This window comes from Acinetobacter towneri, from assembly GCF_001758345.1.
Lineage (GTDB): Bacteria > Pseudomonadota > Gammaproteobacteria > Pseudomonadales > Moraxellaceae > Acinetobacter > Acinetobacter towneri_A.
Genome location: NZ_MKQS01000012.1, coordinates 1 through 57671, shown reverse-complemented (window position 1 = coordinate 57671; position 57671 = coordinate 1). Strand labels below are relative to the sequence as shown.

Below are 57671 nucleotides of genomic sequence, written 5' to 3'. Positions count from 1 at the left end.
GTCATATAGATGTAACACGTGATGCAGCAAACTGACTTGTGTTTTACAATATTGCCACCATTAAAACAGGGTTATGGAGAATTTTATGTCTGATTTACGCCAACGCTTTTTTATTGAAGATAGCCCTGTTCGTGGTGAAGTAGTTCATCTCGAAGAAACTTTGCAAACCATTTTGAAACAACGTGATTATGTGCCTGCGGTACAAGTGTTGTTGGGAGAAATGCTTTGTGCCACTGCCCTGCTAGCCAGTACCCTAAAAATTAAAGGGCGTATTAGCTTACAAATTCAGGCATCTGGGACATTTAAATGGGCCATGGCGGAATGTAACCACTTGGGTGAAGTTCGTGCGTTGGCAGAGTATGAAGAAGACCCACGCTTTTTACATGCTGAAGACAGCAGCACCGTCCTGAAAAGTTTGGTCAGTCCTGTGTTGTTTATTAATATCGAACCTGAATTTGGTGAGCGTTATCAAGGTATCGTGCCTTTAGACAAAGCCAATTTAGCTGAATGTTTAATGCAGTATTACGATTTATCTGCACAAATTCCAACCCGTATTGTGTTGGCAAGCAATGCCGAACGTGCGGGCGGTTTGCTCATTCAATTGTTACCGCGTAACAGTGAAGAAGAACAACAACGGGTCGATGAAGATTTATGGCCACGCGTGACCATGCTGACAGAAACCTTAAAAGCAGAAGAATTAACTGATTTAGATGTCAATGAAATTTTGTACCGTTTATACAATGAAGAACAAGTCCGTTTGCCTGAGGTGGAAGCCTTGCGTTTTGGTTGCACTTGCTCCAAAGAACGCTGTGCCAATGCATTAATTCAAATTGGTGTTTCTGCGGTAAGGGAAACTTTGGAATACCAGAATCCAATTACTATGGATTGCCAATTCTGCAGCACACAATATAGCTTTAGTGCCGAAGAAGCCTTGGGTTTATTTGGAGAACATCTCAGCTAAATTGCATGATCGAATGCCATGATTAATATGTGATGCAATCCAAAAAACTCAATAAAAATGAGCAGTCCATTTTGCTCATTTTTATTTGCCTGATGGCCATCTTCAAAACCTATTATTTTTTATTTTTCATGTAATTAATTTCATAAAACTTTCATACAATTAAAAAAAATACCGCATCAATAGGGTATCAGTAATCCTATATTTTTTATGCCATTAGGCTGCTTCTTCTGTGGGATATTGACTTTATGAACACCCAATTCTTCTCTCGTTTAGCATTCATCAGCGCGATTTACTGTTCAAGTTTAGCTTATGCCGCCAATGCAGACCCACTTTTAGGCAAGTGGAAAACATTAGACTACCGCACGGATTTTTCATTGTCTGACGTGATCATGAGTCAGGATAAACAAGGCGCGTATGCCGCTACAATTATAGAACTCAGTGCAGTTCCTTGCGCGCCGCGTTTGGAAAATTGCACACTCTGCACGTGTAAAAATAAAGATAAGCCGCTGTTAGGTTTTGTTCCATTAACTCACTCAAAAGCTACGCCAAGAAATACAATTGAATTTTATGAAGGTGATTATTTAGACCCACGTACTGGTAAGCAATATAAAACTCGCGCTCGCTTAAGCAACAGCGGCAAACATTTGACCCTCTCCAATGTAGACCTTGCCACCCATGCCAGACATAAAATGACGTGGGTGAAATATTAAAAGCTCACCTAATCACAAAAATTCAGTCGCGTCACGCATCACCAATACCGTTGGCTAAAAGCACAGATGAAGCAAAAATTTAAGCCAATAGGACTCTTCCTTCCAGAATCACCATCTCAGCTCTGCGTCATTTAGAATATTTTGTAAATGCAAACGCTTGTATTTTAAATTTTCACTAAAACTCTAATTGCATGCTTATTGCACCTTTTTAATGATCAATTTGCGTATTCGGATTTTTCTTGTTATAAAGCACAAAATAGAATTTTTACTCTATTCTTTTTTAATACTTAACATGTCTGGGGAACATTAATGAAAAAAAATTATAAAGGGATTTTAGCAGGGCTAATGTTAGCCGCGCTTTCTGGTCTGAGTTTTGCTCAAAGTGACCCTCTTATTGGTAAATGGAAAACCATTGATGATCGCACAGGTTATTCACGTGCCGATGTCGAAATTCAGAAAAAGCCAGATGGTACTAATGAAGGCATTATCGTGGAAACCCGTAATATTCCAGGTGCTGAAAAAATGGTGATTTGCAGCAATTGCCCAGGTAAGTTAAAGAACACACCTTTTATTGGCTTGCCGTTTATTTGGGGTTTTAAACAAGATCCCAAAAACCCACGTGAATTTATCCAAGGCCATGTTTTAGACCCAATTGGCGGTAAAGTTTATAAAGGTAAAGCACGTTTAAACGCTAACGGTAAGCGTCTAACCTTACGTGGCTATGTAGGTGTTTCGGTGATTGGCCGCAGTGTGACATGGGTAAAATACTAATTCCTTAAACTAAGATTTTGATTTATAGGGTTCTTATTCAAGAACCCTTTTTATTGCTAAATTTTGAAACAATCATTTTTAACACCACATCACCGTTCAATCCAAATAATTGAAATAAAGGATGGCATTGAACAAAAAATAGACTAATATCTATAGAACATCTATACGCATAAGCCAAATCAGCGCATCAATATAACAGACCTGAGCACAGCAAAGGATTGGCTGAATTTCACCAAAGCAATACAAATAACTGATTCTATTACAGCGCATACAGGCTAAATTAAAGAGAAGCGCTTATTGGATATCTACCAATTATTGATGTAAAGCAATCCCTCATTTCATGCGAGCCAACTCGTTTGAATTCGATCAGAAGGAGTATGCCATGACCACTATTTTATATCGTGAAATCACTTCAGACGGACAACACACAGAAATTATTGAAGAATTTAGTCAGTTAGATTTAAAAAAATTTGCCGAAGCTTGCGGGCAAAGCCCTGAATGGGTCTTACAACTTTTAGAATATGACATCCTGCCTTCCCGCCCTGCCGAACGTATCCACCAATTTTTTGGTGAAGATGTCAGTCGTGCACGCCAAGCTTATCGGCTGCAACGTGATTTCGACGCTAGTTTTTCAGCTGTTGCTATGATGCTTGACCTGATTGATGAAGTGCAAAAATTACGCAAACAAGTTAAACATCTAAGTTTTCAACATAGTTAATCCTCACGCTCTAGCTCTGTGCTTCATCACCTTGCTGGAGCGTTTTTCTTTTTATGCCCGTAAATTTATTTGATGAGAATGATCGACACAATGAAAACCAAAGACTGCAACAAGAAGATTAAAAATATGTTTCCTGAGTTTCGTGATTTAATTCAGGGATTACGCGACAGCAATCCACATTTTTCAAAAATTTTTGAAGATCACGAACAGCTTGACCGTGAAATCAGCCAGTTAGAGCTTGATCCTGTGCATCAAATTAATGATGACATTGAAGCACTGAAACGCAAAAAATTAAGACTGAAAGATGAAATGTATCATTTGCTGCGTCATGCACAAATTGATCAGTTGGCTTAACACACATACAGATCTGAACTGCAAATCCTCATACAATCAAATACAGGACACAGCAAGAAAAAGCAAAACAAGATGGCGTATTTAAACCCGAAACCCGTGTTCAAAGACCATTCAAAAATCTGCCATCTTGAGCTTAATATCCGCAATCTCGTTCAATCTGTGGATAAGCTTATCAGCCCTATGGATAACTCTTGAGCTCTGTGGACAACTTTTGCGATGAATGACCTTGTGATATCTCTATCGGATACAAAACTTTATCTATTACCATATCTGCAAGTTGAGCTTCTGAATTATTTAAGTTTAGTCAGTTTTTCGACTTCCTTTAAAGTGCCTTTCACGGTTTGCTTAATGGGTTCATAGTCTAAAAACCAAAATAAGCTCATGTGTTGATCGCTATGTTGTTGCGCCAACATATCAATCACACTTTTTTCACCCCGCCCCACCATGTGACGTCGATAGAAATAATACAGCAACAGTAAAGTGGTCATAATCATTACACCCAGCATAATCCAAAAGGCCTGTGCATGTTTTAAACCTGGCATAAACTCAAAGTTCATACCATAAATACCTGTGAACAAAGTCAAAGGTGCAAAAACTGCGGTAATGATGGCTAAAATCCGCATATTTTCATTGGTTTGGTTGGCAATGGCAGAAAAATGCAGATCAATTGCTGTTTGCACTGCAGAACGTAAGCGAATGGTATGCTTTTGAATTCGTTCAATATGACTGGTCAAATCATCCAAACGTACCAAAATAATATCCTGTCGTTCATTACGTTTTTTTCCACGTAAATGTGGGTAGTTATCGACAATTTCATCACGCAGCTCCTGCAAGGCTTCAATTTGCTCTTCACATAAATTTTCAACTTGCTGAAACGCCATATTTTCTTGCAGCAATTGATGCCAACGGGTAAAACGACGATGCCCCTGCAACAACTCTTGTTGCCAATATTCCACACGGCGGGTCAGTGGCATACGAATATCCAAATAATCATCCGCCACCAAATTCAGTAAACGCAAGGTTAAGTCTAACGGTGATGCTGCCAATTTACGTGCTTTATTCTGTTCTTCAATCGGACGTTGTACCGCAGCTTCCACACGTGACAAATAGCTTTCTATGACTTTATTGCCCTGTTCCCGCACCGTAATCAAAATCTGCGGTGTCATAATAAAGCTCATCGGCGTAGTAGCCAGTCCAAAAACCCGTTCATGTTTTTCCCCGACTTGCTGCCCTGTTGCTATACAGTCTTCAGGTGTGATCAGTTTTCGAAAAATCAATAAGTCATAATCATCTAAAGTATCAAACCCACAAGGATGCTCTATATTTAAAATATCGCGCACATGATATTCATTAAGGGATAATTGACTGAGTTGAAAAATCTCGTGTTGCCACTGTTCTGCTCGGTTAAGCACATCATCACGGGTGCAATCAATCCAGATAAATTCAGGTTCAAGCCCTTCAATTGGCTGTTTTTGCACATAAATATTGGTTTTGTGATTGGTATGCAGATAAAAATAATAACTTTGCATCGAACGGGCACTCTATTTTCAGTTTTCTTGTACGGTTTTTTGAGATTTTAAGACGTATTCAGTTTAAGCCTGCATCAGGCTTCTTTTCAAATACAGGCTGTAATTTATACCGCTTTTCATGTGACCAAGATGGTTTTTGTACGGTGCAACAAAATTTTTAGCATAAAAAACCCGCATTCAGATTGAATACGGGTTTTTGACCATTTCAGATCATCAACACAGCATTACGCTTGTTCGATGTCTTTCATGGTTAATTTGATACGACCACGGTTGTCTACGTCGGCAACCTGTACTTTCACTTCCTGACCTTCTTTCAACACGTCTGCAACATTGGCAATACGCTCATTTGAAATTTGAGAAATGTGAAGTAAACCGTCAGTACCTGGCAGGATATTGACGAACGCACCGAATTCCACAATACGGATCACTTTACCTGTGTAAATTGTACCTGGCTCGATTTCAGCAGTTAAAGCCTGAATTTTTGCAACAGCAGCTTGCGCAGCAGCTTTGGTTTCACCAAATACGCGCACTGTACCGTTGTCTTCAATATCAATTGCCGCTTTCGTTTCTTCTGTAATTTGGCGGATAGTTGCACCACCTTTACCAATTACGTCACGAATCTTGTCTGGGTTGATGTTGATCACTTGGAATGTAGGCGCATGCATTGAAATTTCTGGACGCGCACGTGAAATCACTTGGTTCATTGCATTTAAGATATGCATACGACCTGCATAAGCTTGGTTTAATGCAACTTCCATGATTTCTTCAGTGATGCCTTCAATCTTGATGTCCATTTGCAGCGCAGTAATACCGTTGGCAGAACCTGCAACTTTAAAGTCCATGTCGCCAAGGTGATCTTCATCACCCAAAATGTCAGAAAGCACAGCGAAACGCTCGCCTTCTTTCACTAAGCCCATTGCGATACCCGCAACTGGTGCTTTCAATGGAACACCTGCATCCATAAGTGATAACGATGCACCACAAACAGACGCCATAGAAGATGAACCGTTAGACTCAGTAATGTCGGATACAATACGAATCACATACGGGAAGCGATCTGCTGCAGGAAGAACTGCTTGCACACCACGACGTGCCAAACGACCATGACCAATTTCACGACGTTTAGGGCCAGATTCACGACCTGTTTCACCTACTGAATATGCAGGGAAGTTGTAGTGCAACATGAAGTTGTCAGTTTTAGTACCCGATAAGGTATCAACCATCAAGGCATCACGTGTATTACCTAAAGTGGTGGTAACCAAAGCCTGAGTTTCACCACGGGTAAACAATGCAGAACCGTGCGCACGGTCTAGAACGCCAACCTGTACGTCAAGCGCACGAACGGTTTTGGTGTCACGACCATCAATACGTGGTTTACCAGACAAGATGTTGTCACGTACGGTACGGTATTTAAGATCTTCAAAGAGTTCGTTCAAGTCATCTGCAATGCCAGTTTCGTCATTTTCAGGAACGAATTGCGCAACTGCTTCTGCTTGAAGTGCATCTAATGCAGCATAACGGTCTTGTTTGATCGCAATGGTGTACGCTTCAGAAATTTTTGCTTCAAACGCTTCTTTTAGTTTTGCACGAAGGTCTTCGTTTTTCTCTGGAGCAGTCCAAGTTGACTCAGTTGCACCTGCAGCCGCAGCAAATTCTTTGATCGCTTGAATCGCGATTTGCATTTCGTCATGACCGTAAAGCACTGCGCCTAACATTTGGTCTTCTGAAAGTTCTTTTGCTTCAGATTCAACCATCAATACAGCAGATTCTGTACCTGCAACCACAAGGTCAAGGTCAGATTGCGCCATTTGTTCAAAGTTCGGGTTAAGCACGTATTCGCCGTTGATTAAACCCACACGCGCCGCACCAATTGGGCCACGGAACGGTGTACCTGCAATTGCAAGTGCAGCAGACGTACCTAACATTGCAGCAATGTCAGCTTCCATGGTTTTGTCAGAAGATACAACAGTCGCAGTAACTTGAATTTCGTTGTAGTAACCTTCTGGGAACAACGGACGAATTGGACGGTCAATTAAACGTGAAATTAAAGTTTCTGCTTCAGAAGCACGGCCTTCACGCTTACCATAACCACCTGGGATACGACCTGCAGCATATTGTTTTTCTTGATAGTTAACAGTCAGTGGGAAGAAATCTTGACCCGCTTTTGCTGTTGGTTGAGCAACCACTGCAACCAATACAGTCACGCCACCCATAGTAATCATTACCGTGTTGGCTTGACGCGCTACACGACCAGTTTCCAGTACAACTTGGTGCTGACCAAATTGGAATTCTTTACGAATAATATTAAACATCGACATGTTTTATTTTTCCTAGTTCTTGTGAACAATTATTCTCGTGGAGACCCCTAAGGTTTGGCATTCACAATACAATTTTTAGGTAAATGACAAAGCTTAGAAGCCGACCTCACTCGAATGAAACACGAATTTTAAACACAAAGAAGGAGCGAATCATTCGCCCCTTCCACTGATCTAGCCACGGCTAGATATACTTTAGTTTTCAGTAATACAGCATTCAACATGCAATAGTCCGAAAATAAAAGCTTAAATCGAATTAACGACGTAAACCTAAAGCAGCAATCAATGCGCTGTAACGAGTCACATCTTTGCCTTTAAGGTAGTCAAGTAACTTACGACGTTGGTTAACCATACGGATTAAACCGCGACGGCTATGGTGGTCGTGTTTGTGCTCTTTGAAGTGACCTTGTAAGTCATTGATTTGAGCAGTTAAAAGCGCTACTTGAACTTCTGGTGAACCAGTGTCGTTTTCAGCACGAGCAAATTTAGCAATGATCTCTGCGCGATCTGCGTTTGTTAAAGCCATTCGATTTCTCCGAGATGCTTAATAAAAGATTTGATACCGATCAATTGATTGCTCAATTGACTGCCGTGCATCACTACAGCAAGGGCATCATTTTAAGGCAAAAACGTTCCGATTGCAAAACAGAACGACAAACACGCGCTTTAAATTTTTTAGATGTCTCAAAAAAATATGATTTATGCTAAGGGAATACTCATCATGTTAGATATAAAGTATCCAAGGAAAATAAATATACAATTGTATATCATTGATAATGCGTCACATTTTGCCAACTACTTTTCATCCACTGGAATATTTTGCCCTTAAAATAAAACAGCCCGAGCAGAGCTCGGGCTGTTTTTGCGCTGTAGTTTCTTGTCTTGTTATTCTTATTGTTTTGTTTATTGTAGTTATTTGCGCGTTTTCGCGTCTTTTTCTCTGAACATTCCTGTTCTGGGTTTCACTTCCTTGTGTGGTAGATTTTGCCATAATACAAAAGTCAAAGAAGTCGTATTTCTCGTATCTACTTGTAAGCTTTTTCTTACACCAGCTAAACTTTGTCTGTATTGTACAAGTCAACAAAATCTACAGACATAAAAAAGCCCTGTAGTCTCTCCCAAAACTACAAGGCTTAGCGGCTGTAAGTTTCCTCTTTTCACTCACGTCCTGTAAGTTCGCTGTCGATCGACAATTATCATTATTATTCTGCGATTGTGCTCAAAATCCTTATTGAGCTTTTTGTGTGAAGTCATCTTCTCAAAAAGTTACTGAAATCTCTATGCGCAAATTTCTCGAATCAATGTAAGCTATTTCGTACAAAGCCATCCATTGCTTATTTTTCTTAACAATTTAAAACGTCATCAATTCTGGCTAACAAACCACTGCTACGACGGGTGCGAATAGTCAAAGCTTGCTGCAAAGCTTGTACATCGACCAACAAACTCACCACTTTTTTAGCACGGGTAATGGCAGTGTAGATCAGCTCCTTACTCAGCAAGTTTTTTGCCGAAGCGTCTAACACCACAGCGGTATGAGTAAATTCAGAACCTTGCGATTTATGAATGGTAAGCACAAATGCAGTTTCAATATTCTTAGGCAGGCGAGTTGCAGGCACCCATTTGTTTAAGCTTGGAAAATACACTTCAAACTGGCGCTGATCATGCTGCGCTCGCATAAAACAGATGCCAATATCACCATTCGACAACCCCAGTTGATAATCGTTATAGGTCATCATGACGGGGCGTCCTACATACCAGTCACCATGTTTTGTTTGTTTTAACTGTTGCAACAAGCGTTTTTCAATTTGCACATTCAGTTGTTTCAGACCTAAATGTCCATGACGAATTGCGGTTAAAATACGGTAATCATCAAATACATTCACGACATCTGTAACATACGCTTGAAATGTTGTACTGGATTGTTCTAAGCCCAAGGTATGTGCTTTTAATACCGCCACATAAGCCTCATAACCATACATCAGCTGATCATAATAACCATCCAAATCTGTTGCAGACATTGGACTGCCTTGACTAGGTAGATATTGAAGCTGAACTTCATCGACCTGTATTTGTGCTAAATTGATTTTGCGCAACTCGGTTGCAGCAACTACCTGTTGTTCAAACTCAGCCAAAACCTGTGCAAGGGAATGCTCTTGCTGAATGAATTTGGCCATTGCGCCAATTTTAGCCCCTTCGGTAAAACGGCGTGTAGTGACTAAATTGACACGGTTATTTGCGAGTTCAGGCACTTGCTGTAAATCGGCCAATACCTTACCAACATCGACTGAAGCCAGTTGATTAGCATCACCCAACAGAATTAAACGCGCCTGCGCAGGAATAGCGGCCAATAACATCTGTGACAGGCTTAAATCCAACATCGAAGCTTCATCAACCACAATCACATCATAAGGTAAAGGCTGTTTGGCGTGAAAGCGTGGCTTGCCTGTATTGCCCAAGCCCAATAAACGATGCAAGGTCACAGGTTGTAATTGACGCAAGGCATCGACATTAAACGCTTGTAAAGCTTGACTATTTAAAGCATTTTGCAAGGCTTCCTGCATCCGCTGTGCCGCCTTGCCTGTAGGAGCCGCCATCGCAATTCGAATATTGGGTAAAGCTTGATTGAGCACCGCAATAATATGCGCCAAAGTATAGGTTTTTCCTGTACCTGGCCCGCCTGTAATAATGCTCAAACTTTGAGTTGCCGCAGTTTGTAACGCTTTTTGCTGCTGTGGATCTTGCAATAAATTAAGCTGATCGGTTTGTAATTCAAATGACAAAGGTGCCTGCGCCTGAATCCGTAAAATATCGTTGGCGACCTGATGTTCCAGTTTCCAGTAGCGATACAAATACAAACGCTGCCCGTCAAATACAAATGGCGCAATTTGTGGATCAGGATTTAAAGCGCCGCGCTGCAAGTTCATGTGCAAATGCTGCAATGCCGCCACTTGTTCTGCAGTTGCAGGAATACAGCTATCGCCTTGCTCAATGGCATCGAGTACCTGTTGCATCAAAATTTGTGCTGAAGCATCAAAAGCGACATTCCTAAACGGCTGCTGACACAGGTAATTCATCCACGCCTGCATTGGGGTTTGCTCTGAATTTAAGTGAATATGCTTGTTTTCCACACAGTTATCCTCAAAGTTATCCACAGGATAAGCAATTGTTTTATTAAGTCGATAAGCTAACTTAGCGTTATTTTTTAAGTTCAAAGTAACCCAATATTTGATCTAGTTGCAGAATAAATTCCGCATCTGGCCGCCAATGACAAACCCCTTGCCCTGCTTGCCCCTGCATACCACGCAAATACAAATAACTGGCTCCACCCAAATGTTGCCGAATATCATAATCTTGCAAACGACTGCCCAAATAACGGTGCAACGCCACCAAATACAAGGCCGCTTGTAACCAATAACTCGATTGGGTCATGTTGTGTTCAAGGTTGGTTTTTTCATAATCGCGCTGATCGGCACCCAAATAATTACTCTTATAGTCGGCAATGTGATAACACTGCCCATCAAAATAAACCAAGTCAATTGAGCCTGTCAGATAACGTGCAGTAGCGGCTTCATTTAAATCTTGAATAGGATGACCCACATCTTCAAACAATTGCTGAATCGCTTGAATAAATAAACGCTGATCTGCCAACGCCAAATAGAATGGAAACTCTGATAAATAATGTGCTGTAGATAAAGCCGAGAGCTGGAAAGTATCGTGCAAAGGCGTATTCAACACATCCTTCAGCCACTCGGTCATGTGCGCAAAAATATCTGCTTCCTGCACAGTCGCGCTGCCTTTGGCAGTGTCGAGTTTTGCAATCAAATCTACCAATAACACATCTGAATTAAACTCTTTGTCGTTATGAAAACGGCGTTTGACTTCTTCAAAAATGTCATCATGACTGGCTTGAAAGTCGATATATTCAAAGAGTTTATGTAAAAAACTCCCCGCTTGAGTACCACGCTGAAAATTAGCTTTGATCCATGCAATCGGTTGAGCCACCTGTACGATTTCCTGTTCCGTTTCGACAGGTTCCTGATTGATTTCGTCGGCAGCAGCAGCCTGCTCCTCGCTTGCCAATGCCAAAGTATCGCTACGCATGGCGGCAGGTAAATGTTGTGCCAAGCCACTAAAACTGGTTTTGGTTCGTGGATAAAAGCGACGCTGCGGAAAATCTGCAGCTTCAATCTTAATTTCTTGCACTTGTTCAAGTTGTAATGCTGCCGCTAATTGTGTCAGAGGTGCTTCATCACAGCTCCATGCTGCTGCAATTTCTGCTGAACTTGGCGCTTGTAAACGCCAGACATTTAAACCAGCAGATTTTGGTGCAGCCTCTTTTTTACCTTCTTTTGCAGGCGTAGGCTGTTTTAGCATCGCATAGACCCGGTAACTGGCACGGGTGAGTGCCACATACCAAAGCCGATTCAACTCTGCCAAACGGCGCTCACTGTGCTGCTGCATTGCTGTGGCATCTATGTCTTTATGTTTAATGGCAATGATACGTTGCTCAATGCCTTGCTCTTCCTGCGTTGCAAACACCAAAGCAGACTTGTCAGATTTGGGCGGCTGATCTGCCGACATCAAAAAGACCACTTTAAACTCCAAGCCTTTGGACTGGTGAATGGTCATCAATTTCACGCCTGCCGCATTAGAAAGTTTTCGTTCAATTTCCCAATCGCGTTTGGCAGGTGATTCAACTTGCTGTAAATACCAGTAATACAGCATGTAAGCCCCTTGATGGCGTTCACTTTGACGACTCAGCAATTCGGTTAAATGGCGTAAATTCACCACATGCCGTTCATTGTCAAAACTGCGTTTTGCCACCAAATTTTCCCAAATTTTAAATAAGTTCAGGCAGTAATTCCATGCGGTTAAAAAGCCTTTATTGACCCACATTTCACGAATGCAATCGAAGTCATAAATAAACTGACCCAAACCTTGTTGCTCAAGCTCAATCAACTGTTGCAGGTTATAGCCCAACAAACGTGTCAGCAAGGCACGCTTGACCTTGGCTTCATCATAAGGATGTAAAATTGCGGTTAAAATTGCCGCCACATCTTTGGCTAAAAAGCCTGTAAAAACACTGCGCTGACTACTTCTATTAACCTGAATTCCAATCCGTTCAAGCTCGTATTGGGCTTGGTCAAGCTTTTTATGACTGGTCGATAAAATGGCAATATCATCGGCTTGCAAAGCAACTTTGCCTTCAGAATGATCAAAATATAAATCGCCTGCGATACCTTGATTTAATAACTCACGAATTTTTCGTGCAATTTGAATGGACTCATCCTGTTCATGTTCCACTGTTACCCAACGCAGCGGTGCGGGATTGGCCTGTTGCCGATCCATTAAGGCAGGATGAGGACGTGAACCAGCAATAACAGGATCATAAATCACTTTTTCACCAAAAGCGGGTTGGCGTTGAAATAACTCRTCCACCACACTGACCAGCTCTTTCACTGAACGATGATTTTGTCTGAGCGAGTAAATGCGACCTTGTTTTTTCAGCACATCATCGCGGGCATTGTTATAGGTCAGCATATCACCACCGCGGAAACCATAAATCKCCTGCTTAGGATCGCCCACCATAATCATACAACCACGCGCATACCACTTCGGATTACGCCAAATTTGTGCCAGCATGTCATCTTGATCTTGGTTGGTATCCTGAAATTCATCCACCAAAATCAGTGGATAACGCGTATGCACAAACTGTGCAAAACGCTGCCCACGTTCTCCCTGCAAAGCTTCAGCTAAACTGCGAATTTGTTGGGCAAAAGTGGTTTCCCCTTTTTGCTGTAAAAGTTGCGGTAAACGCTGTTTGACGTGTTGTACCAAATAGAATTTTAAATTGGTATCCACCAATTCAATTTGACGCTCAAAATTAAGTTTGGCATCCACCACTGCTTTAATTTTACGGATCACAGGATGATCAAAAAAAGCATCTTGCACCTCTTGCGTACATGGTGCTTTCGGATTGTTAAAAATTGATTTCCTGAGCTTACCGTCTTTAGTGAAATAAAGTGCAAAGACCGCATTAAACAACGCAGCAAGATGTGAATTAAAAAAATGTTCTAAAGGATTGTGCTTAATTTTTTCAATCAGTTTTGGCAAAGCATCCGTAAAAATTTGATGTATTACAGCCCCTTGTTCACCTGCCACAACCTTAGAAAAACCAAAAGTATATTCACCATCATAATATTCTTTTAATTCTTCAATTTGTGGGATGGTGATACTGGTTAAATTCTGCAACGCCTCTGCTAAATCTTGTACCTCCAATTGTGCCTGATCTATGCCCTGAATCTCTGCCGATGCAAAATTCAAACTGGTATTGACCAGCCCCTCATAGTCTGCTACAGATTTCAACCGCCCACATAACAGCATATAGTCCACAACATGCTGAGGCTGTGCTTGAATCCATTCACGCAGCACATCATGCAGCAATTGTTCGGTATAGACCGATGCTTGGTCGGTAATATTGGCGCGCTCAATTTTGCCGCTTTCAAAGGAAAATTCACGCAATAATTTTTGGCTAAAGCTATCCAGCGTTCCGACAAATAATTCATCGAGTTGTGCAATCACCAACCTCAAACGTGAACTGGCATAGTCCAGTTTTAAGCGATATTCCTGCAGAACATTTTTGAGTAAAGGATCTTGTAGTTGTGCAATTTTCTCTGCAAGGGCGCGTTGATCTAAAGACTGGTTTAAACACTGATCGATATATTGTTGGGTTTCAAGCAAACGTGCACGAATACGACTTTTTAGCTCGGCTGCTGCGGCACGGGTAAATGTGGTCGCAATCACCTGATTAGGCAAATAATCTTTCAGGAAAATCCGCACCATCAAACTAGATAAAGTATAGGTTTTTCCTGTACCTGCCGATGCTTCAATCCAATGCAAGCCTTTAAATTGCATCTCTTGAATTGGGTCATAACAAATTGGGAATGGGCTAGATGAGTTCACGCAGATTCCCCTTGTTTTTGAAGATTTTTCGCAGATTCATAATTTTCAATGATGGGCTGATACAGTCGATGGCTATATTGCTGAAATGCCTCAATCAACAACGGTTCAGTTTCACTGTCTTGAAAAATAAATGACCAGTCTGGGTGATTTTTCTCACTTTCATCAATAAAGCTCCTCCTAGCACCGTCATGCCAATGTTTTACGAAGCTTTCCATATTCAAAACTTGATCGGACTGAGCTTCATCCCACTGAATTTCAAATTCTTTTTTATCTTTCATTTTTAAAACCAAAGCCGCAGGCAATAACACAGGATATTGCTGTGCGTGTTTCCAGAACTCAAACCACTGGGCTAAATACTCGTGTGCTTGCTGTGCATGGATATTGGCAAAATGAATCACCGCATCTTTACACACCACAATCCGCTCTAAATCTTGCTGTTCTGTGTTCTGATAAGCCACCCAGAACAGATATTCCAACCATACTTCGGCATATTTTTTTGGTCTGGCACTCGCTGCCACCACGCTACACCAAAGCTTTGTCGGCTGTTCAGGCACTTGAATACGGATATGCAGATGCGGATTCATTTTCCAAAGCTGTTGCGTTGTTGTGGTTGCCTCGTCTGCAAATTGCTGGAGTGTGTCACGTAAATATTGCTGTTCTTGCAGTCCCGTTTGAAACGTGGCATTTAAGGTTTTACCCACAGGCAAGGTATCTTGCAACAAGCTTTCTGCATCTTGCTCGCCATGTTGCAGTAAAAAATCACGCACACTATATTTTTCCAAGCCATTTAAAATCAGCRGCTCGTGGTTCATTGCAGCARTGTCGGATTGTAAATTTTCGACCCCAATCGCTTTTAAATAGGCACGCGCAGGGAAACACACATCTCGAATCCATTGCATACTGTCGAGTACCACCATGTCTTGTGGCAATAATGGATATTCACCAAACCATGCTTCGCGTGGTGTGGTTTCTTGCTGCATTTGTTTGGCAACCCGATACCATTGATCTTTAAAGCGAACTTCACGGCTTTCGGCAAAACGCAGTTGATCAAAAGGTTGCAAACTATGTAAGTGATAAAGAGATTTCAATTGTGCGGGAATCTCGACACCATTCAAATTTAAGCGTGAATCGCTAGCGTCATCAGGATGTTTCACAATCAACTCCAAATGCTGCACAAATTCCTGCACCAGCACGGATGGATCGCGCACCTCGCCATCACTGACATCAAAACCGTTATAAAATAACCAAACACTGTCTTGCGCCAACAATAAACTATCTAAAAATGCCCCTTGATCATCCTCAATGCGTGAACGATCTCCCAGTTGTGGTTTTAATAATTGCATCAAATCAAAAGCCAATTGCTGGTCACGACTTGGGAACACGCCATTATCCAAATTCAACATCACAATCAGCTTATATGGCAGTGGACGAATTGCACCAATTTGGCTAAAGGTAATGGCGCCCGATGGGCTGGCTTGTTCGAGTTGGGTTTCGAGCTGGGCTGAAATTTCTTGCAGAATATAATCGAGCGGTAAGCTTAATTGACGCAAATCTTGACCCGATTGTGCATCAAAATAACTGGCTAAGGTCAACATACGATCATGTTTTTGCACCAAACTAAACACCGATGCCAACACATCTACCCCAGCATCCTGAAATTCACTCAAATCTTGCATCAGTTGCTTGAGCCAATATTCCACCGTTTTGGCTTGCCCCAATTCATGCTGAATCAGCCAATCACGGCGCTGTGCAAAATCCTGATAAATTTGAATCAGTTTAAAGATCAACTCAAAATCGCTGCTTTGCACATCAGCATAACTTAAAGTGTGTTGAACCACGCAATGCTCTGGCACTGCAACGCCCAAAGCCAAACGATCTAAAGCAAACTTTAAGCTAAACCGATAATCTTGATCATCTGCACTCAGACTACGTTTTAAATGCTCGGCATCCAAACCACGTTTAAAACCCGCATTGGCCAACAACTCATTCATGCGCTCAATATTATTTAAATTCAAGGCGTAACGCTGTTGTGTCGCAGCCAAACTCAACCAGTCGCCAAACTCTTCAAAGCTAAAACGTCCTTGTACCAACGTGATACGCCCAACCACTGCTCGCCATGCATTATGAATATCTAAAGAGCTGATGCCTGCAATTTGAATAGGCAAATACACACTGTCTTGAGTCAGTTGATGCCCTAAAGTGGCTTGATTTTGCTGTGCTTTTTGTTGTCCTTTCTGATAAAGATCACGCTCACTTGGCGGTGCAGCAAATACGCTGCGAATTAAAGACTCTTGTTCTTTGAGTTTCGGACTCAATACCAAAATATCACTGGCTTGGCGGCTGTCATCTTGTCCAAGCCACGCAATTAAATGATCTTTGAGAACCTCAAGCTGACGTAAACTTGAATGGCACACATGAATCTGCAGTGACTCATCGGCAGGGTCTAAGTCATACGCCTGCGCGGCTGGCTCAACCAAATTCAACACATCCGATTGAATTTTACCCAGTAAATGTTGCGGCTCTTCTTCAGGGAAAAGATCGTACCACTCGCCTTCGTCACCACTCGATAACGCCGCCAACAAAGAAAAGTGATCCCGCGCCTGTTTGCCAAAACGTGTTAGCAAGGGATGATGTGACTCACGCATATCAGCATTAAATTCACCATTATATTTTTTGATATACGCAGCAATATCATCATCACTTACCGCTTTATTTTGACTTTCCATCTCACGAATAAAACGACTTTTGATTCGCGCATCCATGTTTAATTTCCATTTAGGATCGACCATGTCTGCCCAATATTCTTGCGATGGGTTGTAATGCAGAATAAAAATATCCATATACTGTGCCAAACGGCGAATAAACCACAATTGACTTGGCGGCAAGTCTAATAAGGTAAAAATCACCAACTGTTTGGGTAATTTGTTCATACACGGATTTGGATTTTCAGGATCGCCCAAGGCTTGCCAAAATTGCTGGTCAATCTCCTGCATTTTTTCGAAATCCGCATGAAAAATATGCGACCATAACCAACTTTGCCATTGCTCTAATTCTTCGGCTTGCGCTTGAGTAAATGCAGCTATTTCCAATGCCGCTTGTTTTTCTTCTTCACTCGCAAAGTTTTTAGGGGTATAAATTTGCTGCTTTAAATTCAGACGTTTCTGCTGCCCCCAAACCGCCAACCAATTGCTTTGGCATTGGCAGACTCCCTCGCAGCCTTTTTGACAAAAACCACGATAAACCATGTAATTGCTAAATAACCGCGAAACTTTATCTGCCACCCAATACAGCATATTTTGCTTTTTAAGCTGCTTTTCTAAACCTTGTGGCAACTGCTCTGCACTGTCATAAATTCGTTGGATCAAAGAATGTAAAGCATGCTCGGCAGGCAATGGATTTTGTTCATGTTGTATCCACGGTTGCAAGTTATAAAACACACGCCATTGCATCACAATACGTGGAATATTTGCCTGACGAACCCGATCTTTATCATCTAAAACTGCCTGATAAGCCGCCCATTGAAAGGCACGAATACGATGATGAAATTCAGTATTGGCACTAATGCCTTTTTGTTCAGCAATTTTTTCCGTTAGCCATTTCTCTACAGCTAGCGAAGGTACAATAAAATGCTGAGTTTGTAGGACCTGAAGCGGATTTGATGTCGGTTGACGTATGGTTTTCAACATTTCATTGACTAAAACTTCTATACGTTGACTTTGTATGACATGAATCGCCATCAGCTGCCCTTAAATTTATTTAAAAAGAAAGTACGAGAAGGCAGTTGATCTGTCACTCGCCTAAGTACAACAAAAGAATAAAGATTATTAGCTGTACACTTACAATGGTATATGCCACTTTACAAGCATACTTTTATTGCCTACTTTTTTCAAAATTGCTTTGAACAAAGTAGTTTATTTAGCATACAGCATACAATTACTCGCCAATTTAAGGTTGTACCTATGATAAAAAGAGAGACAATTCCAGACAGCATTGATCCAAACCTAGACTTGGAAAAGATTCGTGCAGAATGCTTAGAACTGGTTAAAAAACGTGCCTATTTTTCAGCAGGTGCAGCAGTCATTCCTGTACCATTTTTGGACGTCGTGATTGATGTGGGCATTTTGTCGCAACTGGTTCCAGAAATTAATGCACGTTTTGGCTTATCTCCTGAGCAAATCAGTGTGTACGATCCTGAAACCCGAAAAGTCCACTGGAGCGAATTGCGTAAACGCGGTGTAGAATTTTCAGGTTTAGTAGTAGCGCGCACTGCAGTAAAAAAATCCCTGAATAATGTCGCAGCCAAATACATCGCCAAACAAGTCACCAAGTTTATTCCATTGGGTGGTCAAATGGTGGCTGCAGGGTTAGGTTATTTTATTATGAAAAAAATTGCCGAAACGCATGTTGAAGAAAGCTACAAACTGGCAAAAAGCATTCAGCTTAAACAAGCCAAAGTTGTGAATGCTTAATTCTTAAATCAAGCTCACTCAACACACAGACTTTACAGCCTCAAGGCAGATTATTCTGCCTTGAGTTGTTTCAAGATAGTTCTTAAAATTTCCAAACGTGCTGCATTTTTGTCATTACTTGGAATGATATGCCACGGTGCATATTCAGTACTGGTACGTTGCAGCATATCTGCCGCAGCCACCAAATAATCATCCCAGCGGCTACGGTTACGCCAATCTTCATCTGTAATTTTAAAACGCTTATGTGGGGTTTCCTGACGTGCTTTAAAACGCAGCTCTTGCTCATCTTTACTAATGGCTAACCAAAATTTAATCACGACAGTTTGATGGTCATTTAAATCTTGTTCAAAGCGGTTGATTTCGTCATAGGCACGCTGCCATTCCAGTGGACTAATCAAACTTTCTACACGTTCCACCAATACCCGCCCATACCAAGAACGGTCAAAAATATTGATTTTTTCTTCAGGCAGAATTTTCGTCCAAAAACGCCACAAATAAGGACGGCTGATTTCAAAGGCTTCAGGGGCGCTAATGGTATAAATTTCGTATTCACGCGGATCCAGTTTTTTTACAATCCGCTTAATCGCGCCGCCTTTGCCTGCAGCGTCCATCCCTTCAAAAACAAGGCTGACATTACGGTTATCAAAACGCAGTGCATCTGCCACTTTTTTAGTGAGTTTCTTTAACTCTGCTTTATAATCATCATCATTGACCGATTCAGATACAGGGTTAAGTAAAACTTCAGGAATTTCTGCAGCTTGCCAAGTAATCCCCGAACTGGTTGGATGCACAGGACAATGCTGTAATGCACGTAAAATATGCTGTGCAAATTGCTGATCGCGGATGGTTTCATCTTCGCAATCAATCACAATCCAATCATCGGTAAAGCGTTGGCGCAGCTTCTGTATATTGTCATATTGTTTTTTATTGCGCCAATCCAAACCGTGCAATTTATGCCAATGCACTTCGCTCGGCTCCATATCATCCAGTCGTTTTTGTAATGATTTCCACGATAAATCGAACCAGATTTTGATGACATCCACATGATTATTTTTTAAGTCTTCTTCATAGGCACGCATTTTTTCAACATAATTATCAAACATCGTGTCATCAATTTGTTTGGACACATGCATGGCTGTGCTTAATAAGTCACTATACCAGTTGCCAAACATCAACATGATTTGACCTTCGGCAGGAATAAAACGTGCATAAGGCTGCCAAAATGCCTGTTTGGGATTAAACGGATTGGGAGCATCGGCTTTTACCCTTAAATAACGCGGATCGACCCATTCTCTTAATTGTTTAACCGCCTCACCCTTACCTGCCAACTCAATACCACTTACTAAAATCAGCAAGCTTTTGGCATTTTTTTCACCTTTGGTATTTTTTAAAGCATATTGAGCTTCAATGAGCTTGACTGAAAGTTGTTCTTCTTCCATGAGTTTAAATTCAGTATTTGCTTTTGACATATTCTGCTCTGTTCTTGTGTTATTGCATCAGTATACAAATTTCGACCCATTTTTTTTTAAACTTTTGGCATTTTTTTGTAGATTCATCTCACACACTGACCTCTGCCATTAGGAATTCTGTGCAATTTGTCATAGCGAGAAGCCCAAACTCACATTAAGATTTGCCCATTCAACTCAATCATGAGACACCCTATGTCTAAACTTGCTGCTTTAGATAAGCTATTAGAACTGTATTATCAATTTAAATATCATAAAAATCCTGTTTTATTTCAACGCTTACAAGATGTGCAAGCATGGCAAAAGCAGCGTATGCAACGCACCCATGCCACACAGTTTGCCGAAAAGCACAATGTCTTAATGGCTGAATATTTTTTAAATCGCTTATATGGTGGCCCTGATTTTGACGCTTTGGCAGGTCAAATTGCCCGCCTATTGAAATATGCACATAAAGCTGAAAAAATCATTCCTGAAAATGCAATCAAAACAGGGACATCAGGAGTGAGTCTGGCGATTTTAGCGGTGCAGTTAGATGAACAAGTCGCGATACAATTGCTGCAGGACTATCCTGAAAATATGCCTTTAAATGATGAGATGATGCGTCTGACTTATTTAAAGCTTGATCAGGGCGAAGCGCGCTTACAGCAACTTAATATGTTAGATGAATTGGGTAAAAACCTAGATAAATATATGCGCTCTTTTGTGGTCTATACCGCTTTCAAAATGTGTAAAGGCGCAGCGCAAAAATACAGTTTTCAAATTATGTATGAGTTTATGCAAGATGGTTTTTTAGCCATGAAACCATTAAAGTCTGCAGAGAAATTTGTGAAACAATTTACTACTACAGAACGTGAAATTATTGCCAAAGTGCATGCGGGTGATTTGCATCCATTTTAATAATCCAAATGTGTGAAATAACCAACACTTATGCCGCACACTTACGCAATCTTTGGTTTTTTCTGTATATTATTCATAACAATTGCATGATGATTACTGTACAAGTGCTTAGAATCTGTCATCATGCATATACTGCAGCCTTAAGCCTTTTTATCCTGAGGAGTGACTCCAATGTCGAATGAAAATCAAACGCCTACCGCTACTCCCGAGTCGGCACAACCAACAGACAAAGTGAGTCCATTCTTAACCGAAGCTCTACCACAAGGCGCTCCACAAGGTCAGCAACAATCTTTAGAACAAAAATTAACGGACACGCCTGTCACGGGTTCAGTACCAAAATATAATTTGCCGCGCGGTGCCAATACAGGCAATGTCGGTGCAACCACACACTTCGGCTATCAAACCGTTAGCAGTGAAGATAAAGCCCACAAAGTCGCTGAAGTCTTCCATTCGGTTGCAAGCAAATACGACATTATGAACGACTTAATGTCATTTGGTATTCACCGTTTATGGAAGCGTTTTGCAATTAATATGTCTGGTGTACGTCGTGGTCAGCGCGTGCTGGATATTGCGGGTGGCACAGGTGACTTAGCTAAAGTTTTTAGCCGTGAAGTTGGCCCTACAGGTCATGTGGTACTGTCAGATATTAACGAATCTATGCTGAATGTTGGGCGTGACCGTCTCATTGATGCAGGCTGTACCAATGTCGATTTCGTACTGGCCAATGCCGAAACTTTAGAACCCTTTGAAGACAACAGCTTTGACTTGCTGACCATTTCATTTGGCTTGCGCAACGTGACCGATAAAGATGCAGCCTTAGCCGCAATGTATCGTGTACTTAAGCCAGGTGGTCGTTTATTGATTTTAGAATTTTCAAAACCTGTCTTTGAGCCATTCTCTAAGCTATACGACCTATATTCATTCACGGCATTACCACTCATGGGTAAAATTGTCGCAAATGACTCAGAAAGCTATAAATACTTGGCTGAATCTATTCGTATGCATCCTGACCAGCGTACCCTCAAAGGCATGATGGAACACGCAGGCTTCCAAAACTGTGATTACCACAATCTTACGGGTGGTATTGTGGCGGTTCACCGCGGCTTTAAACTTTAAGGTTTTATGTTATGTGGTCGATTCTGGCACTCGGTGCAGTTGAACGATTAATTCATCATATGATTGATCTGGATGCCATTACTCGCATTCAGCTCAATGAGTTGAAAGGCAAAATGTTACGTGTAGTGCTCGACTCGCCACAGCTCTCTGTCGATGTGTTTTTTGACGATGGCAAGGTTCGCCTGGAGCCGACGCCAACAGGACACACTGAAAGCGCATCCATCTTTGAACAACGCCCATTCGAGCAGCAGTCAAGCATGACTGAAGCAACGGCGACCTTGCATGTGAAGAATGTGGTGCAATTGCTCAAACTGTTGCTATCAGATGAAGTGGGCAATATTCCACTGCAAGGTGATTATCATCTTTTGCAAGATATACAGCGTATTATGCAGCAAGCTGAACCAGACTTGGCCGCACACTTAAGCCCGTGGATTGGCCCTGCTTTGGCGCATGAAATTGGCAAAATCCAGCTTGCGCCAAAATATTTAAAACGCAGTCTGGACAGTCATTTGTTCTTTGCTAAAGATGTCCTTAAAGAAGACAGTGGTCTATTTGCCCCACGCTGGCAAATGCATGATTTGCAGCAAGATACCCGAATTTTCAATCAAAATTTAGATCGTGCCGAAGCCAAAATTCGACAGCTACAAGCGCAGCTTGATGCACAGCCAGATACCGCTTCTGACACCTTAAACTCAACTCAATCCTAGGGAATAAGTCTTTATGATTCCGCATGTTTCACGTTTACTCGAACTTTGGCGCATTGCCGCGCACTATAGACTCGATACGTTGTTTCCTGCGGAAGAACTACCAGAAAAAGCACGTCATGCGCTCAGTTTTATTCGCATGCACCCTGCCGCTTGGTCAAGTAAAGAACGTAAAAACCCGCTGAAGCTCAAAGAGGCTTTAGAGGAAATGGGACCATTGGCGATTAAGCTCGGGCAATTACTGTCTACGCGTCGCGACCTGATTCCACCTGAGGTTTTACAGCAATTGGTGTTGCTACAAGACCGTGTCAAACCATTCGGGTCTGACGTGGCACAAATGCGAATTCAGCAATCGCTCAAGGCAGACATCAATACCCTGTTTGCGCGTTTTGATGAGCAACCCTTAGCTGCAGCCTCTATTGCGCAAGTCCATACCGCTGCCTTGCATGATGGCCGTGAAGTCGTAGTTAAAGTCACCCGACCCGATATTCGCCAGCAAATTCTGCAAGATTTCGAAATTCTGGAATGGCTTGGTGCAGCACTTGAAAAACGTCTAGAAGCGGCACGCGCTCTACATTTATCTGAAATTATTCAGGACTATCGTCAAATTATTCTTAACGAACTCGATTTGACCTTAGAAGCCGACAACACCCGCCGCATGCGTCACTACTTTACAGGCTCAAGCATGATGTACGTGCCTGAAGTCTATTTGGACAGTAAAGATGTGATGGTGGCAGAACGCATTACAGGTGTGCCGATTTCCGACACGGCAACCTTTGATCGTTTGGGAATGGATCGAGCCGATTTGGCAGAAAAAGGTCTCACCATTTTCTTTACCCAAGTGTTCCGTGACAACTTTTTTCATGCCGATATGCACCCTGGCAACGTCTTTGTGGAAACCATCAATCCGAATAATCCGCGTTTTATTGCGCTAGATTGTGCGATTATGGGCGAGCTATCTAAGCATGACCAAATGACCGTAGCGCGTATGTTGCTAGCAGTGATGAACAGCAACTTTATGCAGCTGATTCAAGTCGTACATCAAGCTGGCTGGATTCCACCAGGCACAGATCAAGATGCCCTCGCCCGCGAAATGCGTCGTACTGTCGGGCCAATGGTGTCAAAACCAATGCACGAATTGGACTTTGCTGGCATTCTGATTCAGGTCATGGATATTGCACGTCGTTTCCATTTGGAAATTCCACCACAATTGATGCTGCTCCTGAAAACGTTGGTGCATGTTGAAGGCTTGGGCACAGACTTATATCCTGAACTGGATATCTGGAAACTGGCAAAACCAATTTTAACGGATTGGATTAAAGCCAATATGAATCCAGTCAAAAATGTCAAAGAAATTGGACAGCAAATTCCAGACCTATTATTGGGTGCGCAAGACTTACCAAGTTTAATGATTGACAGTTTAAATGGTTTAAAAAACCAATCGGCTTGGCATTCCAAACAATTGCATGAATTACAAAGCATGCGTCTGCAAATGGAACATCAGCAAAAACGCAGCTGGATTTTTGGCAGCATTATGGCGATTTTCCTATCCATTGCGATTATTGCACCGTGGTATGTCTCTATTGTTTTAATCGCGTTGGCAAGTTTTTTGGCGATTTGGCGTATGGCTAAATAAAACCATACGTGTTGATAACGTATTAATAAAAGAATATAAAATACTAAAATCCTGTTTAAAGCAGGATTTTTTTAATTGTGCTGATTCGCCCTGACTCACCCCAAAAACCATGGCATGACTCATCAGTCACCAAGTGATGACTCTCGCCATTGTTGTAATAATCATCACACCTACAATTAATGCACATTTGTAGCGTTATAGATCAAGCATGACTCAGATTTTGCATAAACGTGCCCCTGCCCTCAGTATCCGTGCAGGACATTTGGCCCGCCAACTGATTGAACAAGAAGGTTTACACGCCCAACAGGTTGATATTATTCCTGGTGCAGCAGGTGGCCCCAAAGGCATTGGCATACAAGGGCTAGATCAAGCAATTTTTGGTGAGTTTTTTGCCCAAGCCCCTAAACGCCGTACTGTTGTTGGTTCTTCCATTGGCAGTTGGCGCTTTGCCAGTATTTTGGCTTGGGGCGCAAAACAAGGTACTGAGCGCCTGTCCGATTTATACACCAACCTATATTTTCATAAAAAAATGTCACGCCAAGAGGTGGCTGATATTTGTCAGAACATGCTGTTTGAACTGATTCAAGGACAGCAACAGCAACTGATTAACCACCCTGACTATCACCTAACGGTCATTTCAGTCAAAGCTCAGCATATTTTCCAAAGTGACCAAGCCTTACCTTTGCTCGCTTCTGTGGCAGGAATTATTGGCAGCAATGCCATTGCACGCAAACATAACCGCTTGTTTATGCAGCGTGTCATCAGCCAACCTGCGCAAGGGCAACAGTTTATGGTTGAGGATGATTTTGTCACCCATTATCAAGCCCTAAATGAACAAAATGTCGCACCGTGGCTACTCGCCTCAGCGTCTATTCCAGGGGTAATGTCTGCTATTCGTGACATCCCTGATGCACCAGTGGGTAGTTATCGGGATGGTGGCTTGATTGACTACCACTTAGATTTGCCATACCAGAGTCAGGGCATCGTGCTGTATCCACACTTTACTGACAGCATCACCCCGGGCTGGTTCGATAAAATGTTGAAAAACCGCAAGGCCAATCCTGAAAATCAGGCTCGTACACTTTTACTATCACCTTCGGCAGAATATTTGAGCAGCCTGCCTTTAGGCCGTTTGCCAGATCGTAAAGACTTCACTTTAAAAGGTCTAGATCAAGCGCAGCGAATTCGCTTATGGAAACAGTCCGTAGCGGAAAGCCAACGTTTGGGTGATGAATTCTTGGAAATGGTGGAAAAACAAAACTTCCCGCAGTTTATGCAAACGCTTTGACAGCATAAATCTAGCAAGATAATTTAGGTAAATTGTCCTGAATCACGTACACTATAGGGACGATGCAAAATCGTGCGCTTAAAAAATGGCGTCTATACAATTTAAATTAATTTTGGTGAACAACTCATGAATAACTTGCAATGGCTCGATGAAGTAAAATTTAACGAACAAGGATTAGTGCCTGCCATTGCACAACATCATCAAACAGGACGTGTGTTGATGGTGGCATGGATGAACCGTGAAGCCTTGGCACTGACTGCTGAAAAAAATCAGGCTGTATATTTTTCACGCTCACGCAATAAACTATGGCACAAAGGCGAAGAATCTGAACACTTTCAAACTGTGCATGAAATTCGCTTAGACTGCGATGCCGATGTCATCATTCTACAAATTGAACAGCATGGCGGCATTGCCTGCCACACAGGTCGTGAATCTTGTTTCTATCGCAAACTCACAGCCAACGGCTGGGAAATTGTAGATGCACAACTGAAAGACCCAAATCAAATTTACGGTAAACAAGCTGCCAATGCCCACACGCAGGCCATGAGTCAGTCTAAGGCACAAGCTGAACAGGTTGAAGTTTTGGCCTATTTAGGGCAAATGATGAGCGAGCGTAAAACCGCCAATCCTGACTCTTCTTATGTAGCAAAGCTGTACCACAAAGGCTTGAACAAAATTTTGGAAAAAGTCGGTGAAGAAACCGTAGAAGCCATTATCGCAGCCAAAGACTTCAACACCGAAGCCAATGCCAACAATAAAAATGACCTAATTTATGAAGTGGCCGATTTATGGTTCCACAGCATTGTGATGTTGGGTTATTTCGACATTGAGCCGCAAGTGGTACTGAATGAATTGGCACGTCGTCAAGGCTTATCTGGCTTAGTTGAAAAAGCCAACCGCAGCCACTAACGCTTAATTAAAACCAACGCTGATCTGTGTCTGTCATTATCAAGCCCAGCCCGACCTATGAGCAAACCACTGCCATAGACAACGCACGTCTGGGTAAATCCTTTAAAGTGATTGCCTATGCAGGCACAGGTAAAACCACGACCTTACAAATGATCAGTGATGCCATGCCTGAGCGGCGTGGCATGTATTTGGCTTTTAACAAAGCCATTGCCTCTGAAGCACAGAGTAAATTTCACCGTCAGGTCGATTGTCGCACTTTCCACTCGCTTGCTTACCGCAGCGTTCCACGTGGAGTCACCGACAAATTACGTCTGCCACGCTTAAGCCCTAGCTTTATTGCCAAAGAGTACCGTTTAGAGCCAATTACCCTTAGACGGATGATGGGCGGACGTTATGAAAAATATGTGCTGATGCCAAGTCGATTAGCAAGCTTGGTCGCAAATGCAGTCAGTTATTTCTGCTCGACCAGTTCACAATACCCTGCCCCACGGCATTTACAAGCACCTAGTTGGTTGCACCCAGACGACATCGACACTTTACAAAAACATCTTTACCCTGCGGTAGAGCGGCGTTGGCTGGAGTCGATTGACCCCAATCATCAGGCTGGTATTGGGCACGATATTTACCTCAAACTTTGGGCTTTGTCTGAACCGAACATTCCTGCCGATTATGTCCTGTTTGATGAAGCGCAAGATGCTGACCCGCTCATGTTGGGTATTTTACTCAAGCAACGCAATACGCAGGTAATTTATGTGGGCGATGCACACCAGCAAATTTACGCATGGCGTGGTGCAGTCAATGCCATGCAACAACTGCCCTTGCCTGAATCACGCCTGACCACATCTTTCCGTTTTGGTGAAGAAATTGCGCTGACGGCCAATGCCATTTTAGGCGGACTGAATGAAACCGTGCCACTCTTGGGCAATCCAGAATTACATTCCAAAGTGGTCAACAAACCGCATACCAAAATGCGTGATGCGATTTTATGCCGTACCAACGCCCGTGCCATGGAACTGCTACTGGCAGGTTTGGTGCATGGCGATAAAGTCAGTCTGCAAGCCGACCATGTGCGGTTAAACCGTTTTGTGGATGCTGCCGCAATGCTCAAACAAGGCAAACGTGTGACCGATGTTCCTGAATTGGCATGGTTTAACTCTTGGCATGATGTACATGAATATTGTGAAACCCACGATGGCAGCGATATTAAGCCTTTAGTCAAACTGGTGGATGATCATGGTACTGATCCACTCAAACGAGCGTTGGCAAAAATCACCCCAATTGACCAAGCCGACTATATTATTTCGACAGCGCATAAAGCCAAAGGTTTAGAATGGAATCGGGTACAGATTGAAGACGATTATCAATTTAAACTGAACGACAAGGACCATAAAATTAGTGATGAAGAATTAAGACTGCTGTACGTGGCATGCACACGTGCTAAAGTCAGCTTAAATATTCATCATATTTACGATTTGGTACAACAACTGAAAATAAGAATGCCGACATCGTTACGCAAAGCGGTGGGGTAATAGCAGCAGGTGCGCTATGAAAATTGCATCGGTTCATTTCAGACACATCACCTATTTTACAGCCCCAAAACTTTAACTCAATGCTCACGACTTGCCCATTACGCTTATTTTAGCCGATCAAAGCGCTGACAAAACTCGTTGTTAAAGTCTAGTTATCAAGCCACACGCAAATTGAAAGTACCCATCATGTTATATCCGTGTCGCGAGGGAAATGGCATTTTGGTGATTGACTAAATGGATCATCAACTCGATCAGTAGCAAGCAGCACAAATACTGACCCGTCTATATCAAGCTTTTCCCCCGCTTAAAAATTGCGACCACAGGCAACCACAGCGAACTTTTGGAGAATCGGAACGCTTTCTATGTTAAAACTGGGACATCAACCGTTACATCCCATCGCATGGCAAAGTTTACAACCGCAATTTGCAGAAATTTGTGCCGATGTGTTGGAAACCACTCACAGGGCAGAAGAAGTCAGCCTACAAGAACAAAATCAAACGCAATTAGGCACGGCTGAAATTTGGCAACAGATTCAACACCATTTAACTGCCGAACAAAAACAGGAATTGCTACAACGCTTTCAACAATTGGATAGTGTGCCAGCGCCTGATCAATTGCCTGAATCTTAATTGCCGAAGTCTTTCAACGCATACTTGGACAAAAAGCAAGGAAATACTTTATCCCGCCTATATCGGACGGTATATAATGACTTTGCTGAATGAAAAAAAATTGATGTTGTTTTATTCATGTAATAAAATCAGATTAATTTTGAACTTTTATAGTAAAATCCGATTTTGCTGTAGTGTCTAAAGTTGCGCAATACAACTTTTTATATCTTGAATAGTGTCTAATGACCTTTCAAACACGGTGAGAGCTGTAAAAAAAATGCGGTCGATGTAGATCAACTTCATCCATAGTTCAACTAGGTTGTAAATTGACACATCTCCATATTTTTAACACAGCTTTAACCAAACCCAGCACAACCTAATTCGCTGCATCGTCAGCGAAAGATCAGCATATTTTTGCTGCTTGAGCCGCCTAGCCATGTAAAATTATTTTTGCATGATCTTGTTTTGAGTTTAAGTTGCGACAATACGCTCATCAAAACAATAGACCACGTGTTTACTAACACAACTGATTGGCTTTCAAGATTGAATCTTTTGGATGGTGTGTTGCTGTCCTGTAATCCTTGGAAGATAAGATTCATCCTTTAGGTTTTCGACCTATTCACGACAATGGATATGAGTGTGCTACCGATTATTATATTGTTACCGTTAGTACTGGGCACAACCCTTGTCTCGTGGCTGAAACAATTTTCACGCGGGGTAACGGCTTTAGGGGCGATTGGCGTCAGTCTGAGTAGTCTTATTCTGCTCCTGACTCAAGCAAAAGCAGTCTTTAATGGCAAAACGATCATTCAAACATGGTCTTGGCTGCCACAATTGGGGATTGATTTAAGCTTTCGTCTAGATGCGCTTGGTTTATTATTCTCCTTGCTGATCACAGGAATCGGCACACTCATTTTTATTTATGCCCATTATTATTTAAGTCCGCAAAGCTCGCTCAGTAAACTCTATTTTCACCTCATGCTGTTTATGGCTGCCATGTTGGGAATCTCGCTCTCCAATAACCTGATTTTGTTGCTGACGTTTTGGGAACTGACCAGTATTTCCTCTTTCTTATTGGTGGGTTATTGGAGCAATTACGAAGCGGCACAACGCGGCTCACGTATGGCACTGACCATTACAGGCATGGGGGGACTCGCCATGCTGGGTGGTTTTGTGTTATTGGCGCAAATTACAGGCACCTATCAAATTGACCAAATTTTAATGATGACTGAACAAATTCAAAGCCATCATTTATTTGTGCCAACCTTATTGCTGATTTTACTGGGTGCATTTACCAAAAGTGCGCAATTTCCATTTCACTTCTGGCTACCCAATGCCATGGCTGCACCCACGCCTGTTTCTGCCTATCTGCATTCCGCAACAATGGTCAAAGCAGGAATTTTCTTGCTAGCACGCTTATTGCCAATTTTTGCAGGCGCCGCGTTATATCACAACATAGTCACCTTTATTGGTTTGTTTACCCTGTGTATGGCGGCATTCTTTGCCATTTTCAAAGAAGATTTAAAAGGCTTATTGGCGTATTCCACCATAAGTCATTTAGGTCTGATCATGTGCTTACTGGGCATTGGTTCACCGTTGGCAGTGGCTGCAGCAATTTTCCACATCATCAACCACGCCACATTTAAAGCGGCACTGTTTATGATTGCGGGAATTATCGACCACGAATCAGGCACACGTGATTTACGTAAACTTAGTGGCTTATGGCAACTGCTACCCTTTACCGCCACCCTCACCATGATTACCGCGGCCTCTATGGCAGGCGTACCCTTAACCAATGGCTTCCTATCCAAAGAAATGTTCTTTAACGAACTGATAGCAAACTTATCTGGCCCTGTACTGTTGGTTTCTGCAATTGTTGCCACACTGGCGGGTATTTTTGCAGTGGTCTATTCAATACGTTTGGTACACGGCGTTTTCTTTGACGGCCCAATTGGTAAAGATGTTCCAAACAAAGAAGCTCACGAACCCCCGTTTGGCATGCGTGCACCCGCAACTTTATTGGCGGTTTTATGTATTTTAGTCGGCTTGATGCCTGCCTTATTGGTCGAGCATATTGTCAATAGCACAACTCGTGCCAGTACCCAACTGTTACAGTTTGAAGGCACACATTTAGCAATTTGGCATGGCTTTAACCTTCCCTTGCTAATGAGTGCAATTGCTTTGCTTGGCGGGATCATCTTCTATTTCTCGCTCGCCAAAGGTGGAAAAATCCGTGAAATTGACCTCGATCCACATTTAGGTCAATTCCAAGGCAAACTGCTGTTTGAATTATTCTTAAAACATTTACTACAAGTTTCTCGCAAAATTAAACGCAAAACCGAAAACGGTTCACTTCAAAGCTATTTGGTGTGGATCATTGTTTTTACAGTTTTCATGGTCGCGCTACCATTATTCAATCAGGGCTTAACAACTGGTACACGTGAACTCACACATGCCCCTATGATTGCCATTGTTTTATGGTTGTTGCTGTTCTCTGCCTGTTGGATGATGCTGTGGTTCCACCATGAGCGCATCAAAGCCGTCTTAATCAGTGGTGCAGTTGGCTTGGTCGTCACCATGGTTTTTGTGGGACTGTCTGCTCCCGACTTGGCGCAAACTCAAATCACGGTTGATGTTGTCACCACTGTTTTATTGCTMATGAGTCTATCCTTGCTCCCACAATTGACCCCGTATGAGTCAAGCCGTTCACGTCGCTGGCGAGATGCCTTCATTGCGATTGGTGGCGGTATCGGTATCGGCTGGATTGCGTGGCTGGTGATGACTCGCGACCATAATTCAATTTCATGGTTCTTTAATCAGCAATCCATTCCACTCGGTGGCGGAACCAACGTGGTCAACGTCATTTTAGTAGACTTTCGTGGTTTCGATACCTTTGGTGAAATTACCGTCTTGGGCATTGCCGCAATTGGTACGCTGTGCTTAATGGATGGTATGCGTGCGCACGGCACCATCATGACACAGGGTTTAACCTATCGCTTTAATCCTTCGCCGTTAATGCTACGTATTACGGCCTCATGGATTTTACCGATCGCCCTTGTGGTCAGTCTGTATATTTTCTTGCGTGGTCACAACTTACCGGGTGGTGGCTTTATTGCTGGCTTAATTACCTCAATGGCACTAATCATCCAATACATTGCGCTTGGTCAAGACCAGACCGAGCAAATGCTCAAAGCCAAATCTGGACGTTTATACGAAATCTGGATTGGAGTGGGTTTAAGCATTGCAGGTCTGACAGGACTTGCTGCATGGTTCTGGGGACGTCCTTTCCTCACTAGCGCACATATTTATGTCAATCCTCCAATCATTGGTGAAATGCACCTCGCTTCAGCTGCCTTATTTGATGTGGGCGTGTATGTCACGGTGGTTGGCGCGGTCATGTTGATGATTTCGGTCCTGGGCGACTCCCGTCACTCAGGCATGTCTGGCCCACTTCCAAAGGAGTAATGCAATGATTAGTATTGAGTTTTTAATTGCGTCTGCCATTGGAATGTTAGTCGCGACAGGAATCTATTTAATTTTACGTGCCCGTACCTTTCCGGTTGTTTTGGGCTTGGCCATGATTGGTTATGCAGTCAATATTTTCTTATTCAGCATGGGGCGTATTCAACTCAATGCGCCTGCAATTTTGACTGAAGCCACGAAAGTCACTGACCCATTACCACAAGCCTTAGTGTTAACTGCAATTGTGATTGGCTTTGCCACCACTGCATTTATTGTGCAATTGGCGCTGCGTAGCCGTTATGAAACAGGGACAGACCACGTCGATGCCAAAGAAGAACATCCACTGCTTGACCCACGTGAGGATGAGCCATAATGAATGATTTCCTCCAATTTTGGCTACAGCATTCACCGATCTTTAGCATCCTGATTCCAACCTTTACCGCATTTATTTTGGTGCTATTAGGCAATCCGGGCTTTGGTTCACTCTCACATGACTGGCGTCAGCCATGGCGTCGTGGAATTAGTCAGCTCTCTGCTACGCTCGGTTTAGTCACTGCGATCAGCTATTTAATTCAAGTCAGCAGCGGACAAATTATTATATATAATTTGAGCGAATGGGCGGCACCATTTGGCATTATTTTAGTGCTAGATCAACTGTCTGCCCTCATGTTGGTACTGACTTATTCACTTGCTCTGCCATTGCTTTGGTTTTCCAGCAAGAAATGGGATGAGCGTGGTCGCTATTTTCACACCATGGTGCATTTCCTGCTCATGGGACTTTGCGGTGCATTCCTCACAGGTGACTTGTTTAACCTGTTCGTTTTCTTTGAGGTATTACTCCTTGCTTCTTATGTGTTGTTATTGCACGGTCAAGGCAAAGCACGTTTTCAACTCGGGATTCATTACGTCACCATCAACCTATTAGCCTCTGCCCTCTTCCTAATTGGCTTAGGGATGATTTACGGTAGTGTCGGCAGTTTAAACATGACCGATGTGGCGCGTCTAATTCCCCTACTCGATGCTGATGCACATAAAATTGCGGTGGCAGGTGGCTTACTGCTATTTGTGGTGTTTGGTATTAAAGCTGCCATGCTTCCTGTCGGTTTTTGGTTACCTAAAACCTATGCCGTGGCAACAACTCCTGTAGCAGCCTTGTTCACCATCATGACCAAAGTCGGTGTGTATGCTATTTTGCGAGTCAATGGAACCGTATTTGATGATGAGCTGAGCCATAAAATCTTACAAGACTGCTTACTGACGATTGGTTTGATTACTTCCCTGTATGGAGTCATTGGCGCGATTGGTGCTGAGCGCTTACGTCGCTTTGTCGGTTTTATGATGCTGTCTTCAATTGGTACCATCCTCATTGCTATTTCAATGCTGAACACACAGGCATGGTCAGCTGCACTGTATTACTTGATACACAGTACCTTAATTGCAGCGGCTTTCTATTTGCTGTGCGGTTGGATTACTTCTCAACGTGGTGCATTTAAAGATCACTTCACCATTGCCCCACAAATGAAGCAACATAAAGTACTGGCTATCACGTACTTCATAATTGCATTAATGATGGCGGGCTTACCACCATTTAGTGGATTTTTGGGCAAGGTCTTTATTTTGCAAGCCTCTGCCAATATGGCACATCAAGGCTGGATTATTGGCATCATTCTCTTGGTCAGCTTGCTTAGTATTATTGCTTTCACCCGTGTCGGCTTTATTTTATTTTGGCGCGCGACCAAACCTGAAGATGATATACGCACTGAAGCCTATGATGAATATCAGAGATTGCCTGCAATTGCTCCGCCCCGAAATGACCGTGTCATTTATTTACTTTTGACGGGTTTGGTATTGTACGTAGTATTTGCTAATCCAATTCAGCAATATATGCTGAACACTGCACAGCAAATTCAACATAATGCGGCCTATGAAGCTCTGATTCTGAAAAAAGACCGTGCTACAAATGTGATTAGCGTACAACCTTATGATCCATTGTACTTACCAGAAACCAAGTACGGTGGCGAAGCAATCGATGCCAACGCACATTTAATTCCATACGTGATTCATCCAAATACCTTGGAAGGCGAGCATATTTCTGACTATAAACAACGTCAGATTCAACAGCAAAATCGTGAGGAAGCGCAGCAACCTAGCGATACTCAACTCAAACCTGCGGAGCCCTAAACATGCAAAAAACGAGACCGAAAACTTCGTTTTGGGACAACCTGCTGCCACACCCGTTTGTATCTGTATTGGTGGCACTGAGTTGGCTGATGTTGGCGCATAGTGTTTCTGCAGGAAATCTGTTGATGGCACTGGTTTTGGCACTATTAATTCCCAAATTGATCCAGCMCTTTATCACACGTACACCAGACATCAACTGGACTGCAGCCATTCGCTTATTCTTTGTGGTGGTCTGGGATATTATGATTAGTAATATTCGTGTCGCAAAACTGGTGCTTGGCCCAACAGATCGCATGCAGCCAAAATGGTTCCGTGTCCCTCTCGAAACACAGCACGAACAGGTCAACAGTATTCTGGCGATGATCATTACCACCACACCTGGTACTGTCACGGCTGGTATCGACCAAGATCGTGGTGATATTTTGGTACATGCCTTAAACACTACAGATGAAAGTGTAGATATTCAAGACATCAAAAATCGTTATGAAAAACCACTGATTGAAATTTTTGATGCGCAGTCAGGAGAAAAGCAATGATGATTCTGCCTTATGCACTTGGAATCTGCATGGTTGCGATTACACTTTCCATGTTGTTGTGCTTATACCGTCTGATTATTGGCCCTTCAATTGTGGACCGCCTGTTAGCCTTGGATACCTTATTTTTAAATGCAACCTGCTTGGTGGTAGTTTTGGGTATCTTTTGGAGTACCACCTCCTTTTTTGAAGGTGCATTATTGGTGGCGATGCTAGGATTTGTATCTACTGCTGCACTGGCGCGTTATTTCACAAGCGGTCATGTGATTGATTAAGGAGAATGAACATGCAATTATTCATGGAAATTTTAGTGTCATTCTTTTTAATCATTGGCGCCTTTTTCATGTTGGTGGGCGGCATCGGCATGGTTCGCCTGCCCGACTTATTTATGCGACTACATGCCCCTACAAAATCCAGCACTTTAGGACTAGGCAGTTTCTTAATTGCAGCCATTATTTATGCGGCATTTGAAGGACGATTTGGCTTTCCAGAAGTCTTAATCACCCTATTTGCATTTATTACCGCACCTGTTTCTGCCAATTTAATGGCGCAGGCCGCACTTCATTTACGTTTACGTTCGATGAGTGGTAATGTGCCTGAAACCTTAGATCGTCCATTACCGTGGCAACGCCAACGTCGTAATTTACGTCGCTACGAAAAAAAATCTAATGATGATTTGGTGTAGAGCAAAAAAAAGCATCGTATCCCATATGATCTTGCTTACATTGCAAAAGCTCAAACATGATAGATAAACATTCATTGATTCTGATAGACAAAAAAATGCCACCCGAAGGTGGCATTTTTTATTACTGAGTTATTCTTCATCTTGCTTAGGTGCTGCAGGAGGTAAATCTTTTACCGCTTCTGCAATCAAACCAAACATATAGTTACCGTAGGCATTGGTTTTATCGTAGTGAAAACGCAAACGTGGGGTAATACGTGTCTTAATACGACGGCTTAACTCATGGCGCAAGAAGCCCGATGCTTTATTCAACACATCCAAGGTTTCTTTATTTGCCGCTTCGCTTTGCTCATCGCCTAATTCACGTCCCATGACGGTCACGTACACTTCGGCATATCCTAAGTCTGGGCTCACCTTCACCGCAGAGATGGTCACCAGACCACCTAGGCGTGGATCTTTCAGCTCTTGGCGAATCAGTTCTGACAGCTCGCGCTGTACTGTATCCGCCATACGCTTCAGACGTTGACTACCCGCCATTAAAGACTCCGTTTAATCAATTGAACATCGTACACTTCAATCTTATCAAGTGGTTTGATGTCTTTATAGCCTTTCACTGCAAGACCACATTCCATACCTGCGCGAACTTCTTCGACCACTTCTTTATAACGACGAAGTGACTCAAGCTCACCTTGGAATACCACCACATCATCACGCAATACGCGAATTGGTTTGTTACGGTGAAGTACGCCTTCAAGTACCATACAACCTGCGGCTGCCCCAAACTTACTCGAGTGGAACACTTCACGCACTTCTGCAACACCCAAAATAGTTTCACGATGTTCAGGTGCAAGCTTACCGCTCATTGCATCTTTCACATCATCAATTAATTGATAGATGATACTGTAGTAACGAATGTCAATGCCATCCGCATCGGCTTTTTGACGCGCAGTATTGTCAGCACGTACGTTAAAGCCCAGTAATACAGCTTCTGAAGATTCTGCAAGCGTAACGTCAGACTCGGTGATTGCACCTACGCCTGAACCAATCACACGTACACGTACTTCATCGGTGGACAACTCGCCCAAGGCAACAATCAAGGCTTCCAAAGTACCACGTACATCTGTCTTCAAGACCACATTGACAAATGGAACATCTTTTTTGCCCATAGATGCCATGATGTTTTCAAGACGCATCGCGCTTTGACGCTCAAGACGTTTTTGACGCTCACGATCCATACGCGCATCGGCAACTTCACGTGCTTTCTTCTCGTCATTTACAACAAGAACTTCATCACCCGCCATTGGCGCTTCAGGTAAACCTAAAATTTCAACTGGAATTGAAGGGCCTGCAGATTTAATACGCTTACCGTTTTCATCAGTCATGGCACGAACGCGGCCATAAGATGAGCCTGCAAGTACCAAGTCACCTACATTCAAAGTACCGTTTTGTACCAGAATTGAAGTCACTGCACCACGACCTTTATCTACACGCGCTTCAATCACCACACCTTGCGCTGCACCTTCTTCAGATGCTTTCAATTCCATCATTTCTGCTTGAATTGAAATTAAGTCAAGAAGTTCATCAATACCTTGACCTGAATGCGCTGAAACCATTGCGACAGGTACGTCACCGCCCCATTGTTCAGGTACGATTTGTTTAGTGGTCAATTCATTCAATACGCGGTCTGGATCAGCTGACTCTTTGTCCATTTTGTTAATGGCAACAATGATTGGCGTACCCGCTGCACGCGCATGGTCAATGGCTTCTGCAGTTTGTGGCATCACACCATCATCTGCAGCAACTACCAATACCACGATATCTGTTGCTTTCGCACCACGTGAACGCATTGCGGTAAACGCTGCGTGTCCCGGTGTATCCAAGAAAGTGATAATACCTTTCTCGGTTTGCACGTGGTATGCACCAATGTGCTGGGTAATACCACCCGCTTCGCCTGCAGCCACTTTGGCACGACGAATACGGTCAAGTAACGACGTCTTACCATGGTCAACGTGACCCATGATGGTCACCACTGGTGGACGTGTTGTTTGAACACCACGTGCCTCTTCAGCTGCTTCAAGTAAGTTATCTTCAGCTTGCGTATCCGATACTAAAACTGGGTTATGACCCATTTCTTCAACCACAAGTGCCGCAACTTCTTGCTCAATCGCTTGATTTTGTGTAACTAACTCACCCATTTTCATGAGTGATTTAATCACCTCACGGACTTTAACTGCCATTTTTGCAGCCAAGTCAGCAACCACAATCGTTGCACCAATTTCAACATCATACACTTGTTTTTTAACTGGTTTTTCAAAGCCGTGCTTGTTGGCTTGGCTCGTTTTCAAACCGCGTTTATGTGGATTTTGGCTGAAAGATTGCTCTTCCTGACCACGACGACCACCTTTTTTCGGTGAACGTGTATTAGTGGTACTGGTACCACGCTTAATTTCGCGGTCTTCTTTAGCAAATGAATCTTCATATGCCTGACCCACAAGACCAGCCGCCAATGGAGAATCATCTACAACACGAATAGTCGCGGTGGCATCTTCATTTGAGTATTTAGATGCCATCTGACGCATTTGCTCAAGCGTACGTTGCTGTGCTTCTTCAGCCGCTTTACGACGTGCCGCTTCTTCAGTCGCTTTCAACTGAGCTGCTTGCGCTTCACGCGCTTTCTTTTGCTCAGGTGTTTCAGTGACTTTTACTGCTTGCTTCACAATTGGCTTGTTGGTTGACTTACGTTTCACCACAACCGCAGCTTTCGCAACTTCTTGCTTAGCTGTTTCTTGCTTCGCTGCTGCACGCATTGCATCTAAAGCTTGTTTCGCTTTTACAGCACCTGCTTGAGGCGCATCTGCTTTTGCATTGCTCTTTTCTGTCACGGCACGGGCTTGCTGTTCTGCTTGCGCTTTTTCAGCTGCTTCTGCCTGTGCTTTTGCCAGTGCTTCCGCTTTAATCTGTTCAGGATCAGGCTTTGTAAATGTATGCTTTTTGCGAACTTGTACATTAATCGTTTTCGCTTTGCCCGAAGTACTTGCCACTTTAGCGGTACTGGTGGTTTTACGTTTCAACGTGATTTGTCCTGCTTTACCCTCTTGACCGTGAACCTTTTTTAAATGGTTCACTAGGGTACTTTGTTGTTCCGTGGAAATAATATCGTCAGCATTACGCTGTGGTAAACCTGCGTCACGAACCTGTTCCAGGAGTTTCTCAACTGGACGACCTACACTGAGCGCTAACTCTTTAATCGACTTGTCCGTCATATATTACCTCCTAGTTAAACCATGATTCGCGCGCTTTCATAATCAATTGACCCGCTTTTTCTGTACCTAAACCTTCAATATCTTCGATATCGTCAGTCGCTTGGTCAGCTAAATCATCAACTGTAATGACACCACGAGCGGCAAGCGCATAAGCGATCTCTTGTGTCATGCCTTCCATTGCTAGAAGTTCTTCACTCGGATCTTGGATATTTTCTTGCTGTTGCAATGCATCTGCCAAAGCCACTTCTTTGGCACGACTTTGTAACATTTCAACAAGTTCTTCATCTAAATCAATTTCGTCAAATGTTTCCGCAGGAACATACGCAATTTCTTCTAATGAAGTGAAGCCCATTTCTACCAATGCCATCGCCAAATCTTCAGCAATGTCTAGACGTGAAACAAACAAGTCCAAGTATTGTTGCGCTTCATTTTGCTGACGTGCGTGATACTCTTCTTCAAGCATCATGTTCAGCTTGTAACCTGTGAGTTCAGAGGCTAAACGTACGTTTTGACCTTGTGAACCAATGGCACGCGCTAACTGATCGCTAGTGGCGAAAATAATATCAGCAGTACGTTCTTCTTCATCGATCACAATACCCGATACATCGGCTGGCTCTAAAGCACTGGCGATATATTGTGCAGGATCATCAGACCACACCACAACATCAATACGCTCACCATTTAACTCTTGCTGTACCGCTTGGATACGTGTACCACGCATACCAATACATGCACCTACAGGGTCAATACGGTGGTCGTTGGTTTTTACTGCAATTTTTGCACGTACACCAGGCTGACGCGCTGCCGCTTTAATCTCGATGATTTCTTCAGAAATTTCTGGAATTTCTTTTTTCATCAAAGCAATCAGCATTTCAGGCTTAGCACGTGACAACAACAATTGAGCACCACGACCTTCACGGTTCACACTGTACAAAATTGCATTCACACGCTGCTTAGGACGCAAAATTTCTTTGGCAATCATTTCTTCACGCGCCAAATATGCTTCTGCATTGTCGCCTAAATCAATAATAAAGCCATCTTTGGTTTGCTTTTTCACTTCACCGTAAATCAGCTCGCCTACTTTAGCTTCATAAGCATCTGCAACCAACGCGCGTTCTGCTTCACGAATTTTTTGCACAATCACTTGCTTGGCAATTTGCGCAGCAATACGACCGAAGTCAATTGACTCAACTTCAAGTTCGCGAATATCACCAATTGACCATTGTGCAGGGTCTACATCAGAAATTGCATCTTGGCATGCAGGCATTTCATGATCTTCATCTGCCACCACTTCCCACTGACGGAAAGTTCTGTAGTCACCTGTTTTACGATCAATTTCCACACGTAAGCGTGCTTCTTCTGAGTTTGTGCCTTCATAGAATTTCTTTTTCGTCGCAGCAACAAGAGCCTGTTCAAGCGCCTCAAAAATTGCCTCACGACTTACACCTTTTTCGTTACTAACCGTTTCAACGACGGTAAGAATTTCACGTGCCATAAGTCACCTATTCGTTCAGATTCTTATTAATTTGGTTAATCCTGGTAAATCAGGTTTGCTTTATCAATATTGTGACTGTCAATCTCCAATACCTGCTGTTTTTCCACTTCGACCTGAATGGTTTCATTTTCCAGATCTACAGCAACCAATTTCGCTTGAAATTTACGACGGTTTTCTACAGCACTGATTAAACGTAACGCAATAGTATGCCCAATATACGCAGGCAATTGCTCTAATTGGAAAAATGGACGATCCCAACCAGGTGATGACACTTCAAGTGCATATTCACCTGAAATTGGATCATGCACATCAAGCATTGCACCAACTTGCTGGGTTACACGTACACAATCTTGCACACCAATACCACGACCTTGCTCTAATTCGCCATCTTCATTTAAGACAGGTTCTGCATTTTCATCGACAGCTTTGTCGATATAAATACGTAACAAAGAACGCTTACCTTGTGGAATAAACTCGATTCCCCAAAGATCCACATCACATGCTTGCACTGCTGGCGCAATTAAGTCCTGAAGTGCTTGAGTTTTATTTGATAGCTTCATTTACTCTCGTCATTCTGCTGCGGTTCAATGGTCTTATTTGACCACTACACATTCATACAAACTATAGTAGTAGTGAAACATGACACTTTGACTTTAGGCCGCGCACGGCTTGTATCGACACTACACGATAGCCAATAAAAAAGGGCGTAATCGCCCCTATTCTTGCACAGTAAAACCTATATCCACTGTGCAAAAAGGCCCACCTAGTTGTGAGCCTCTTTAGAAACTTGGCTGTGGGGATTAGACTAAATCTAACCATCTTTGCTAGTTTATTGTGCTGAATTCAATCAACTAAAACTAACGTACCACAGCATTAGAAACTTGGTAGCGGGAGCTGGATTTGAACCAACGACCTTCGGGTTATGAGCCCGACGAGCTACCAGACTGCTCCATCCCGCATCAACGTGCAAAAAATTATATACAAAAATGAATAAGTTTTCAATCAAACTTCTCATATTTGCCTGACTTAAGTTGCACCTTAGTCAGATTTTGGTAGCGGGAGCTGGATTTGAACCAACGACCTTCGGGTTATGAGCCCGACGAGCTACCAGACTGCTCCATCCCGCAACAAAATGTAAATACTTATCTCAACCCAAAAAAATTTAAGTCGCCCACGCTTAATTTACCAAAAGCTTAGGATTGATTGGTAGCGGGAGCTGGATTTGAACCAACGACCTTCGGGTTATGAGCCCGACGAGCTACCAGACTGCTCCATCCCGCATCAACAGATTTGCTGCTTAACACCAACTTATGTTTTCTGGATTATAAGTTGGTGCGGAAGGGGGGACTTGAACCCCCACGCCCGAAAGCACTACCACCTCAAGGTAGCGTGTCTACCAATTCCACCACCACCGCAGCTGTGACGCATTCTAGTCGCATCATGCGAAAAAAGAAAGTGCTAAATAAAATTATTCAGCGCTTTTAGGCGCAGTTGGTGAAGTTTCAGGCGATACTGGCTGTGCAGGGGCAGTCGTTTGCACAGTCTGCAAACTATATGCACCTGTGGTTTGTTTCTTGGCAAACACCGCTAAAGTTAAACTCGTTGCAAAAAACAACGCTGTCAAAATTGCAGTTAAACGCGTTAAAAAGTTGCCTGAGCCTGACGCACCAAATACGGTTGCCGCACCACCGCCACCAAAAGAAGCGCCTGCATCTGCACCTTTACCATGCTGAACCAAAATTAGTCCAATCATTAAAATGGCTAAGATAATATGTACTACCAGCACAAATGTTTGCATGCTGAACTCCTCATTATTGTGTATTTGCAAAGGCTTGCGCAATTTGATGGAACGATGCTGCATTTAAAGATGCACCACCGACCAAAGCACCATTAATGTCTGGGCAGGCTGCTAACTCTACGGCATTTTCTGGTTTTACACTACCACCATATAAAATCGGTAGAGTCACAGCATAAGCGGTGATTTGACTTAAACCTTCACGAATTTTTGCATGCATGGTTTGCGCATCTTCAGGTGATGCTGTCTTGCCTGTGCCAATTGCCCAAATAGGTTCATAGGCAATTACAATCTGTTGCCATTGCTCAGCGTCAACCACGGCAGCAATATCACAAATTTGTTGCAAAACAACTTGCTCTGCCTGACCACTTTCACGTTGTTGCAGACTTTCCCCCACACAATAAATAACAGTCAAACCAGCCTGCAAGGCATTTTTAACTTTTTCATTCAAAATGCTTGGTGTGTCTGCAAATAGTTCACGACGTTCTGAATGCCCAACCAATACATAATCAATTTGACTGTCTTTTAGCAATTCTGCACTGACTTCGCCCGTATATGCACCCAAACCCGCAATACGAGACAGGTCTTGTGCAACGGTATAGACAGGACGTACTGCTTCACTCAAAGCAGCTTGAGTTTGTGTCAAAGCCAAAGTGACAGGTGCAATCCCCAAATGACACTTTTCAGCCTCTACAGGGCTGTCTTGTAATAATTTTTTAAATTCAGAAATAAGTTGCTGAGCATCGGCACGCATCGGATTCATCTTCCAATTGCCAACCACCCAAGGCTTAATCGTCGTAGCCGACATAGAATAACCTGCAAAAACAATTCATTTAATCGCGCACATTCTACACGCAAATCACATTTCTGCTGAGTTTTTTGTGCAAGCTTTGCATCAAACTGCTGCATGAAGTATCTTTTCATGGCAGGACTTACAATTTTTTTAGCAGATTAATGTAACTGGTTCATGCTTTTAGGCGATACTTAGGTGGTGACAGCACTTTCAGATATGGTATTTTTGTGCAACAAAAGTATAATTTTAAAGATACCAATTATAAACAATCTTGATTTTGAGGACGTTGGGGAATGTCAGTACAACAAGCTACACCTAAATTCACAGGTTTTATTCGACGTTTGGTCGAAGACGGGCTCGTTTCTGCTGAGACTATGCAAACCGCCATTATGGCTGCTCACAAAGAAAAAGTAGATATTGTTCCCTATCTCATTCAGAACTTAAATATTTCACCTCTGCTGATTGCTGAAAAAATTTCCAATGAGTTTGGTGAACCTATTTTTGACTTGAGTGTCTATGATTCCGCTTTGATTGTGCGTGAAGGCATCGATGAAAAACTGTTCAGCAAATATTGTCTACTGCCTATTTTTAAGCGTAATCACCTGCTTTACGTTGCGACCAGTAACCCCACCAATATCGAAGCAATGGATGCAATTCGTTTCAACAGTAAAATGAATGTTGAAGCCATTGTAGTTGAACATGACAAATTGGTAAAACTGATTGAACAGAACTTTGCCAACGAATCTAGCTTTGAATTTGAAGATGATGACTTCGATCTCAACTTTGAAGATGGCAATAGCGAACCAGAACAAGCTGCAGAAGATGAACCGCAGGGTGATGAATCCCCAATTGTTAAATACATCAACAAATTACTGATTGATGCAATTCGCATGGGCGCTTCGGACTTACATTTTGAACCGTATGAAAAAACCTATCGAGTGCGTTATCGTGTCGATGGTGTATTACGTCAAATTGCCACACCACCCTTACAGTTAGCCAACCGCTTGGCATCACGTTTAAAAGTGATGTCCCAAATGGATATTTCTGAAAAACGTGTACCGCAAGATGGTCGTATTAAATTAAAACTATCTAAAAACAAGTCCATCGACTTCCGTGTGAACTCGTTGCCAACCTTGTTCGGTGAAAAAATTGTACTGCGTATTCTTGACCCATCTAGTGCGATGCTTGGGATTGACGCTTTGGGTTATGAACCAGAACAAAAAGAATTGTTCATGGAAGCTTTAGAGAAACCGCAAGGCATGTTACTGATTACAGGTCCAACGGGTTCGGGTAAAACGGTATCGCTATATACAGGCTTAAATATCTTAAACAGAGAAGATACCAACATTTCCACCGCCGAAGACCCAGTGGAAATTAACTTAGAAGGTATCAATCAGGTTAACGTTAACAATAAAGTGGGCCTAACCTTCGCAGCCGCTCTGAAATCTTTCTTACGTCAAGACCCTGATATTGTCATGGTGGGTGAGATTCGTGACCTTGAAACTGCAGAAATTGCAATTAAAGCAGCCCAAACAGGTCACATGGTTTTATCTACCCTACACACCAACAGTGCACCAGAAACTTTAACGCGTTTACGCAATATGGGCGTTCCCTCCTTTAACATTGCAACTTCGGTGAACCTCGTCATTGCGCAGCGTTTGGCACGACGCCTATGCCCGCATTGCAAAGCACCTTCTGACATTCCAAGACAAAGTTTATTGGAAATGGGCTTCACTGAAGCCGATTTGAGCAATCCAGAATTTCAGGTCTATCAACCTGTAGGCTGTTCTGAATGCCGTGAAGGTTATAAAGGACGTGTTGGTGTTTATGAAGTGATGAAAGTCACACCAGAAATTTCCAGAATTATTATGGAGGATGGTAATGCCATCCAAATTGCTGATGCGTCAGCAAAATCGGGGTTTAACAATCTGCGTCGTTCGGGGTTACTTAAGGTCATGCAGGGGGTGACTTCATTGCAAGAAGTCAATCGTGTGACCAGTGAATAGTTGTAAAATTTAAAATAAGGATAAATACGCATGGCTGTCAAAAAAGCACAGATGATGCCCACCTTCGTTTATGAAGGGATTGACCGCAAAGGGGCTAAGTTAAAAGGGGAAATTCCAGCGCGTAATATGGCTTTAGCAAAGGTCACATTACGTAAACAAGGGATTACCATCAAGACGATTCGCCAAAAGAAAAAGAATATTCTTGAAGGCTTAATGAAAAAACGGGTGTCGACCTTAGACATCACCATTTTCACGCGTCAGCTTGCCACCATGATGAAAGCAGGTGTGCCTTTGGTGCAAAGCTTTGAGATTGTTGCCGAAGGTCTTGAAAACCCCGCCATGCGTGAAGTGGTTTTAGGCATTAAAGGTGAAGTGGAAGGCGGGAATACCTTTGCTGGCGCATTGCGTAAATATCCTCAATATTTTGACAACCTATTCTGCTCTTTGGTTGAATCTGGTGAACAATCGGGTGCCCTTGAAACCATGCTAGATCGTGTCGCGATCTATAAAGAAAAGAGTGAGTTACTCAAACAAAAAATTAAAAAAGCCATGAAATACCCTGCAACGGTCATTGTGGTAGCCGTGATTGTGACCATTATTTTGATGGTGAAAGTCGTACCCGTATTTGAAGAGTTGTTTAGCTCTTTTGGTGCAGACTTGCCTGCCTTCACTAAAATGGTGGTGAACATGTCACAATGGATGCAGAAATACTGGTTTATTCTGATTATTGTGATTGGGGTCATCATCGCAGGTTTCTTGGAAGCTAAAAAACGCAGTAAAAAATTCCGTGACTTCTTAGACAAAGCGGCACTGAAAGCGCCTATTTTTGGTGACTTGGTTTATAAAGCCATTATTGCACGTTATAGCCGTACTTTAGCCACTACTTTTGCTGCAGGTGTACCCTTAATTGATGCTTTAGAATCCACAGCAGGGGCAACCAATAACGTGGTCTATGAAGAAGCGGTGATGAAAATCCGTGAGGATGTCGCAACAGGTCAGCAGCTACAATTTGCCATGCGTGTCACCAATAAATTTCCCTCTATGGCGGTACAAATGGTGGCCATTGGTGAAGAATCAGGTGCGCTAGATGCCATGCTAGATAAAGTCGCAACCCACTATGAAAACGAAGTCGACAACGCAGTAGATGGTTTAACCTCAATGATGGAGCCGTTGATTATGTCTGTCTTGGGTATTTTAGTGGGTGGTTTAGTTGTCGCCATGTACCTTCCAATCTTCCAAATGGGTTCTGTGGTTTAATGCAAGAATTAATCGCGTACTTTATTCAAAATCCAACTGCGCTCTATATCGCAGTTGGACTTTTTAGTTTATGTATTGGCAGTTTTTTGAATGTGGTAATTTATCGCACCCCAAAAATGATGGAGCAGGAATGGCGTAATGACTGTCAAATGTTGTTACATCCTGAACAAGCCATTATTGATGAAAGTAAAATCACCCTGAGTAAACCTGCATCGACCTGCCCCAAATGTCATCACCCAATTCATTGGTATCAAAATATTCCTGTGCTGAGTTGGTTGGTATTACGCGGTAAATGTGGCAACTGCCAAAACCCGATCAGCATACGTTATCCACTGGTTGAAGTATTAACCGCTGTTTGCGCCTTAGTTGTACTTGCAGTATTTGGCCCAACCGTACAAATGCTGTTTGGTTTGCTGCTCACTTACACTTTGATTGCACTCACCTTCATTGATTTCGATACACAACTCTTGCCAGACCGTTATACCTTGCCTTTGGCTGCACTGGGTTTGGCGGTCAACAGCTATGCCATTTATACTTCGCCGACGTCGGCAATTTGGGGCTATGTAATTGGCTTCCTGTGTCTTTGGGTGGTGTATTACCTGTTTAAAATCGTCACAGGTAAAGAAGGCATGGGCTATGGTGACTTCAAGCTCCTTGCCGCTTTAGGCGCATGGATGGGGCCAATGATGTTGCCGTTGATTGTGCTGCTATCGTCCTTAGTCGGGGCGATTATTGGTATTATTCTGTTAAAAGTGCGTAAAGAAAACCAACCCTTTGCGTTTGGTCCGTATATCGCCATTGCGGGCTGGATTGCCTTTTTATGGGGCGAACAAATCATGAAAGTATATTTGGGACAATAAGGACAGCACATGCGTTTTGTTTTGGGTCTAACAGGAGGAATTGGCAGTGGCAAGTCTGCAGCTAGTGCATGGTTCGAGACCCAAGGCATTGTTGTAGTCGATGCAGATGTTGTTGCACGCGAAGTGGTCGAAAAAGGACAATCTACCTTAAAGCAAATTCAACAACACTTTGGCGATTGGGTTTTACTTGAAAATGGTGAACTAGATCGTCGCGCCCTACGTGAATATATTTTCAAAGAACCAAGTGCACGACAAGCACTTGAAAAAATCACCCACCCTGCAATTCGTGAATCGATTATCCAACAATTAAATGCTGCCAACAGCCCCTACGTGGTTTTGGTTTCACCACTCTTGTTTGAAACCAATCAACATCAATTGACCCAACATACATTATTGATTGATGCCACTGAAGCACTTCAAATTCACCGTGCCTCACAACGTGACGGTCAAACGGTTGAACAAATTCATAAAATTATTCAAGCACAAATGCCACGTGCTGAAAAACAACGCCTGGCCAATGATATTGTGCTGAACGATGGGCATTTAGATCATTTGTATAGCAAACTTGAAGTATTGCATCCGCAGTATTTAAAGCGAGCGATGCAGCAAGCCAATTAATCTGACTTTTGTTTTTGCTCGTCAAGTTGGGCTTTTAAGGTGTCAGCTCGTGCCCACCAACGCCAAGGTTGCAAAGCGCCAAACCCCATACCTATCAAACCGCATACAATTGCTAGACTCAACGGCTCACCTAATAATGGAACAGCAAAAATCGCAGCGATAAACGGCGCCAAGGTCACAATACTGCCAGTTTTGAATGCTCCCAAACGCTTAATTGCCTCGACATAGCTAAGGGTTGCGATGATCACCACAAATACCCCATGAAAAATAGTTTGCAGCAATAAATGAATCGGTTCGGGTGTGCTGAGTTGTTTTGGGAAAAACAGTAAATAAATCGGGACATAGACTATCGCCGACCAAATGGCGACACCTGCCATAGCATGCCAAGCAGAGAGCTTCCATTGTCTTAATAAAACCGTAAACACGCCCCACCAAATGGCACTCATGAAAAACAACCCGTCACCAAGCCCAAAAGCAACGCCTGTTTCTTGATACATCAGCGCACTCATACCCCCAATGGCGGTCAGCATAATCACAATACTGATCCAGGTATGGCGATCAAAAGGTATTCGAAATAATACCCAAGCCCCAATGGCGGTACAAACAGGAATACAACCATTTAGAAAAATGGCAGCATGAGCAGCTGGCACATAATGAAAAGCACTATACGCAGTCAGGCAATAGCCTACTCCACCAATCATTGCCAAAATAAAAGGCTCTTTTTTCCATAAAAATTCGGTATCTTTTTTCCAGATAAGAATCGGCATTAAAATACAAAAAGCCAAAGCAAAACGTAAGGCGGTAATATCCCAAGCGCTGATCTGCCATTGTGCATTCAGCCGAGCAGTTAGGGTAAAACCACCCCAAATGCACATGGTAACAAATACCAAAGCATAACCTTGCTTTTGGGGAGACAGACGAATCACAGTGTTGAAGACATCAATAGAATAGCAAATACAAAAATCAGCAATTAAGCCTGACGCTGACGGCAAGCTTCATACAATGTCATGCCTGCTGCAACACTAACATTCAGACTTTGCAGATTTCCTGCCATTGGAATAAATACGGTTTGATCACATTGTGACTGGGTAATTGGGCGTAAACCTGTATCTTCTGCGCCCATCACCACGCATACTGCTGTGCCTGTAAAATCAAATTGCTGAATTGGTAAAGCTTTTTCATCCAGCATTGTCCCTACCACGCGCACATTAAATTCTTGTTTCAAATGTGCCAAAGTACGTGCCAAATTAGTGACTTGGATAAATTTAACTTTTTCAGCGCCACCTGCAGCCACTTTGCGTGCAGTTGGAGTTAAACTTGCTGAACGATCACGCGGCACAATCACGGCAGCAACACCCATGGCTGCAGCAGTACGAATACACGCGCCTAAATTATGTGGGTCAGTGACTTGGTCTAGCGCCAAAAGTAAAGGCTTACTATCGGCCTGCAACAAGGTGTCCAAGTCTTTTTCATTCAGGGTTGGATGGGGGCGCACTGCAGCCACCACCCCTTGATGAAACGGCAAACCTGCCAGTTTTTCCAAGCTGTCACGACTGGCTTTTTGCACACTAATGCCAAATGGTTCGGCAAGTTCTAAAATTTTTTGTAAACGCTGATCATCACGTCCTTTTAAAGTAAAAAGAGTTAAAACTCGCTCTGGCTCAAGCTCCAATAATGACTCCACCGAGTGAACGCCATAATAATATTCAGGTTTTGCCATGAACGACCTCTAATTAATTACACCTATAAACCAGCGAAAACGAAAAATCCTGCAAAGCTGACTTCACAGGATTTCAATCAGATCTAGTTTAACCGATTCAGGTGAAAATTTGTTAATTCAATTCCGACCTTTTGAGTGTTCAAGCAGGAAAAATTGATAACTCAGTTAATACCCTATTGATCGCTTGATTAACCTTCTAAGTGACACACGTAATCAAGCACTTCGTCGGTTTCAATGCTGAAACGGCTATTGCCAGGCACATAGAATGACTGACCAGCGCGGAATAATTCACTTTCTTCGCTATCGGCAATTTTGACACGACATTCACCTGAAATAATTTCCATACGTTCAGGCACATGCGTTTCGAAAATCAAGGCTTGTTCGGTCGGTAAAATTACCCCTAAGGTTTTTTTGGTACCGTCTTCAAATTGCACCGTATGACTGATGCATTGCCCACCAAAATAGACATTCGACTTTTTTACAACAGATACATGATCAAACTGAGCTGACATGCGTATTCTCCAGGTAACGCGTTTTTATATTTTTGACTGATGTAGTTTAATTCTGTCCTCAGAACTAATCAATCTGTGTTTACAGTGGGCTTTGCGTAAACTGAATCATGTTTCGAATACGCAGTATGCAACACGCTAACGGCATAGTCTAAGCCAATGCCAAAGGCATTCAAAGTACTCTGCAGATTCATCCCCACTAAAGTGCTAAATCTGAATGTGAAACAGATCACAAATAGTATGTGTATCATTTAAGTTTCACCCGATCAGGCAGCATCTAAAAACTTCCTAAGCGAATATACTGCAATTTGATGACTATCAAATGAAATGGTCAACGAATCTTGCGTTTTATATAGGATGCTTATCGGGTACATTTTTTGTTGTTTGTGCTGCAATTTAAGCTAGAATTAAACAGACGAAAATAACAGCCTTGTTATGGCATTTCCAAAACTTAACTCTCTTTCACTGACACTTTTCGCAGCTTGGATGCGTTTATGCTGACTCATTTAACACTGATTAACTTTGCCCTTGCCGACCACTTAGCACTGGATATTGAAACAGGTTTTAACGTTCTCACAGGGGAAACAGGTGCTGGTAAATCCTTACTATTAGATGCTCTCTCTGCCTGTTTAGGTGAACGTACCGATACCAATTATGTGCGTTTTGGCTCAGATAAAGCCGATGTGACTGCGAGTTTCAGTTATCAGGACAATAGCCCTGAAGCACAATGGCTAAAAGAACATGAATTAGATGATGAGTCTGGTGAAATCCATTTACGTCGGGTAATTTTTGCCACAGGACGCAGCAAGGCATGGATTAATGGACGCCCAAGCAGTTTGTCAGAGCTGAAAGAAATTGGACGCTTGCTAGTACAGCTATATAGCCAGCACAGCCAACAACAATTGTTGGAACCGCCTTATCCAAAGCACTGGCTTGATCGTTATTATAATTTTTATACCCCTGCCCAAGCAGTACGTGATGCTTATAGTACCTGGCAAAAAAATATCCGACAGCATCAGGCGGCGCTGGATGCACAGGCAACTCGCAAGCAGCGCATCGAAACTCTAAACTTACAGCTCGAAGAACTCGAAGAACTGGTACAAATCGATTATAAGGAGATTGAACAAGAGTTTGATCGCCTAAGCCATCATGAACATATCATGCAGGACTGCAGTTATAGCTTAAATGCTTTAGACGAAGCCGAGCCAAACATCACTCAGGAAATTGCTTCTATTATTCGCCGCTTGGAGTCTCATGCGGGGCGCAGTGAACAATTATCAGAAATTTATAACTCATTGTTAAATGCGCAAAGTGAATTAGATGATGCGACAGCCAATTTACGTCAGTTTATTGATCGTCAAAGCTTTGACCCTGAACGCATGGAAGAACTGAATCAAAAATTAGAAGTCTTTCATCGTTTAGCGCGTAAATACCGCACACAACCTGAATTATTAAAACAAGAATTTGATACTTGGCAAACTGAGCTCACTGCTTTACATGAACTAGAAGACCCTGAAACTTTGGCAGAACAAGTCGAAGTGGCACATCAGGACTTTTTAGCCAAAGCACAACATTTAGATGACATCCGTCGTGAAGCAGCCGCACCACTTGCCAAACAACTGACCGAACAAGTCAAACAGTTGGCACTGCCTGAGGCACATTTTGAATTTAAGTTTGAACCTTTAGAGCCGGTTTCTGCAGAGGGATTAAGTTTTATTCAACTACTGTTTACTGCCAACAAAGGTATTCCTGCTCAGCCATTAGCACGTGTGGCTTCTGGTGGCGAATTATCGCGGATTGCCTTGGTCATGCAAGTCATGAATGCCGAAAAAACTGAAGCTGAAGTTTTGGTTTTTGATGAAATTGATGTCGGGATTAGTGGTGGTACTGCTGAAATTGTGGGGCGTTTGCTCGCAGGTTTGGCGCAACACGTTCAAATTTTATGTATTACCCACCAAGCGCAAGTAGCTGCACAGTCTGATCAGCACCTTTTGGTGAAAAAGCGTCAGACCGACCCTGCTAGCAGTACCATTGTTGAATTAGAAGAAGATGCGCGTATTTTAGAATTAGCGCGTATGACTGGCGGTGTTGAAATTAATGACACTACCTTGCAACACGCCAAACAATTACGCCAATTGAAGTTTCAACAGGCTTAAAAAATAAATCCCCTGATTTTCAGGGGGATTTATTTAGGTCTAAAACAGGCTCAATCATTATTTACCATTTCACAGGTTGGTCACTTGAACCGGGCGTCATTTCATAACCTGGAGAGGTGTCATAAAATTGATTACTAGAAGATTGCACAGGGTGTAGTTTAAGACCCTGTAAAATTTCAGGATTTAAACTTTGGGCAATCTTATCTGCAGTACTATCATTTAAACTATTATTTAAAAGATTCTGTGTCATCAAGTTTGATAAGGTACGATTAAAAGTCCCTGCCGCAACCACCTTACTGGTATTCGCCTCAATCACTCGCCACGTTAAACGCACCTGCTCTGCACCAGCATTTAATCCATACATTTGTTGACCGCTAGCAACTGACAAATCGTTAATACGCCCCACGAGTAAATAATCAGCACCTACTTTTTGACCAATACGCGCTAACTCATGCGGTGCACCATCCCAATACAGGAAGTCATTTTCAAATTGCATTTCATCTATGTAATGACGATCAACAACACTTAACTGCCCTGACTGTGCTAAATAAGTACCTAAAGTATCTGATAATTCTTGACTAAACTCAGAAGCAGAAGCACCGCTGGCTAAGCGGTTATTTTTTTCTGCCATTTGAAATGGCAAGACCGCAATACGGCGCATGTGTTGATCTTGTACAGTAGATTCAAACTTCACAACATGAGCGCGAACTTTAGCGCGATAATTATTTTTAGCACCAGAAACACTCAAGACCTGAAACTTGGTGACAGAACCCGAACCTTGATTGGCTACACTAAATACAGGTGAAACTTTACCCGTATATGTCCAGCCCTGATTATTTACAGATAAAGAAACTGTTTCTTCATAATTCATTTGTGACGATACCGAAGCACCATTCACCGATTGAACTGCAATCAATAATGCTTCAGAAATAGCTTGGTGTTGTGTTGGACCACTACCCGTTGCCTCTTTAATCACTTCTTTAATCGCAGCAAAAGCAGGACTGCACAATAATCCAGATAATAAGCCTGCAAATAATATTTTTTTCATGTTCTATTCTTCAACAGCAACTGCGCTTATCACAGCGCAGTTGCTTTCAGATTAAATTAAAGACCAAAAGTTGAGCGCTTTGCTGCCTTACGGATTTCTTTTTCGCCTGTCCACTCTACAATGCCAGTTTGTAAGTTCTGCAATTTAAATGTGAACTTGTAATACACATCGCTCTTACCACCTGCATTTTTTACAATACTAGATAGATTGCCATTGAGCATATATTCAGCACCGATATGTCCACCAGTACGCACTGCAGTCGCTTGATTGACCATGCCGCTTTGTTTTTGATAGGCAAGTTGCTGCGCCATCGCATTGACAGATTTCATATCTACAAAACGGAACTTCCCTGAATTAATTAATTTGTTCTGAATCGTATCTGTAATAGATTCTGTATCGATATGTTCTTGTGTCTTGTTATGAATACGATCAAGTACAATGACTGGACGACGAGTTTGCGTCATTTGCACCACAGGTGGGAAGGTCAGCATATCATCCACCATCTTTGCAGCAATCATTTGTAGATCTGTCGATCCAAAATCTTTCGTTAAAGTTTCTACAGCCTGAGCATCACCATAACTCACTGCACTACCCGTTGTTGCACAACCTGTTGCCAAAACAGAAGTTGCTACCACAGCCATGATTAACTTTGCATTCATTGCTCTATCTCACTTATTTCTTTAAATACACAACAACATCTACAGCCGATGGATTTGGTGCTAAAGATTGCACGCCCTTCACCTCTCGACCCGTTAACTGAATTGGTTTCCAAATCGCACCTTCAGGGTTCACTTCTGCCCCATGCGCATCGACCCATACGATTTTGTAGCTAAAATCTTTGTTATTGAAACGGCGGTTTTTAATGGCAATTGATGCCTTTTTTAAGTCGCCTGCCATGGACATTCCCACACGCTCAACAAATACCTCAGTGGTTAAGACTGGGTTATTGGTAATGGTGCGAATACTTACTTCGTTATTTGCATCTGTCTGTGTAGACAAAGCATTAGGGGCTGTACATCCAACCATCGCCGCAGCACTAAGAGCGAGTAATGCGAGTTTTAACTGATTTTTCATAAAGTTCTCTTCAATATTATTGGCGTGGAATACTACTTACACTTGCTGTAATTTTGTCATTCACATGATGTGCATAAACAAATACTGTCTCATTGGCTTTTACATCCAACTTCACAGAGGAGCTTGACAAATTACCTGACGATAACTGTAAGTTGTGTGTCCCTGGTGTTAAGTTCAGACGTGCAATTTGCGTATTACTTGGCAAAGTTGTCCAAGCTCGTAAATCTGCTCGCTCGGTTGCCATATTGAGCACGTTACCTGCCAATTGCCCTAAAACACCAAATTGGTTACCAAGCTCTTTTTGAGCAGCATATTTGGCTGTGGCACGAATCACTTGGGTTGTTAAAGTTCCAACGACTTTTTCTTTTAAGTCTTTGACAGCCAATGCACCAATATCACTAATCACATAACTGTCTTGCAAAACTCGATTATTCAGCTTCACTTTCAGGCTTTTAGGTGCAACATAAGTGCTAGGTTCATAAGTTGCAAAAGCAATGTTGATAATGCCGCCCGGAGTCGGAATATCTAACTTATTTTCAACTTTCTGTGGAACGATACCTTGTTCAATAAATACAATAACAGGCACACTACTATTACTTTGTTTTGCAACCAATTGATCTAAACGCTTTACATCCTTAGCAATCTGCTCATCAGGCTGTAACTCATAAGCTTTTTTGTAATCCACCAAAGCATCGTTATATTCGCCTAAGGTTTCCCACAAGTTAGCAGCCATGTAAAAAGCATAAGCATTTTGATAAGTATTCTTAATCTTGCCCGCAATTGGATCTAAGCCAACAAATGCCTCATCTAAAACATGCAATGCGGCATTTGAAGATGCATTTGCTTTTGTATTTTTCTCTTTTTTCTTTTCAAACTCAGCCTGATGCGCCAGTTCAATTTCACGCTGAATACCCTGTGCAACACGCATTTCTACAGCAGCAGCCTCAAGGTTTTTTAGAAAAATATAATTTTTGGCTTGAGAAATATGTGCCAATACCTGTTCATGAGGTGGCACCAAATAAGGCACCACCGAATCATTACTCACCATAGAAAGTGCTTTAAATCCGACCCGACTCAGACTAATTTTTGCACGACTTTTTTGTTTATCTAGCAATTCAAAAGCCTGCTTATAATGATTCAAACTTTCTTCATACTGATGATTGACTTGTAATAAACGTGCCTGCTCCAGTAAATATAGTACGCCGTCTTTTGAATCTAGGCGAATTCAAACATGAGGTGCGACAGTTTGAAAAGTCTTATGATAATCAACAAGCTGAGCAAATTTCTCTAATGGTGTAAGCCAATCTAACGCTTTTCTAGGACGAGTATTCAGTGACATGGCAACTTGATTTAAATAATGCTGATCTGCCTGATTTAAATCAATCCCTTTAGGTAAATATTGCCTAATTAAACCATTCATATTTTCGCATGTGCCTTTTTGCCAGGGTGAATGTGGGTCACAGAAATATACATCTATGCCTAAATCTTCTTCAAGTATTTTATGTTCTGCCATCTCGTGGCGAATTCAAACATGAGGTGCGACAGTTTGAAAAGTCTTATGATAATCAACAAGCTGAGCAAATTTCTCTAATGGTGTAAGCCAATCTAACGCTTTTCTAGGACGAGTATTCAGTGACATGGCAACTTGATTTAAATAATGCTGATCTGCCTGATTTAAATCAATCCCTTTAGGTAAATATTGCCTAATTAAACCATTCATATTTTCGCATGTGCCTTTTTGCCAGGGTGAATGTGGGTCACAGAAATATACATCTATGCCTAAATCTTCTTCAAGTATTTTATGTTCTGCCATCTCGCGTCCACGGTCATAGGTCAACGTTTTACGCAGTTCTGCAGGTAAATATTTCAGAGCTTCAGTTAAAGCCTTGCGCACTGATTCTGCCTTTGCATCAGGTAATGTTGCCAAGATACAGAGCCGTGTATTTCGTTCAATAAGTGTTGCTATCGAACTTTTATTGTCTTTACCTTTAATTAAATCAGCTTCCCAATGACCCGGTATTTTTCTTTCTTGAACTTCGGCTGGGCGCTCATGAATAGTTTTAATATCCTGTAATATAGAATCTTTTTTAGGTTCACCGTTAGCTTTTCGCTTTTTATTTTCATGACGCAGACAGGATAATAAGTCTTTTTTCAACTCACCCTTTGGTAATGCTCGTATCGTTGAATAAATCGTTGTATGGCTTACATTCATTGTTTGATCCAAATCAGGAAATGTCTTTAAACGCTTTGCTATTTGCTGAGGAGACCATAAACAACGGATCGCTTCAACAATAAATTTCCAGAGGATTGAATCGATTTTGAGTTTTCTGTGACCACGTCTACGTCTAGCGAAGGTGTTATCAGAAGCATATCGAGCTTGATAAACGTCATTGATGCTATTTCTTTTAAGCTCACGATAGATCGTACTAGGATGTCTTTTAATGAGTTCAGCAAATTTTCTGGCTGAAAAGCCTTCTTTTCTTGACTCAAGCATTAATGCAGTACGATCTTCAAAGTTAAGATGATGGTATGACAATTTTATATACTCCATAAACCCTTTAAATTAATTAGGTGGTTTATGTCGCACTTCAAGTTTTACTCTGCCTAGTTATTCAATAGAATATAAATTACAATTACTAATTGAACGAAAAAACTTCAATTTGAAATTTCAAAAACTTGATTTTCCCACTAAACAACTATCCATTTAACATAGTGGTTGTTATACGAACTATCTTTGTAATGCATATTGCATTACAATATTCTCATGCATTCAATAAATGGGAAAATGATGGCTACTGTTAATTTCAGGGTCGATGAAGCCCTTAAAGAAAAGTCTTATTCCATCCTAAAAGAACAAGGAATTGCACCTACTGAGTTCTTTACTAATATTCTTGAATATATTGCTACGACTGGAAAGCTTCCAGTACAAAAAGCTTTACTCTCAGAGGAAGATGCTGATTTATTAGCTCTTGTTCGCAAACGTGTTAATGATCCTAAAGAGATGTTCGAGGAAGTCACATTAGATGACTTATAAGCTTTTACGTCATAAGGACTTCACTGCAGAATGGGAAAAGCTTCCTAGTGCTATACGAGATCAATTCAAGAAAAAATTAGCTAAGGTAATAGAGCAACCACATATTCCAAAGAATATGCTTAAAGGTGATCTTGCAGGCTGCTATAAAATAAAATTATTAAAAGCTGGTGTCCGACTTGTTTACCAGGTCAAAGATGATCAGGTAGTTATTTTGCTAATTACCGTTGGAAAACGAGCTGATA

The 57671-nt window shown here is 42.3% G+C and carries 49 protein-coding genes, 4 tRNA genes and 1 pseudogene (1 of these 54 running past the window's edge); 28 read left to right on the top strand and 26 right to left on the bottom strand.

The genetic code is table 11. The features are described from left to right. The 6 genes from BJN41_RS07915 to BJN41_RS07890 form a co-directional block, all read left to right on the top strand. Nucleotides 1-35: the 3' end of a monovalent cation:proton antiporter-2 (CPA2) family protein gene (locus BJN41_RS07915; RefSeq protein ID WP_070154401.1), read on the top strand. It extends 1807 nt beyond the left edge of the window; the window shows 35 of its 1842 coding nt (coding positions 1808-1842); its start codon lies off the left edge, out of view; it ends in the stop codon at nucleotides 33-35. 50 nt (nucleotides 36-85) lie between these two features. Next, nucleotides 86-961 (top strand): Hsp33 family molecular chaperone HslO, encoded by an 876-nt coding sequence (gene hslO, locus BJN41_RS07910; RefSeq protein ID WP_070154399.1) that lies wholly within the window; start codon nucleotides 86-88, stop codon nucleotides 959-961. A 245-nt stretch (nucleotides 962-1206) separates the two neighbouring features. Then, complete coding sequence (locus BJN41_RS07905; RefSeq protein ID WP_070154397.1) at nucleotides 1207-1671, top strand: DUF2147 domain-containing protein; 465 nt, start codon at nucleotides 1207-1209, stop codon at nucleotides 1669-1671. A gap of 309 nt (nucleotides 1672-1980) precedes the next feature. Then, on the top strand, nucleotides 1981-2442 hold the full coding sequence (locus tag BJN41_RS07900) for a DUF2147 domain-containing protein (protein ID WP_070154395.1): 462 nt from the start codon (nucleotides 1981-1983) through the stop codon (nucleotides 2440-2442). Between the two features lie 382 nt (nucleotides 2443-2824). Beyond that, nucleotides 2825-3160 carry a chaperone modulator CbpM gene (locus BJN41_RS07895; RefSeq protein ID WP_026437978.1) on the top strand — a complete coding sequence of 112 codons (336 nt, stop codon included), beginning with the start codon at nucleotides 2825-2827 and terminating at the stop codon, nucleotides 3158-3160. 90 nt (nucleotides 3161-3250) lie between these two features. After that, complete coding sequence (locus tag BJN41_RS07890) at nucleotides 3251-3514, top strand: YdcH family protein (protein WP_070154393.1); 264 nt, start codon at nucleotides 3251-3253, stop codon at nucleotides 3512-3514. A gap of 290 nt (nucleotides 3515-3804) precedes the next feature. Here BJN41_RS07890 and BJN41_RS07885 read toward each other — a convergent pair whose 3' ends face one another. From BJN41_RS07885 to BJN41_RS07860, 6 genes are all read right to left on the bottom strand, one after another. Continuing rightward, entirely contained in the window at nucleotides 3805-5043 is a 1239-nt protein-coding gene (locus tag BJN41_RS07885) for a magnesium transporter CorA family protein (RefSeq protein ID WP_070154391.1), read from the bottom strand. A gap of 224 nt (nucleotides 5044-5267) precedes the next feature. Next, nucleotides 5268-7355: a polyribonucleotide nucleotidyltransferase gene (gene pnp / locus BJN41_RS07880; RefSeq protein WP_171257431.1), complete on the bottom strand. Its 2088-nt coding sequence runs from the start codon at nucleotides 7353-7355 to the stop codon at nucleotides 5268-5270. A gap of 259 nt (nucleotides 7356-7614) precedes the next feature. Then, nucleotides 7615-7884, bottom strand: a complete 270-nt coding sequence (rpsO, locus tag BJN41_RS07875; protein WP_004975922.1) for a 30S ribosomal protein S15 — start codon at nucleotides 7882-7884, stop codon at nucleotides 7615-7617. An 817-nt stretch (nucleotides 7885-8701) separates the two neighbouring features. After that, nucleotides 8702-10486, bottom strand: coding sequence for an exodeoxyribonuclease V subunit alpha (gene recD, locus BJN41_RS07870; protein WP_070154460.1), 1785 nt, complete (start codon nucleotides 10484-10486; stop codon nucleotides 8702-8704). Nucleotides 10487-10553: 67 nt separating this feature from the next. Then, nucleotides 10554-14273, bottom strand: a complete 3720-nt coding sequence (locus BJN41_RS07865) for a UvrD-helicase domain-containing protein (protein WP_070154462.1) — start codon at nucleotides 14271-14273, stop codon at nucleotides 10554-10556. Nucleotides 14274-14317: 44 nt separating this feature from the next. Continuing rightward, on the bottom strand, nucleotides 14318-18058 hold the full coding sequence (locus BJN41_RS07860) for an exodeoxyribonuclease V subunit gamma (RefSeq protein ID WP_070154387.1): 3741 nt from the start codon (nucleotides 18056-18058) through the stop codon (nucleotides 14318-14320). 222 nt (nucleotides 18059-18280) lie between these two features. Between BJN41_RS07860 and BJN41_RS07855 the strand changes: the two genes are divergently transcribed. Next, entirely contained in the window at nucleotides 18281-18790 is a 510-nt protein-coding gene (locus BJN41_RS07855) for a hypothetical protein (RefSeq protein WP_374706589.1), read from the top strand. Nucleotides 18791-18840: 50 nt separating this feature from the next. Here the strand turns inward: BJN41_RS07855 and BJN41_RS07850 are convergent, their stop codons facing one another. Continuing rightward, nucleotides 18841-20259, bottom strand: a complete 1419-nt coding sequence (locus tag BJN41_RS07850; RefSeq protein WP_070154385.1) for a phosphate--AMP phosphotransferase — start codon at nucleotides 20257-20259, stop codon at nucleotides 18841-18843. A gap of 192 nt (nucleotides 20260-20451) precedes the next feature. Between BJN41_RS07850 and BJN41_RS07845 the strand changes: the two genes are divergently transcribed. The 14 genes from BJN41_RS07845 to BJN41_RS07780 all read left to right on the top strand — a co-directional run bounded on the left by BJN41_RS07845 (nucleotide 20452) and on the right by BJN41_RS07780 (nucleotide 35804). After that, on the top strand, nucleotides 20452-21153 hold the full coding sequence (locus BJN41_RS07845; protein ID WP_070154383.1) for an FFLEELY motif protein: 702 nt from the start codon (nucleotides 20452-20454) through the stop codon (nucleotides 21151-21153). A 171-nt stretch (nucleotides 21154-21324) separates the two neighbouring features. Further along, entirely contained in the window at nucleotides 21325-22269 is a 945-nt protein-coding gene (ubiE, locus tag BJN41_RS07840; RefSeq protein ID WP_019836065.1) for a bifunctional demethylmenaquinone methyltransferase/2-methoxy-6-polyprenyl-1,4-benzoquinol methylase UbiE, read from the top strand. An 11-nt stretch (nucleotides 22270-22280) separates the two neighbouring features. After that, nucleotides 22281-22976: an SCP2 domain-containing protein gene (locus BJN41_RS07835; RefSeq protein ID WP_070154381.1), complete on the top strand. Its 696-nt coding sequence runs from the start codon at nucleotides 22281-22283 to the stop codon at nucleotides 22974-22976. 13 nt (nucleotides 22977-22989) lie between these two features. Further along, nucleotides 22990-24609, top strand: a complete 1620-nt coding sequence (locus tag BJN41_RS07830; protein ID WP_070154379.1) for an ABC1 kinase family protein — start codon at nucleotides 22990-22992, stop codon at nucleotides 24607-24609. Between the two features lie 208 nt (nucleotides 24610-24817). After that, the gene (locus tag BJN41_RS07825; protein ID WP_070154378.1) at nucleotides 24818-25897 is read left to right on the top strand and encodes a patatin-like phospholipase family protein; all 1080 of its coding nucleotides are present in this window, start codon (nucleotides 24818-24820) and stop codon (nucleotides 25895-25897) included. A 126-nt stretch (nucleotides 25898-26023) separates the two neighbouring features. Beyond that, nucleotides 26024-26806, top strand: coding sequence for a bifunctional phosphoribosyl-AMP cyclohydrolase/phosphoribosyl-ATP diphosphatase HisIE (gene hisIE, locus BJN41_RS07820; protein ID WP_019836068.1), 783 nt, complete (start codon nucleotides 26024-26026; stop codon nucleotides 26804-26806). A 26-nt stretch (nucleotides 26807-26832) separates the two neighbouring features. After that, on the top strand, nucleotides 26833-28335 hold the full coding sequence (locus BJN41_RS07815) for a UvrD-helicase domain-containing protein (RefSeq protein WP_019836069.1): 1503 nt from the start codon (nucleotides 26833-26835) through the stop codon (nucleotides 28333-28335). Between the two features lie 362 nt (nucleotides 28336-28697). Further along, complete coding sequence (locus tag BJN41_RS07810) at nucleotides 28698-28964, top strand: hypothetical protein (RefSeq protein ID WP_019836070.1); 267 nt, start codon at nucleotides 28698-28700, stop codon at nucleotides 28962-28964. Nucleotides 28965-29570: 606 nt separating this feature from the next. Next, nucleotides 29571-32408, top strand: coding sequence for a monovalent cation/H+ antiporter subunit A (locus tag BJN41_RS07805; RefSeq protein WP_070154377.1), 2838 nt, complete (start codon nucleotides 29571-29573; stop codon nucleotides 32406-32408). A 4-nt stretch (nucleotides 32409-32412) separates the two neighbouring features. Next, nucleotides 32413-32778: a Na+/H+ antiporter subunit C gene (locus BJN41_RS07800; protein WP_070154376.1), complete on the top strand. Its 366-nt coding sequence runs from the start codon at nucleotides 32413-32415 to the stop codon at nucleotides 32776-32778. After that, on the top strand, nucleotides 32778-34586 hold the full coding sequence (locus BJN41_RS07795; RefSeq protein ID WP_070154375.1) for a monovalent cation/H+ antiporter subunit D: 1809 nt from the start codon (nucleotides 32778-32780) through the stop codon (nucleotides 34584-34586). The genes BJN41_RS07800 and BJN41_RS07795 overlap by 1 nt, the downstream gene beginning before the upstream one ends. A gap of 2 nt (nucleotides 34587-34588) precedes the next feature. Next, the gene (locus tag BJN41_RS07790) at nucleotides 34589-35122 is read left to right on the top strand and encodes a Na+/H+ antiporter subunit E (RefSeq protein ID WP_070154373.1); all 534 of its coding nucleotides are present in this window, start codon (nucleotides 34589-34591) and stop codon (nucleotides 35120-35122) included. Beyond that, a complete protein-coding gene (locus BJN41_RS07785) occupies nucleotides 35119-35394 on the top strand; it encodes a monovalent cation/H+ antiporter subunit F (RefSeq protein WP_070154371.1) in 276 nt (91 codons plus the stop codon). Before BJN41_RS07790 ends, BJN41_RS07785 begins: the two co-directional genes overlap by 4 nt. An 11-nt stretch (nucleotides 35395-35405) precedes the next feature. After that, on the top strand, nucleotides 35406-35804 hold the full coding sequence (locus BJN41_RS07780) for a Na+/H+ antiporter subunit G (RefSeq protein WP_070154369.1): 399 nt from the start codon (nucleotides 35406-35408) through the stop codon (nucleotides 35802-35804). Nucleotides 35805-35933: 129 nt separating this feature from the next. Here the strand turns inward: BJN41_RS07780 and BJN41_RS07775 are convergent, their stop codons facing one another. The 10 genes from BJN41_RS07775 to tpiA all read right to left on the bottom strand — a co-directional run bounded on the left by BJN41_RS07775 (nucleotide 35934) and on the right by tpiA (nucleotide 43162). Further along, complete coding sequence (locus tag BJN41_RS07775; protein WP_019836077.1) at nucleotides 35934-36338, bottom strand: ribosome-binding factor A; 405 nt, start codon at nucleotides 36336-36338, stop codon at nucleotides 35934-35936. Further along, nucleotides 36338-39064: a translation initiation factor IF-2 gene (infB, locus tag BJN41_RS07770; protein ID WP_019836078.1), complete on the bottom strand. Its 2727-nt coding sequence runs from the start codon at nucleotides 39062-39064 to the stop codon at nucleotides 36338-36340. The genes BJN41_RS07775 and infB overlap by 1 nt, the downstream gene beginning before the upstream one ends. Before the next feature lie 10 nt (nucleotides 39065-39074). After that, a complete protein-coding gene (gene nusA / locus BJN41_RS07765; protein ID WP_019836079.1) occupies nucleotides 39075-40559 on the bottom strand; it encodes a transcription termination factor NusA in 1485 nt (494 codons plus the stop codon). Between the two features lie 35 nt (nucleotides 40560-40594). Further along, nucleotides 40595-41119: a ribosome maturation factor RimP gene (gene rimP / locus BJN41_RS07760; protein WP_019836080.1), complete on the bottom strand. Its 525-nt coding sequence runs from the start codon at nucleotides 41117-41119 to the stop codon at nucleotides 40595-40597. 322 nt (nucleotides 41120-41441) lie between these two features. Further along, nucleotides 41442-41518, bottom strand: a tRNA-Met gene (locus BJN41_RS07755). A gap of 91 nt (nucleotides 41519-41609) precedes the next feature. Beyond that, nucleotides 41610-41686, bottom strand: a tRNA-Met gene (locus tag BJN41_RS07750). A gap of 77 nt (nucleotides 41687-41763) precedes the next feature. Further along, nucleotides 41764-41840: transfer RNA gene (locus BJN41_RS07745), tRNA-Met, on the bottom strand. Nucleotides 41841-41889: 49 nt separating this feature from the next. Continuing rightward, nucleotides 41890-41974: transfer RNA gene (locus tag BJN41_RS07740), tRNA-Leu, on the bottom strand. A gap of 53 nt (nucleotides 41975-42027) precedes the next feature. Further along, the gene (gene secG / locus BJN41_RS07735; RefSeq protein WP_004975868.1) at nucleotides 42028-42357 is read right to left on the bottom strand and encodes a preprotein translocase subunit SecG; all 330 of its coding nucleotides are present in this window, start codon (nucleotides 42355-42357) and stop codon (nucleotides 42028-42030) included. A gap of 13 nt (nucleotides 42358-42370) precedes the next feature. Beyond that, entirely contained in the window at nucleotides 42371-43162 is a 792-nt protein-coding gene (gene tpiA, locus BJN41_RS07730) for a triose-phosphate isomerase (RefSeq protein ID WP_070154368.1), read from the bottom strand. A 278-nt stretch (nucleotides 43163-43440) separates the two neighbouring features. On the opposite strand from tpiA, the gene pilB reads away from it, so the two are divergent. Genes pilB through coaE form a run of 4 tightly spaced genes read left to right on the top strand, consistent with a single transcriptional unit; the run spans nucleotide 43441 to nucleotide 47888 of the window. Next, nucleotides 43441-45153, top strand: coding sequence for a type IV-A pilus assembly ATPase PilB (gene pilB, locus BJN41_RS07725; protein WP_070154366.1), 1713 nt, complete (start codon nucleotides 43441-43443; stop codon nucleotides 45151-45153). A gap of 30 nt (nucleotides 45154-45183) precedes the next feature. After that, complete coding sequence (locus BJN41_RS07720) at nucleotides 45184-46410, top strand: type II secretion system F family protein (RefSeq protein WP_019836082.1); 1227 nt, start codon at nucleotides 45184-45186, stop codon at nucleotides 46408-46410. Beyond that, nucleotides 46410-47270, top strand: a complete 861-nt coding sequence (locus tag BJN41_RS15980; RefSeq protein ID WP_070154364.1) for a prepilin peptidase — start codon at nucleotides 46410-46412, stop codon at nucleotides 47268-47270. Before BJN41_RS07720 ends, BJN41_RS15980 begins: the two co-directional genes overlap by 1 nt. Nucleotides 47271-47279: 9 nt before the next feature. After that, a complete protein-coding gene (gene coaE, locus BJN41_RS07710; protein ID WP_070154362.1) occupies nucleotides 47280-47888 on the top strand; it encodes a dephospho-CoA kinase in 609 nt (202 codons plus the stop codon). On the opposite strand, the gene BJN41_RS07705 is transcribed toward coaE, so the two are convergent. The 3 genes from BJN41_RS07705 to BJN41_RS07695 all read right to left on the bottom strand — a co-directional run bounded on the left by BJN41_RS07705 (nucleotide 47885) and on the right by BJN41_RS07695 (nucleotide 50120). Continuing rightward, the gene (locus tag BJN41_RS07705) at nucleotides 47885-48805 is read right to left on the bottom strand and encodes a DMT family transporter (RefSeq protein WP_171257430.1); all 921 of its coding nucleotides are present in this window, start codon (nucleotides 48803-48805) and stop codon (nucleotides 47885-47887) included. The two genes, coaE and BJN41_RS07705, sit on opposite strands and share 4 nt — an antisense overlap. A 53-nt stretch (nucleotides 48806-48858) precedes the next feature. Further along, the gene (gene rlmB, locus BJN41_RS07700; protein WP_070154361.1) at nucleotides 48859-49608 is read right to left on the bottom strand and encodes a 23S rRNA (guanosine(2251)-2'-O)-methyltransferase RlmB; all 750 of its coding nucleotides are present in this window, start codon (nucleotides 49606-49608) and stop codon (nucleotides 48859-48861) included. Nucleotides 49609-49796: 188 nt separating this feature from the next. Then, on the bottom strand, nucleotides 49797-50120 hold the full coding sequence (locus BJN41_RS07695) for a pyrimidine/purine nucleoside phosphorylase (RefSeq protein WP_019836086.1): 324 nt from the start codon (nucleotides 50118-50120) through the stop codon (nucleotides 49797-49799). Nucleotides 50121-50611: 491 nt separating this feature from the next. Between BJN41_RS07695 and recN the strand changes: the two genes are divergently transcribed. Beyond that, entirely contained in the window at nucleotides 50612-52273 is a 1662-nt protein-coding gene (recN, locus tag BJN41_RS07690) for a DNA repair protein RecN (protein ID WP_070154359.1), read from the top strand. A gap of 61 nt (nucleotides 52274-52334) precedes the next feature. On the opposite strand, the gene BJN41_RS07685 is transcribed toward recN, so the two are convergent. The 6 genes and pseudogenes from BJN41_RS07685 to BJN41_RS07660 form a co-directional block, all read right to left on the bottom strand. Then, a complete protein-coding gene (locus BJN41_RS07685; RefSeq protein ID WP_019836089.1) occupies nucleotides 52335-53321 on the bottom strand; it encodes a CsgG/HfaB family protein in 987 nt (328 codons plus the stop codon). 56 nt (nucleotides 53322-53377) lie between these two features. Further along, nucleotides 53378-53980: a penicillin-binding protein activator LpoB gene (gene lpoB / locus BJN41_RS07680; RefSeq protein ID WP_004975849.1), complete on the bottom strand. Its 603-nt coding sequence runs from the start codon at nucleotides 53978-53980 to the stop codon at nucleotides 53378-53380. 13 nt (nucleotides 53981-53993) lie between these two features. Next, entirely contained in the window at nucleotides 53994-54395 is a 402-nt protein-coding gene (locus BJN41_RS07675; protein ID WP_019836090.1) for a DUF1425 domain-containing protein, read from the bottom strand. 16 nt (nucleotides 54396-54411) lie between these two features. Beyond that, nucleotides 54412-55536, bottom strand: a complete 1125-nt coding sequence (locus tag BJN41_RS07670; RefSeq protein WP_227515225.1) for a hypothetical protein — start codon at nucleotides 55534-55536, stop codon at nucleotides 54412-54414. An 84-nt stretch (nucleotides 55537-55620) separates the two neighbouring features. Next, nucleotides 55621-55911: pseudogene (locus BJN41_RS15390) on the bottom strand (IS30 family transposase); the annotation flags it as partial. A gap of 9 nt (nucleotides 55912-55920) precedes the next feature. Then, a complete protein-coding gene (locus tag BJN41_RS07660; protein WP_014538385.1) occupies nucleotides 55921-56889 on the bottom strand; it encodes an IS30 family transposase in 969 nt (322 codons plus the stop codon). A gap of 294 nt (nucleotides 56890-57183) precedes the next feature. On the opposite strand from BJN41_RS07660, the gene BJN41_RS07655 reads away from it, so the two are divergent. Beyond that, nucleotides 57184-57429 (top strand): type II toxin-antitoxin system RelB/DinJ family antitoxin, encoded by a 246-nt coding sequence (locus BJN41_RS07655; RefSeq protein WP_070154357.1) that lies wholly within the window; start codon nucleotides 57184-57186, stop codon nucleotides 57427-57429. After that, on the top strand, nucleotides 57419-57671 hold a 253-nt coding region (locus tag BJN41_RS07650), incomplete at its 3' end, for a type II toxin-antitoxin system RelE family toxin (protein ID WP_070154355.1). The genes BJN41_RS07655 and BJN41_RS07650, both read left to right, overlap by 11 nt.

Coding starts and splice junctions, on each gene's coding strand:
- hslO (WP_070154399.1), top strand. CDS start 86: ATGTCTGATTTACGCCAACGCTTTTTTATTGAAGATAGCCCTGTTCGT.
- BJN41_RS07905 (WP_070154397.1), top strand. CDS start 1,207: ATGAACACCCAATTCTTCTCTCGTTTAGCATTCATCAGCGCGATTTAC.
- BJN41_RS07900 (WP_070154395.1), top strand. CDS start 1,981: ATGAAAAAAAATTATAAAGGGATTTTAGCAGGGCTAATGTTAGCCGCG.
- BJN41_RS07895 (WP_026437978.1), top strand. CDS start 2,825: ATGACCACTATTTTATATCGTGAAATCACTTCAGACGGACAACACACA.
- BJN41_RS07890 (WP_070154393.1), top strand. CDS start 3,251: ATGAAAACCAAAGACTGCAACAAGAAGATTAAAAATATGTTTCCTGAG.
- BJN41_RS07885 (WP_070154391.1), bottom strand. CDS start 5,043: ATGCAAAGTTATTATTTTTATCTGCATACCAATCACAAAACCAATATT.
- pnp (WP_171257431.1), bottom strand. CDS start 7,355: ATGTTTAATATTATTCGTAAAGAATTCCAATTTGGTCAGCACCAAGTT.
- rpsO (WP_004975922.1), bottom strand. CDS start 7,884: ATGGCTTTAACAAACGCAGATCGCGCAGAGATCATTGCTAAATTTGCT.
- BJN41_RS07855 (WP_374706589.1), top strand. CDS start 18,281: ATGATAAAAAGAGAGACAATTCCAGACAGCATTGATCCAAACCTAGAC.
- BJN41_RS07850 (WP_070154385.1), bottom strand. CDS start 20,259: ATGTCAAAAGCAAATACTGAATTTAAACTCATGGAAGAAGAACAACTT.
- BJN41_RS07845 (WP_070154383.1), top strand. CDS start 20,452: ATGTCTAAACTTGCTGCTTTAGATAAGCTATTAGAACTGTATTATCAA.
- ubiE (WP_019836065.1), top strand. CDS start 21,325: ATGTCGAATGAAAATCAAACGCCTACCGCTACTCCCGAGTCGGCACAA.
- BJN41_RS07835 (WP_070154381.1), top strand. CDS start 22,281: ATGTGGTCGATTCTGGCACTCGGTGCAGTTGAACGATTAATTCATCAT.
- BJN41_RS07830 (WP_070154379.1), top strand. CDS start 22,990: ATGATTCCGCATGTTTCACGTTTACTCGAACTTTGGCGCATTGCCGCG.
- BJN41_RS07825 (WP_070154378.1), top strand. CDS start 24,818: ATGACTCAGATTTTGCATAAACGTGCCCCTGCCCTCAGTATCCGTGCA.
- hisIE (WP_019836068.1), top strand. CDS start 26,024: ATGAATAACTTGCAATGGCTCGATGAAGTAAAATTTAACGAACAAGGA.
- BJN41_RS07810 (WP_019836070.1), top strand. CDS start 28,698: ATGTTAAAACTGGGACATCAACCGTTACATCCCATCGCATGGCAAAGT.
- BJN41_RS07800 (WP_070154376.1), top strand. CDS start 32,413: ATGATTAGTATTGAGTTTTTAATTGCGTCTGCCATTGGAATGTTAGTC.
- BJN41_RS07795 (WP_070154375.1), top strand. CDS start 32,778: ATGAATGATTTCCTCCAATTTTGGCTACAGCATTCACCGATCTTTAGC.
- BJN41_RS07785 (WP_070154371.1), top strand. CDS start 35,119: ATGATGATTCTGCCTTATGCACTTGGAATCTGCATGGTTGCGATTACA.
- BJN41_RS07780 (WP_070154369.1), top strand. CDS start 35,406: ATGCAATTATTCATGGAAATTTTAGTGTCATTCTTTTTAATCATTGGC.
- BJN41_RS07775 (WP_019836077.1), bottom strand. CDS start 36,338: ATGGCGGGTAGTCAACGTCTGAAGCGTATGGCGGATACAGTACAGCGC.
- infB (WP_019836078.1), bottom strand. CDS start 39,064: ATGACGGACAAGTCGATTAAAGAGTTAGCGCTCAGTGTAGGTCGTCCA.
- nusA (WP_019836079.1), bottom strand. CDS start 40,559: ATGGCACGTGAAATTCTTACCGTCGTTGAAACGGTTAGTAACGAAAAA.
- rimP (WP_019836080.1), bottom strand. CDS start 41,119: ATGAAGCTATCAAATAAAACTCAAGCACTTCAGGACTTAATTGCGCCA.
- secG (WP_004975868.1), bottom strand. CDS start 42,357: ATGCAAACATTTGTGCTGGTAGTACATATTATCTTAGCCATTTTAATG.
- tpiA (WP_070154368.1), bottom strand. CDS start 43,162: ATGTCGGCTACGACGATTAAGCCTTGGGTGGTTGGCAATTGGAAGATG.
- pilB (WP_070154366.1), top strand. CDS start 43,441: ATGTCAGTACAACAAGCTACACCTAAATTCACAGGTTTTATTCGACGT.
- BJN41_RS07720 (WP_019836082.1), top strand. CDS start 45,184: ATGGCTGTCAAAAAAGCACAGATGATGCCCACCTTCGTTTATGAAGGG.
- BJN41_RS15980 (WP_070154364.1), top strand. CDS start 46,410: ATGCAAGAATTAATCGCGTACTTTATTCAAAATCCAACTGCGCTCTAT.
- coaE (WP_070154362.1), top strand. CDS start 47,280: ATGCGTTTTGTTTTGGGTCTAACAGGAGGAATTGGCAGTGGCAAGTCT.
- rlmB (WP_070154361.1), bottom strand. CDS start 49,608: ATGGCAAAACCTGAATATTATTATGGCGTTCACTCGGTGGAGTCATTA.
- BJN41_RS07695 (WP_019836086.1), bottom strand. CDS start 50,120: ATGTCAGCTCAGTTTGATCATGTATCTGTTGTAAAAAAGTCGAATGTC.
- recN (WP_070154359.1), top strand. CDS start 50,612: ATGCTGACTCATTTAACACTGATTAACTTTGCCCTTGCCGACCACTTA.
- BJN41_RS07685 (WP_019836089.1), bottom strand. CDS start 53,321: ATGAAAAAAATATTATTTGCAGGCTTATTATCTGGATTATTGTGCAGT.
- lpoB (WP_004975849.1), bottom strand. CDS start 53,980: ATGAATGCAAAGTTAATCATGGCTGTGGTAGCAACTTCTGTTTTGGCA.
- BJN41_RS07675 (WP_019836090.1), bottom strand. CDS start 54,395: ATGAAAAATCAGTTAAAACTCGCATTACTCGCTCTTAGTGCTGCGGCG.
- BJN41_RS07660 (WP_014538385.1), bottom strand. CDS start 56,889: ATGCTTGAGTCAAGAAAAGAAGGCTTTTCAGCCAGAAAATTTGCTGAA.
- BJN41_RS07655 (WP_070154357.1), top strand. CDS start 57,184: ATGGCTACTGTTAATTTCAGGGTCGATGAAGCCCTTAAAGAAAAGTCT.